The organism is Kitasatospora sp. NPDC048194 (genome assembly GCF_043202455.1).
Taxonomy (GTDB): Bacteria; Actinomycetota; Actinomycetes; order Streptomycetales; family Streptomycetaceae; genus Kitasatospora.
Map to the genome: position 1 here is coordinate 177,672 of NZ_JBIDAK010000005.1, position 56,382 is coordinate 234,053.

The 56,382-nt window shown below is 73.2% G+C and carries 55 protein-coding genes (2 of these 55 running past the window's edge); 40 read left to right on the plus strand and 15 right to left on the minus strand.

Features of this window, described 5'->3' with window-relative positions; all coding sequences use genetic code 11:
- Nucleotides 1-80, minus strand: the beginning of a protein-coding gene (locus ACGF07_RS09365; RefSeq protein ID WP_392896877.1) for a ScbA/BarX family gamma-butyrolactone biosynthesis protein. 907 nt of this gene lie to the left of the window's left edge; only the first 80 of its 987 coding nucleotides appear in the window; the start codon lies at nt 78-80; its stop codon lies off the left edge, out of view.
- A gap of 207 nt (nt 81-287) precedes the next feature.
- Between ACGF07_RS09365 and ACGF07_RS09370 the strand changes: the two genes are divergently transcribed.
- Entirely contained in the window at nt 288-962 is a 675-nt protein-coding gene (locus tag ACGF07_RS09370) for a ScbR family autoregulator-binding transcription factor (protein WP_392896879.1), read from the plus strand.
- Between the two features lie 163 nt (nt 963-1,125).
- Here the strand turns inward: ACGF07_RS09370 and ACGF07_RS09375 are convergent, their stop codons facing one another.
- Nucleotides 1,126-2,412: an MFS transporter gene (locus ACGF07_RS09375; protein WP_392896880.1), complete on the minus strand. Its 1,287-nt coding sequence runs from the start codon at nt 2,410-2,412 to the stop codon at nt 1,126-1,128.
- Between the two features lie 122 nt (nt 2,413-2,534).
- Between ACGF07_RS09375 and ACGF07_RS09380 the strand changes: the two genes are divergently transcribed.
- Nucleotides 2,535-2,930, plus strand: coding sequence for a helix-turn-helix transcriptional regulator (locus tag ACGF07_RS09380; RefSeq protein ID WP_350743593.1), 396 nt, complete (start codon nt 2,535-2,537; stop codon nt 2,928-2,930).
- 170 nt (nt 2,931-3,100) lie between these two features.
- Nucleotides 3,101-3,688, plus strand: coding sequence for a dienelactone hydrolase family protein (locus ACGF07_RS09385; protein ID WP_392896882.1), 588 nt, complete (start codon nt 3,101-3,103; stop codon nt 3,686-3,688).
- Between the two features lie 64 nt (nt 3,689-3,752).
- On the opposite strand, the gene ACGF07_RS09390 is transcribed toward ACGF07_RS09385, so the two are convergent.
- Complete coding sequence (locus tag ACGF07_RS09390) at nt 3,753-4,199, minus strand: Lrp/AsnC family transcriptional regulator (protein WP_350741321.1); 447 nt, start codon at nt 4,197-4,199, stop codon at nt 3,753-3,755.
- A 93-nt stretch (nt 4,200-4,292) separates the two neighbouring features.
- On the opposite strand from ACGF07_RS09390, the gene ACGF07_RS09395 reads away from it, so the two are divergent.
- The 4 genes from ACGF07_RS09395 to dnaE all read left to right on the plus strand — a co-directional run bounded on the left by ACGF07_RS09395 (nt 4,293) and on the right by dnaE (nt 10,016).
- Nucleotides 4,293-5,105 (plus strand): LLM class flavin-dependent oxidoreductase, encoded by an 813-nt coding sequence (locus tag ACGF07_RS09395; RefSeq protein ID WP_392896884.1) that lies wholly within the window; start codon nt 4,293-4,295, stop codon nt 5,103-5,105.
- Nucleotides 5,102-5,539 (plus strand): nucleoside deaminase, encoded by a 438-nt coding sequence (locus ACGF07_RS09400; protein WP_392896885.1) that lies wholly within the window; start codon nt 5,102-5,104, stop codon nt 5,537-5,539. The genes ACGF07_RS09395 and ACGF07_RS09400 overlap by 4 nt, the downstream gene beginning before the upstream one ends.
- Before the next feature lie 8 nt (nt 5,540-5,547).
- Nucleotides 5,548-6,345: a hypothetical protein gene (locus ACGF07_RS09405; RefSeq protein WP_392896886.1), complete on the plus strand. Its 798-nt coding sequence runs from the start codon at nt 5,548-5,550 to the stop codon at nt 6,343-6,345.
- Nucleotides 6,346-6,482: 137 nt separating this feature from the next.
- A complete protein-coding gene (dnaE, locus tag ACGF07_RS09410; protein ID WP_350741313.1) occupies nt 6,483-10,016 on the plus strand; it encodes a DNA polymerase III subunit alpha in 3,534 nt (1,177 codons plus the stop codon).
- 57 nt (nt 10,017-10,073) lie between these two features.
- Here dnaE and ACGF07_RS09415 read toward each other — a convergent pair whose 3' ends face one another.
- Nucleotides 10,074-10,961, minus strand: coding sequence for a LysR family transcriptional regulator (locus ACGF07_RS09415; protein ID WP_350741311.1), 888 nt, complete (start codon nt 10,959-10,961; stop codon nt 10,074-10,076).
- A 71-nt stretch (nt 10,962-11,032) separates the two neighbouring features.
- Here ACGF07_RS09415 and ACGF07_RS09420 point away from each other — a divergent pair, with 71 nt between their 5' ends.
- From ACGF07_RS09420 to ACGF07_RS09445, 6 genes are all read left to right on the plus strand, one after another.
- Complete coding sequence (locus tag ACGF07_RS09420) at nt 11,033-11,920, plus strand: dihydrodipicolinate synthase family protein (protein ID WP_392896889.1); 888 nt, start codon at nt 11,033-11,035, stop codon at nt 11,918-11,920.
- 135 nt (nt 11,921-12,055) lie between these two features.
- On the plus strand, nt 12,056-13,102 hold the full coding sequence (locus tag ACGF07_RS09425; protein ID WP_350741307.1) for an aspartate-semialdehyde dehydrogenase: 1,047 nt from the start codon (nt 12,056-12,058) through the stop codon (nt 13,100-13,102).
- Between the two features lie 251 nt (nt 13,103-13,353).
- The gene (locus tag ACGF07_RS09430) at nt 13,354-14,625 is read left to right on the plus strand and encodes an NYN domain-containing protein (protein WP_392896891.1); all 1,272 of its coding nucleotides are present in this window, start codon (nt 13,354-13,356) and stop codon (nt 14,623-14,625) included.
- Between the two features lie 198 nt (nt 14,626-14,823).
- Nucleotides 14,824-15,822, plus strand: coding sequence for an ABC transporter ATP-binding protein (locus ACGF07_RS09435; RefSeq protein WP_350741303.1), 999 nt, complete (start codon nt 14,824-14,826; stop codon nt 15,820-15,822).
- A complete protein-coding gene (locus ACGF07_RS09440; protein WP_392896893.1) occupies nt 15,819-16,628 on the plus strand; it encodes an ABC transporter permease in 810 nt (269 codons plus the stop codon). Before ACGF07_RS09435 ends, ACGF07_RS09440 begins: the two co-directional genes overlap by 4 nt.
- 139 nt (nt 16,629-16,767) lie before the next feature.
- Entirely contained in the window at nt 16,768-17,484 is a 717-nt protein-coding gene (locus ACGF07_RS09445; RefSeq protein ID WP_350741301.1) for a hypothetical protein, read from the plus strand.
- A 144-nt stretch (nt 17,485-17,628) separates the two neighbouring features.
- Here the strand turns inward: ACGF07_RS09445 and ybaK are convergent, their stop codons facing one another.
- The 3 genes from ybaK to ACGF07_RS09460 form a co-directional block, all read right to left on the minus strand.
- A complete protein-coding gene (gene ybaK / locus ACGF07_RS09450; protein WP_350741299.1) occupies nt 17,629-18,123 on the minus strand; it encodes a Cys-tRNA(Pro) deacylase in 495 nt (164 codons plus the stop codon).
- Nucleotides 18,124-18,137: 14 nt separating this feature from the next.
- Nucleotides 18,138-18,866, minus strand: coding sequence for an LON peptidase substrate-binding domain-containing protein (locus ACGF07_RS09455; RefSeq protein WP_350741297.1), 729 nt, complete (start codon nt 18,864-18,866; stop codon nt 18,138-18,140).
- 140 nt (nt 18,867-19,006) lie between these two features.
- Nucleotides 19,007-20,584, minus strand: a complete 1,578-nt coding sequence (locus ACGF07_RS09460; RefSeq protein ID WP_392896895.1) for an oxidoreductase — start codon at nt 20,582-20,584, stop codon at nt 19,007-19,009.
- Nucleotides 20,585-20,675: 91 nt separating this feature from the next.
- On the opposite strand from ACGF07_RS09460, the gene hisD reads away from it, so the two are divergent.
- From hisD to hisF, 8 genes are read left to right on the plus strand one after another with little or no spacing between them, the layout of a single operon-like run.
- Nucleotides 20,676-21,983, plus strand: a complete 1,308-nt coding sequence (gene hisD / locus ACGF07_RS09465; RefSeq protein ID WP_392896896.1) for a histidinol dehydrogenase — start codon at nt 20,676-20,678, stop codon at nt 21,981-21,983.
- Nucleotides 21,980-23,080: a histidinol-phosphate transaminase gene (locus ACGF07_RS09470; protein ID WP_392896898.1), complete on the plus strand. Its 1,101-nt coding sequence runs from the start codon at nt 21,980-21,982 to the stop codon at nt 23,078-23,080. Before hisD ends, ACGF07_RS09470 begins: the two co-directional genes overlap by 4 nt.
- A gap of 6 nt (nt 23,081-23,086) precedes the next feature.
- Nucleotides 23,087-23,680, plus strand: a complete 594-nt coding sequence (gene hisB, locus ACGF07_RS09475) for an imidazoleglycerol-phosphate dehydratase HisB (RefSeq protein ID WP_189915019.1) — start codon at nt 23,087-23,089, stop codon at nt 23,678-23,680.
- Entirely contained in the window at nt 23,677-23,829 is a 153-nt protein-coding gene (locus ACGF07_RS09480) for a hypothetical protein (protein ID WP_350741289.1), read from the plus strand. Before hisB ends, ACGF07_RS09480 begins: the two co-directional genes overlap by 4 nt.
- Before the next feature lie 30 nt (nt 23,830-23,859).
- Nucleotides 23,860-24,495 (plus strand): imidazole glycerol phosphate synthase subunit HisH, encoded by a 636-nt coding sequence (hisH, locus tag ACGF07_RS09485; protein WP_350741287.1) that lies wholly within the window; start codon nt 23,860-23,862, stop codon nt 24,493-24,495.
- Nucleotides 24,496-24,515: 20 nt separating this feature from the next.
- Entirely contained in the window at nt 24,516-25,238 is a 723-nt protein-coding gene (priA, locus tag ACGF07_RS09490; protein ID WP_350741285.1) for a bifunctional 1-(5-phosphoribosyl)-5-((5-phosphoribosylamino)methylideneamino)imidazole-4-carboxamide isomerase/phosphoribosylanthranilate isomerase PriA, read from the plus strand.
- The gene (locus ACGF07_RS09495; protein WP_350741283.1) at nt 25,235-25,666 is read left to right on the plus strand and encodes a Rid family hydrolase; all 432 of its coding nucleotides are present in this window, start codon (nt 25,235-25,237) and stop codon (nt 25,664-25,666) included. The genes priA and ACGF07_RS09495 overlap by 4 nt, the downstream gene beginning before the upstream one ends.
- Nucleotides 25,663-26,433 carry an imidazole glycerol phosphate synthase subunit HisF gene (hisF, locus tag ACGF07_RS09500; protein WP_392896902.1) on the plus strand — a complete coding sequence of 257 codons (771 nt, stop codon included), beginning with the start codon at nt 25,663-25,665 and terminating at the stop codon, nt 26,431-26,433. Before ACGF07_RS09495 ends, hisF begins: the two co-directional genes overlap by 4 nt.
- A 62-nt stretch (nt 26,434-26,495) precedes the next feature.
- Here hisF and ACGF07_RS09505 read toward each other — a convergent pair whose 3' ends face one another.
- The 3 genes from ACGF07_RS09505 to ACGF07_RS09515 all read right to left on the minus strand — a co-directional run bounded on the left by ACGF07_RS09505 (nt 26,496) and on the right by ACGF07_RS09515 (nt 28,815).
- Complete coding sequence (locus ACGF07_RS09505; RefSeq protein WP_350741279.1) at nt 26,496-27,275, minus strand: VOC family protein; 780 nt, start codon at nt 27,273-27,275, stop codon at nt 26,496-26,498.
- Nucleotides 27,276-27,524: 249 nt separating this feature from the next.
- Nucleotides 27,525-28,169 (minus strand): TIGR03085 family metal-binding protein, encoded by a 645-nt coding sequence (locus ACGF07_RS09510; protein WP_392896904.1) that lies wholly within the window; start codon nt 28,167-28,169, stop codon nt 27,525-27,527.
- Nucleotides 28,170-28,242: 73 nt separating this feature from the next.
- Nucleotides 28,243-28,815, minus strand: a complete 573-nt coding sequence (locus ACGF07_RS09515; RefSeq protein WP_392896905.1) for a hypothetical protein — start codon at nt 28,813-28,815, stop codon at nt 28,243-28,245.
- A gap of 122 nt (nt 28,816-28,937) precedes the next feature.
- On the opposite strand from ACGF07_RS09515, the gene hisI reads away from it, so the two are divergent.
- From hisI to ACGF07_RS09610, 19 genes are all read left to right on the plus strand, one after another.
- Nucleotides 28,938-29,309, plus strand: a complete 372-nt coding sequence (gene hisI, locus ACGF07_RS09520) for a phosphoribosyl-AMP cyclohydrolase (RefSeq protein ID WP_350741272.1) — start codon at nt 28,938-28,940, stop codon at nt 29,307-29,309.
- Nucleotides 29,310-29,384: 75 nt separating this feature from the next.
- Entirely contained in the window at nt 29,385-30,908 is a 1,524-nt protein-coding gene (locus tag ACGF07_RS09525) for an anthranilate synthase component I (protein WP_392896907.1), read from the plus strand.
- A gap of 123 nt (nt 30,909-31,031) precedes the next feature.
- Nucleotides 31,032-31,523, plus strand: coding sequence for a Uma2 family endonuclease (locus ACGF07_RS09530; RefSeq protein ID WP_350741268.1), 492 nt, complete (start codon nt 31,032-31,034; stop codon nt 31,521-31,523).
- Nucleotides 31,520-32,110 (plus strand): TIGR02234 family membrane protein, encoded by a 591-nt coding sequence (locus ACGF07_RS09535; protein ID WP_392896909.1) that lies wholly within the window; start codon nt 31,520-31,522, stop codon nt 32,108-32,110. The genes ACGF07_RS09530 and ACGF07_RS09535 overlap by 4 nt, the downstream gene beginning before the upstream one ends.
- Nucleotides 32,111-32,407: 297 nt before the next feature.
- The gene (locus ACGF07_RS09540; protein ID WP_350741264.1) at nt 32,408-32,683 is read left to right on the plus strand and encodes an HGxxPAAW family protein; all 276 of its coding nucleotides are present in this window, start codon (nt 32,408-32,410) and stop codon (nt 32,681-32,683) included.
- 150 nt (nt 32,684-32,833) lie between these two features.
- The gene (locus ACGF07_RS09545) at nt 32,834-33,274 is read left to right on the plus strand and encodes a DUF2752 domain-containing protein (RefSeq protein ID WP_350741262.1); all 441 of its coding nucleotides are present in this window, start codon (nt 32,834-32,836) and stop codon (nt 33,272-33,274) included.
- A 262-nt stretch (nt 33,275-33,536) separates the two neighbouring features.
- Nucleotides 33,537-34,343, plus strand: coding sequence for an indole-3-glycerol phosphate synthase TrpC (gene trpC, locus ACGF07_RS09550; protein WP_350741260.1), 807 nt, complete (start codon nt 33,537-33,539; stop codon nt 34,341-34,343).
- Nucleotides 34,344-34,353: 10 nt separating this feature from the next.
- Nucleotides 34,354-34,503 (plus strand): tryptophan biosynthesis modulator TrpM, encoded by a 150-nt coding sequence (trpM, locus tag ACGF07_RS09555; protein WP_392896912.1) that lies wholly within the window; start codon nt 34,354-34,356, stop codon nt 34,501-34,503.
- A gap of 52 nt (nt 34,504-34,555) precedes the next feature.
- Nucleotides 34,556-35,806 carry a tryptophan synthase subunit beta gene (trpB, locus tag ACGF07_RS09560; RefSeq protein WP_392896914.1) on the plus strand — a complete coding sequence of 417 codons (1,251 nt, stop codon included), beginning with the start codon at nt 34,556-34,558 and terminating at the stop codon, nt 35,804-35,806.
- A 2-nt stretch (nt 35,807-35,808) separates the two neighbouring features.
- Nucleotides 35,809-36,648, plus strand: a complete 840-nt coding sequence (gene trpA / locus ACGF07_RS09565) for a tryptophan synthase subunit alpha (RefSeq protein ID WP_392896916.1) — start codon at nt 35,809-35,811, stop codon at nt 36,646-36,648.
- A gap of 252 nt (nt 36,649-36,900) precedes the next feature.
- The gene (locus ACGF07_RS09570) at nt 36,901-37,146 is read left to right on the plus strand and encodes a hypothetical protein (RefSeq protein WP_350743807.1); all 246 of its coding nucleotides are present in this window, start codon (nt 36,901-36,903) and stop codon (nt 37,144-37,146) included.
- Between the two features lie 138 nt (nt 37,147-37,284).
- Entirely contained in the window at nt 37,285-37,803 is a 519-nt protein-coding gene (locus tag ACGF07_RS09575; protein WP_392896918.1) for a MauE/DoxX family redox-associated membrane protein, read from the plus strand.
- A 112-nt stretch (nt 37,804-37,915) separates the two neighbouring features.
- Nucleotides 37,916-38,779, plus strand: a complete 864-nt coding sequence (locus tag ACGF07_RS09580) for a DsbA family protein (protein ID WP_392896920.1) — start codon at nt 37,916-37,918, stop codon at nt 38,777-38,779.
- 130 nt (nt 38,780-38,909) lie between these two features.
- On the plus strand, nt 38,910-40,001 hold the full coding sequence (gene lgt / locus ACGF07_RS09585; protein ID WP_392896922.1) for a prolipoprotein diacylglyceryl transferase: 1,092 nt from the start codon (nt 38,910-38,912) through the stop codon (nt 39,999-40,001).
- Between the two features lie 151 nt (nt 40,002-40,152).
- On the plus strand, nt 40,153-40,875 hold the full coding sequence (locus ACGF07_RS09590; protein ID WP_392897062.1) for a VIT1/CCC1 transporter family protein: 723 nt from the start codon (nt 40,153-40,155) through the stop codon (nt 40,873-40,875).
- A gap of 427 nt (nt 40,876-41,302) precedes the next feature.
- Nucleotides 41,303-45,919, plus strand: a complete 4,617-nt coding sequence (gltB, locus tag ACGF07_RS09595) for a glutamate synthase large subunit (protein ID WP_392896924.1) — start codon at nt 41,303-41,305, stop codon at nt 45,917-45,919.
- A complete protein-coding gene (locus tag ACGF07_RS09600; RefSeq protein WP_392896926.1) occupies nt 45,912-47,372 on the plus strand; it encodes a glutamate synthase subunit beta in 1,461 nt (486 codons plus the stop codon). Before gltB ends, ACGF07_RS09600 begins: the two co-directional genes overlap by 8 nt.
- A 533-nt stretch (nt 47,373-47,905) precedes the next feature.
- A complete protein-coding gene (locus ACGF07_RS09605) occupies nt 47,906-48,772 on the plus strand; it encodes a helix-turn-helix domain-containing protein (protein ID WP_392896927.1) in 867 nt (288 codons plus the stop codon).
- A 48-nt stretch (nt 48,773-48,820) separates the two neighbouring features.
- Complete coding sequence (locus ACGF07_RS09610) at nt 48,821-50,278, plus strand: aldehyde dehydrogenase family protein (RefSeq protein WP_392896929.1); 1,458 nt, start codon at nt 48,821-48,823, stop codon at nt 50,276-50,278.
- Between the two features lie 21 nt (nt 50,279-50,299).
- Here the strand turns inward: ACGF07_RS09610 and ACGF07_RS09615 are convergent, their stop codons facing one another.
- The 5 genes from ACGF07_RS09615 to ACGF07_RS09635 form a co-directional block, all read right to left on the minus strand.
- Entirely contained in the window at nt 50,300-51,289 is a 990-nt protein-coding gene (locus ACGF07_RS09615; RefSeq protein ID WP_392896931.1) for an AraC family transcriptional regulator, read from the minus strand.
- A gap of 21 nt (nt 51,290-51,310) precedes the next feature.
- Nucleotides 51,311-52,237, minus strand: a complete 927-nt coding sequence (locus ACGF07_RS09620) for an NADP-dependent oxidoreductase (protein WP_392896933.1) — start codon at nt 52,235-52,237, stop codon at nt 51,311-51,313.
- 312 nt (nt 52,238-52,549) lie between these two features.
- Nucleotides 52,550-54,385, minus strand: a complete 1,836-nt coding sequence (locus tag ACGF07_RS09625) for a bifunctional metallophosphatase/5'-nucleotidase (protein WP_392896935.1) — start codon at nt 54,383-54,385, stop codon at nt 52,550-52,552.
- A 260-nt stretch (nt 54,386-54,645) separates the two neighbouring features.
- Complete coding sequence (locus ACGF07_RS09630) at nt 54,646-55,239, minus strand: hypothetical protein (RefSeq protein ID WP_392896937.1); 594 nt, start codon at nt 55,237-55,239, stop codon at nt 54,646-54,648.
- A protein-coding gene (locus tag ACGF07_RS09635; protein ID WP_392896939.1) for an extracellular solute-binding protein crosses the window boundary here: on the minus strand, nt 55,226-56,382 show its 3' portion. The gene runs 355 nt beyond the window's last position; 1,157 of the gene's 1,512 nt are visible here — the last part of the coding sequence; the start codon falls outside the window, past its right edge; its stop codon occupies nt 55,226-55,228. Before ACGF07_RS09635 ends, ACGF07_RS09630 begins: the two co-directional genes overlap by 14 nt.

Genomic DNA, 56,382 nt, shown 5'->3' on the forward strand with positions numbered 1-56,382 from the left:
TGGACGCGCTGTCCGAACTCCATGGTCTTCCAGTGGTGTTCCGGCCCCGGTCGGCCGGTCATCAGTTCAAGTCCAGGCATGACGTGCATGAGCGGATCCCCCTCCTGGCTCGCCGTGCCAGCCCATGCGCCGGTATCGTCCCGACGCGGCACGTGGCGACGTCGAGAAATATACCTTCAGGAAGGAATATTGAGGGGTAGATTTTTGACACCCGCCACGACCGAGCAGAACTGCACACGACCGAGCACCACCGACCGCGGCAGGCAGGCCGTCCCCACCACGGCGCCATGCCGACCGACCACGGAGAGTTCCTCATGCTGGAGCCGCAGACCATCCCCTTCGCCGCGCCCAAAACCCCAGTTCGGCGGGGTTCCGATCCCAAGCAGGAGCGTTCCGCCAGGACCCGGCAGCGGGTCCTGATGGGGGCCGCCGAGCTCTTCACCGAGCGGGGATTCCGTCAGACGTCGGTCAAGGACGTCGCCGACCGGGTCGAGATGACCAAGGGCGCCGTGTACTTCCACTACCCGACCAAGGAGGCCCTGGCCGTGGCGATCGTCGAGGAACACTACGCACGTTGGCCGAAACTGCTCGATGAGGTGGCCCGGGAGGGGCTCGGACCGCTGGAGACGGCCGTCCGGATGCTGGACCGGGCCGCCGTCGCGTTCCAGGACGACGTGATCGTCCAGGCGGGTGCCCGGCTGCAGATCGAACGCCCGCAGATCGACGCCGAGCTGCCCACCCCCTACGTGGACTGGATCGCCCTGCTGGAATCCCTGCTGACCTCCGCCCGGGAGGCGGGCGAACTGCGCCCCGAGGTGGTGCCGGCGAACGCGGCGCGCTCCCTGGTGTCGGCGTTCTTCGGTTCGCAGCACGTCTCCGACGTCCTCAGCGGACGGGCCGACGTGGTGGAGCGCTGGCGGGATCTGAGCGGTCTGCTGTTCCGGGCGATGCGGACGGAGTGAGCCCGCCCCGTCCGCACCGCCCCTGCGCCGGGAACGGCGGGCGCCCGCCGGCCGTGGGCGCGGCGGGTGTTCGCGGCCCGGAACGACGGACGCCCGGGGGCGGTGCACCGCTGGTCAGCCGGTGCACCGCCGCCCGGGAGGGCATGCCGTCTCGTACGGCCGGTCAGGCCGGGTCCGTCACCTGGCGCTTGGTCGCGAGGACCACCAGGCCGCCGATCACCGCGAGGGCGGTCAGTACGGCGCCGAAGATCGTGGCGCCGTTGGTCAGGCCCACCGCGTCGCTGAGGTAGCCCGCCGAGACGGGCAGGATCCCGGCCGGGATGTAACCGCCCACGTTGAGGGCGGCGTTGGCCTCGGCGAGCCGCTGCGGCGCGATGGTGGAGTTGAGCAGCGACAGGCCGCCGAGCTGCCCCATGCCCTGGCCGGCGCCGGCCAGCAGCGCGGCGACGATCAGGACCGCGACCGCCTCGGAGTGCACGGCGATGATCAGCGCGACCATGCTCAGCGTGGTGCTCACCGCGCCGGCCGTCAGGATGGCGCGGCGGCGCAGCTTCTGGACGGCGAACTGCACACCGGTGGCGGTCAGGAACATCACGAAGGCCATGGCCCCGGCGACGATCCGGTTGGTGGTGCCGAGCAGGCCGGACAGCAGCGAGGGGCCGAGCGAGAGCACGAACGAGGTGGCGGTGATGCCGGGGGCGAACACCGCGATGCCGAGGGCGAGTTGGCGGCCGTTGCCGCTCGGGACGCCGGGCACCCGGATCCAGGCGCCGGTGCCGCGGCTCTCCGGACGGCGCACCGGCATCCGCAGCACGACCAGCACGGCGGTGGCCAGCACCACGGCCTCGACGACGAACACGGTGACCGTCGGCCCGGGGGCCAGCTCGGAGAGCACACCGGCGAGCAGCGGGCCGAGGCCGGCGCCGAAGACCATCGCGCAGGAGGCGAGCAGGGCGGCGATCCGCTTGCGCTCGGGACCGGCGACGTCGGTGACCGCGGCCATGCCAGCCGAGACCACCGCGCCGACCGCGATGCCCGTGAACAGGCGCGCCACGATCAGCGCGGCCACGCTGGTGGCGGTTCCGAAGATCAGGCAGGCGGCGAGTCCCAGGGCCAGGGCCGGTAGCAGGACGGGCTTGCGGCCGATCCGGTCGGAGACCACGCCGGAGACCAGCAGCGAGCCGATCAGGCCGACGATGTAGAACGCGAACACCACGGTCAGGGTGCCCTTGGAGAAGCCGATGTCGTGCTGCCACAGCACGTAGAGCGGCGTGGCGGCGTTCGAGAGGACGAAGACGGCGGTGACCGGCCAGGCGGCCAGCCAGACCCACCACAGCGGCGCGGTGGGCTTCGCGGCGGTGGCCTCGGCGGTGGTGGTGGTGGCCTCGGCGGTCGCGGTGCGCTGCACCTCCTCGACGGCCTGGACGGGTGCGGTCCTGGTCTTGGCCATGGCGGTTCCTCCCGGTCTGACTGTTGGCTCTCCAGCAGTACGAGTCGAGTCGAACTTAGCATGCAGTACGATAGAAGTCGTACTACATAGGAACCGAGTTATGAGGAGTCGAGGAGCTGCCTATGCCTACGACCACGGCCGACGCACCCGCCTTCAAGGTGCTCCCTGAGCCGTCCGACCTGCCCGAGCCGCTGGCCGAGCCGGCCGTCGACGAACTGCGCCTGGAGAACGTGCTGGGCGCGCTCAGCGACCCGCTGCGGCTGACCATCGTCCGCAAACTGCTGCTGGAGTCCGAGGACTTCGACCACTCCTGCGGCTGGTTCGGCCTCGACCGGCCCAAGTCCTCGCTCACCCACCACTTCAAGGCCCTGCGCGAGGCGGGGGTGACGCGCCAGCGCCAGTACGGGCTGGAGCGCCGCAGCCACGTGCGGGTCGACGACCTCAACGCGCGCTTCCCCGGGCTGCTCGACCTCGTGGCGGCCTGGACCCCGCCGGCTCCGCGGGCCCCGCAGGCCTGACCGGCGCCCGGCCCCCGGCGGACAGGGCCGCCGGGGGCCGCGGCTCCCGCCAGGGCTTCCGCCGCAGCTCCCGCCAGGGCTTTTGCCGCAGCTCCCACCCGGGGCTTCGCCCGGGCATGCGGGATCATGGGTGGGTACCCCTGACTTCGTCTGGTGAAGGACCCCGAACCGTGGCCCAGATCGTCCTCTTCCACTCCGCCCACGGCCTGCGCCCGGCCGTGCACGCCGCCGCCGACCGGCTGCGCGCCGCCGGGCACACCGTCCACACCCCGGACCTCTTCGAGGGGCGGACCTTCGACGACTCCGAGGCCGCGCGCGCCTACCAGGAGGAGATCGGCGGCAGCGACGAACTGCTGAAGCGGGCCGTCACCGCCGTCGCCCCGCTCTCCGAGGGCGGGCTGGTGTACGCCGGCTTCTCGCTCGGCGGCGCCGTCGCCCAGAACCTCGCGCTCGCCGACGCGAAGGCCCGCGGCCTGCTGCTCCTGCACGGCACCTCCGACCTGCGGGAGGACGCGGCGACCTCGATCCCCGTGCAGCTGCACATGGCGGACCCGGACCCGTACGAGCCGGAGGACTGGCTGAACGCCTGGTACCTGCGGATGCGGCGCGCGGGCGCCGAGGTCGAGGTGCACCGCTACCAGGGCGCCGGGCACCTGTTCACCGACCAGGACCTGCCGGACTACGACGCGGAGGCCGCCGAGCGGGCCTGGGCCGCCGCGCTCGACTTCCTCGCCGACCTGGAGGACCTGGAGGGCTGACGCGGCGCCCCCGGGCCGTCCCGGCCGGTGCGGTGTCCGCGGGCCGTCCCGTGGCGCGGCGCCCTCAGGGCCGGGACGGACCGCGGCGGGGCAGGGTCTGGCGGTAGACGACGCTGGTGGTGGTGCTGCCGAGGCCGGCGAGTTCGTCGACGACGCCCTCCAGGTGCTCCATGGAGGTCGCGGCCACCTTCAGGGTGTAGCAGTCGTCGCCGGTGGTGCGCAGGCACTCCAGGATCTCGCGGCGCTCGGCGAGCAGGCGGTGCAGCGGCTGGTGGCGGTTGCCCGGGTACTTCAGCCGGACGACGGCGAGCACTGGGTAGCCGACCTCGGTGAGGTCCACGGCGGCGTGGTAGCCGGTGATGACGCCCAGTGACTCCAGGTTCCGCACCCGTTCGGTGGTGGCGGAGGGGCTGAGGCTGACGCGGCGGCCCAGCTCGCTCAACGAGATCCGGGCCTCCTGCTGGAGCTGCTCGAGGATCGCCCAGTCGGTGTCGTCGAGATTCGCGGTCACCGGGCGATGTTACCGGGGAATCCACGGCTGAGGGGGCCGAACACCGGGAGGATTCGGTTCCCGGCGGCAGGGCCTCGGCAATAGCCTCGGGGCATGCAACTCGGCGTCAACGTACCGAACTTCGGACCGGGCACCGATCCCGGCGCGCTCCGCGCCTGGGCCGCGCTGGTCGAGGGCCTCGGCTTCGACCTGCTGATGGTGTCGGACCACGTGGCCGTCACGCCCGACGTGGCCCAGCGCTACCCGGAGCCGTTCTACGACCCGTTCACCACGCTGTCCTGGCTGGCCGGGGCGAGCGGGGGGCGGCTGAGGATCGGGACGACCGTCCTGGTCCTGCCGTACCGCCACCCGCTGCTGGTCGCGCGGATGGCGGACAGCCTGCACCGGCTCAGCGGGGGGCGGTTCGTGCTCGGCGTCGGAGTCGGCTGGGCACGGCAGGAGTTCGAGGCGCTCGGGGTGCCGTTCGGCGCGCGCGGCCGGCTGGCCGACGAGTCCCTGGGGGCGGTGCGGGAGGCCTGGCGGGCCGGCGGCGCCACCGCGCCGCCGGTCTGGGTCGGCGGGCACAGCGAGGCGGCCCTCCGGCGGGTGGCGAGGTTCGGCGACGCCTGGCACCCGCTGCGGCTGCCCGTCCCCCGGATGCGCTCGGTGCTCGCCGAGCACGCCCTGCCGGGCTTCGCGCCGCGGATCGCACTGCGCCTGACGGACGCGCCGGTGACCGGCCCCGAACGGCCCGCCGGCGTGGGCGACCTGGAGCAGGTGATGGGCGACCTCGCGGAACTGCGCGGGCTCGGCGCCGGGACGGTGGTGCTCGACCCCTACCACGGGGACCCGGCGGAGACCCTCCGCCCCGAGGCGGCGTGGCAGGATCTGACGGCGGTCTCGGAGCACTGGAGGAGGACATCGTGATCACGGCAGCCGACGAGGCGCTGCTGCGGCGCGCGGTCGCGATCGCGACCCGGGCGGTCGAGCTGGGCGACGCGCCCTACGGCTCGCTGCTGGCCGCACCCGACGGGACGGTCCTGGCGGAGGCCCACAACACCGTCCGGCGGGACGACGACATCACCGCCCACCCCGAACTCAAGCTCGCCCGCTGGGCCGCCCGGGAGCTGACCCCGGAGACGGCCGCCCGGACGACCATGTACACCAGCTGCCAGCCCTGCGGCATGTGCACGGGCGCGATCGTCCGCTCCGGGCTGGGACGGGTCGTCTACGCCCTGGCGACCGAGCAACTGGTCGAGCTCAACCCGGATTCGGGCGCGTGGCCGGCCGTCCCGCAGGAGGGGCCGGCGCTGTTCGAGGAGGCGCGCCGGCCGGTCGAGACGTACTACCGGCGGGGTTGAACGAGCCCGTGGCAGAACGCAGACACGAGTACGCCCCGGCCGGGACGCTCCCCGGCCTGCTCCAGCGCGGCCGGGGCCTGGGCGCGCGGATGGCGGCGGAGGACCCGTCGTCGGCGGCCGAGCTGGTGTACGGGTGCATCCGCTGGGAGTGGCGCTGGGACCGGCGGGCGGACGCCCGGGACCTCTACCTGGCCCGGCTGCTCCGGGACCTGGAGCTGCCGCTCGGGCCGGTGACCGCGATGCGGGCGGCGGGCGGGGCACCGGGCGAGCGCGCGGCCCGCGTCCTGGACCTGCTGGAGCGCGGCGGACCGGCCGGCCGCGCCGAGGCCGCCGGGCCCGCCGTGGCCGCCGGGCCGGCCGTGGCCGCCGGGCCGGCGCCGGACCACGGGGCGCCGCCGCAGGACGCCCCGCCGGACGTCCCGGCGTTGATCGCCGAGCTGGAGCAGCGGTGGGTCGACCGGTCCTGGTGCGGACCGGTGCACCTCGCCCGCCGGCTGGCCCGGTCCGGCCCCCGGGCGGCGGGCGCGGCGTCGCTGCTGCGGCGGTTCTGGCTGTGGACCCCGCACTCCTCGGAGCGGCCCGGGTACCTCGAGGCGCTCGCGGCGATCGGCTCGGCGGGTCTGGCCGACGCGTACACCGAGTCGCTCTGGGACTGCGAACCCGGTGCCCGGCTGTCCGGGATCGAGCACGCTCCGGAACGGCCCGAGGTGGGAGCGCGTCTGGTCGTCCTGCGCGACGACCCGATGGAGGAAACGGCGGTCCGGGAGGCCGCCGCCGTGCGTCTGGCCCGGGGGCGGGCGGGCTAGAGTGGACGCGTGAACGTGTGAGTGGTGGTCCGGACCCCGAGAGGTGTTCCGGGCCACACCCATTTCCAGGGCACGCCCTGTGACCAGCACGTCCACCGGCCCACCAGACCAGCACCAGAGCCTCCGGAGGCCCCGCCTTGAGCGACCAGCCGTTCGCGCATCTGCACGTCCACACCGAGTACTCGATGCTGGACGGTGCCGCCCGGCTGAAGCAGCTGTTCAAGGAGGTCGAGCGGCTGGGGCAGACCCACGTCGCGATGACCGACCACGGCAACATGTACGGTGCCGCGGAGTTCCACAAGCAGGCGACCGCCGCCGGGATCACCCCCGTCATCGGCATCGAGGCGTACGTCGCCCCGGAGTCCCGCTCCAACACCAAGCGCATCCTGTGGGGCCAGCCGCACCAGAAGAAGGACGACGTCTCCGCGTCCGGCGCGTACACCCACAAGACGATCTGGGCCCGGAACAAGGAGGGCCTGCACAACCTCTTCAAGCTGACCTCGCGGTCCTACGCCGAGGGCTGGCTGGTCAAGTGGCCGCGGATGGACAAGGAGCTGATCTCCGAGCTGTCCGGCGGCCTGATGGCCACCACCGGCTGCCCCTCCGGCGAGGTGCAGACCCGGCTGCGCCTCGGCCAGTTCGACGAGGCGCTGAAGTCCGCCGCCGACTACCAGGACATCTTCGGCAAGGAGAACTACTTCCTGGAGCTGATGGACCACGGCCTCGACATCGAGAAGCGGGTCCGGGACGGGCTGCTGGAGATCAGCCGGAAGCTGGGCATCCCGCCGGTGGTCACCAACGACTCGCACTACACCACCGAGGCCGACGCCGGCGCCCACGACCTGCTGCTCTGCGTGCAGACCGGCAAGAACCTCTCCGACCCGGACCGCTTCCGCTTCGACGGCACCGGCTACTACGTCAAGTCGGCCGCCGAGATGTACGCGCTGGACTCCTCGGACGCCTGGCAGGAGGGCTGCCGCAACAGCCAGCTCCTCATCGCCTCCCGGGTCGACACCGAGGGCATGTTCCAGTTCAAGAACCTGATGCCCCGCTTCCCCATCCCGGAGGGCTACGAGTCCGAGGCGGACTTCTTCCGGGCCAAGGTCTGGGAGGGCATGGACTGGCGCTTCCCGGACGGGTACGACGAGGAGCACAAGAAGCTCGCCGAGTACGAGATGGACACCATCGTGCAGATGGGGTTCCCGGCGTACTTCCTCGTGGTCGCGGACTTCATCATGTGGGCCAAGAGCCAGGGCATCGCGGTGGGCCCGGGCCGTGGTTCGGCGGCCGGTTCGCTCGTCGCCTACGCGATGGGCATCACCGACCTCGACCCCATCCCGCACGGCCTGATCTTCGAGCGCTTCCTCAACCCCGAGCGCATCTCCATGCCCGACGTCGACATCGACTTCGACGAGCGCCGGCGCGGTGACGTGATCCGCTACGTCACCGAGAAGTGGGGGTCCGACAAGGTCGCCATGATCGTCACGTACGGCACCATCAAGGCGAAGGCCGCCATCAAGGACTCCTCGCGCGTCCTCGGCTACCCGTACGCGATGGGCGACCGGATCACCAAGGCGATGCCGCCGGACGTCATGGGCAAGGGCATCCCGCTCTCCGGCATCACCGACCCGACCCACCCCCGGTACAGCGAGGCCGGCGAGATCCGCAGCCTCTACGAGACCGACCCGGACGTCAAGAAGGTCATCGACACCGCGCGCGGCATCGAGGGCCTGATCCGCCAGCCCGGCGTGCACGCGGCCGGCGTCATCATGTCCGCCGAGCCGCTGACCGACCACATCCCGGTCTGGACCCGGCACACCGACGGCGTCACCATCACGCAGTTCGACTACCCCACTTGCGAGGGCCTCGGCCTCCTCAAGATGGACTTCCTCGGCCTGCGCAACCTGACGATCATGGACGACGCCGTCAAGGCGATCGAGAAGAACAAGGGCATCAAGATCAACCTGCTTGATCTGCCCCTGGACGACAAGCCGACCTACGAACTCCTCGCCCGGGGTGACACGCTCGGCGTCTTCCAGCTCGACGGCGGGCCGATGCGCTCGCTGCTGCGCCTGATGAAGCCCGACAACTTCGAGGACATCTCCGCCGTCCTCGCGCTCTACCGACCGGGCCCGATGGGCGTCAACTCCCACACCAACTACGCGCTGCGCAAGAACGGCCAGCAGGAGATCACCCCGATCCACCCGGAGCTGGAGGAGCCGCTCCGGGAGATCCTGGAGCCCACCTACGGCCTGATCGTCTACCAGGAGCAGGTGCAGAAGGCCGCGCAGATCCTGGCCGGCTACTCGCTCGGCCAGGCGGACCTGCTGCGCCGGGCCATGGGCAAGAAGAAGAAGGAGATCCTGGAGGCGGAGTTCGTCCCCTTCCAGAAGGGCTGCCGCGAGCGCGGATACTCGGACGAGGCGATCCAGGCGGTCTGGGACGTCCTCGTCCCCTTCTCCGGCTACGCGTTCAACAAGGCGCACACCGCCGGGTACGGGCTGGTCTCGTACTGGACGGCCTACCTGAAGGCCAACTACCCGGCCGAGTACATGTCGGGCCTGCTGACCTCCGTGAAGGACGACAAGGACAAGTCCGCGGTCTACCTCAACGAGTGCCGCAAGATGGGCATCAACGTCCTCCCGCCGGACGTCAACGAGTCGGACTCGGACTTCACCCCGCACGGTGACGACACCGTCCGCTTCGGCCTCACCGCCATCCGCAACGTCGGCGGCCCGGTGGTCGAGTCGATGATCCGGACGCGCAAGACCAAGGGGAAGTTCTCGTCGTTCCCCGACTTCCTGGACAAGGTGGAGTCGGTGGTCTGCAACAAGCGGACCGTCGAATCGCTGATCAAGGCGGGCGCCTTCGACTCGCTCGGGCACACCCGCAAGGGCCTGAGCGCGCAGTTCGAGCCGATGATCGACAACGTGGTCGGCGTGAAGCGCAAGGAGGCCGAGGGGCAGTTCGACCTGTTCGGCGGCGACGCGACCGCGGACGAGCCGAGCTTCGGACTGGACGTCGTCTTCTCCGAGGAGGAGTGGGACAAGTCCTTCCTGCTCACCCAGGAGCGGGAGATGCTCGGCCTGTACGTCTCCTCGCACCCGCTGCACGGCATCGAGCACGTGCTCGCCGACAAGGCGGACTGCGCGGTCGCCGACCTCGCGGAGCGCCCGGACGGGACGATCGTCACCATCGGCGGCATCATCTCGGGCCTCCAGCGGAAGATGACCAAGCAGGGCAACGCCTGGGCGATCGCCACCGTCGAGGACCTGGCGGGCTCGATCGACTGCATGTTCTTCCCGGCCAGCTACCAGCTGGTCTCCTCCCAACTGGTGGAGGACGCCGTCGTGTTCGTCCGCGGCAAGCTGGACAAGCGGGAGGACGTGCCGCGCCTGATGGGCATGGAGCTGTCCGTGCCGGACCTGTCGAACGCCCACGCCGACGCGCCGATCGTCATCAACATCCCGAGCGGGAAGGTGACGCCGCCGCTGGTGGCCCGGCTCGGCGAGGTGCTGGGCAGCCACCGGGGCACCACCGAGGTCCGGGTGCGGCTGGAGAGCCGCAACAAGACCACGGTGCTGCGGCTGGACCGGCACCGGGTGAAGTCCGACCCGGCGCTGTTCGGGGACCTCAAGCAGCTGCTCGGGCCGAGCTGCCTGGTGGTCTGAGGCGCAGGACCGGCCGGGGCCCGGGACACCGCGAGGCGGTCCCGGGCCCCGGTGCGTTCAGGAGCCGCCGCCCAGCCCCGGCGGCACCGCCGTGTGCAGGGCCGAGACGAAGGCCGAGATGGCCGGGTGGGAGCCGGCGCCCGCGCGGAAGGCGGCGCGGGTGCGGCGGTACACGGGCAGCCGGGTGAGCACGACGCCCGGCGGCCGCTCGGCCGTCCCCAGGTGGGGGACCAGCGCGACGCCCTGGCCGGCGGCCACCAGCGCCAGCACCGTGGTGAAGTCGTCGATCTGGTGCCGGATCCGGGGTGCGAAGCCCGCCGCCTCGCAGGCGCGGACGGCCATGGTGTGGCAGAGGGTGCCGGGCGGGGACATGATCCACGGCGCGCCGTGCTGCTCGGCGACGGTGGCCGGGGCGCGGGCGGCCAGGTACATCGGCTCGGTGAAGACCGGGCGGGTGACCGCGAGGCCGGGCTCGGGGTCGGCCGGGACGAGGTCGTACTCGTGGACCAGTGCGACGTCCAGCTCGCCCGCGCGCAGCGCCGCGCCGACGGCGGCCGGATCCACCTCGGTGACCATCGGCTCCAGCCCCGGGTGCCAGGAGGCCAGCTCGGCGAGCACCGCCGGGATGATCGCCCGGGCCGCCGAGGGGTAGGTGCCGATCCGCAGCGGGCCGGCCAACCCGCGCTTCGCCTGGGCGAGTTCGGCGCCCGCCTGCTCCAGCAGGGCGAGGACGGACTCGGCGTGGCGGACCAGGCCCCGGCCGGCCGGGGTGAGGGTGACCCGCCGCCCGGAGCGCTCCAGCAGCGGGACGCCGGCCTCCTTCTCCAGGACGGACAGCTGCTGGGACACCGCCGAGGCGCTGAAGGACAGTGCCTCGGCGACGGCGGCGATGGTGCCGAGGTGGGCGAGTTCGCGCAGCAGGCGCAGGCGTCGGACGTCGAGCATCGGCTCAGCTTACGAGAAGCGTCACACATGTGAACTGGACCTGGTTGATCGGCAGGCCGCAGGATCGTCCCATGGAACTCAAGGGCATCTACGTCCCCCTGATCACCCCGTTCGCCGCGGACGGCTCCGTCGCCCTCGACGCGCTGGAGAAGCTCGCGTACGAGGTCCTGGACGCCGGAGCGGCCGGGCTGGTCGCGCTCGGCACCACCGGCGAGCCCGCCGCGCTGACCGCCGGGGAGCGGGACGCGGTGGTGGACGTCGCCGCGGCCGTCTGCGCGGCGCGCGGGGCGCAACTGGTCGTCGGCGCCTCCGGCGGCGACACCCGGGCCGTCGGCGAGGCGCTGGCCGCGCTCGCCGAGCGGGTGCCCGGGGCGGCGGCCCTGGTCACCACGCCGGCCTTCGTCCGGGCCGGGGAGGCCGGCACGGTGGCGCACTTCCGGGCGCTGGCCGCGGGCAGTCCGCTGCCGCTGGTCGTCTACCACATCCCGTACCGCACCGGGCAGGAACTCTCCACCGCCGCGCTGCGCGAGCTGGCCGCGATCGAGGGCGTGGTGGGCGTCAAGTACGCCACCGGCGGGCTGGACCGGACGGCGGCCGAACTGCTCGCCGACACCCCCGCCGACTTCGCGGTGCTGACCGGGGAGGACGCCTTCCTGGCGCCGATGCTGGCGATCGGCGCGGCCGGCGGCATCCTCGCCTCCGCGCACCTGGCGACCGGCCGCTTCGTCGAACTGTACGAGGCCTGGCGGGCCGGGGACGTCGAGCGGGCGCGGGCGCTCGGGCACCGGCTGACGGCGCTGGCGCTCTCCGCGTTCACGGCGCCGAACCCGGCGGTGACCAAGGGCGTGCTGCACGCCCAGGGCCGGATCCCCACCCCGGACGTCCGGCTGCCGCTGCTGCCGGCGGGGGAGGCGGAGGTCGCGGCGGCGCTGGCCCTCGCCAGTGGTCTGGACCACTAGACCGCCGGTGCGGCGGACCGCTCGCCCGCCGCGGCGCCCTCTCACACCGTGAAATGGCTGGTCGCCCCACCCGCGTGACAAGGCATGATGGGCGGAGTGCGGCTGTAGACAGCATCATCCAGAGGAGTAGTCGGAATGAAGATCGGCATTGTCGGAGCCACCGGCCAGGTCGGCGGCGTGGTCCGCGAGATCCTGGCGGAGCGCGCGGGACTCCCCGGTGGGATCGGCCCGGTGGAGCAGCTGCGGCTGTTCGCCTCGGCCCGCTCGGCCGGACGCACACTGCCGTGGCAGGGCGCCGAGATCACCGTCGAGGACGCGGCCACGGCCGACTACACCGGCCTGGACATCGTGATCTTCTCGGCCGGCGGCTCCACCTCCAAGGCCCTGGCCCCCAAGGTGGCCGCGGCCGGCGCCGTCGTCATCGACAACTCCTCCGCCTGGCGCCGCGACCCCGAGGTCCCGCTGGTGGTCTCCGAGGTCAACCCCGGGGCGATCGCCGACCGCCCCAAGGGCATCATCGCCAACCCGAACTGCACCACCATGGCGGCCATGCCCGTGCTGCGCCCGCTGCACGAGGAGGCCGGCCTGGCCGCGCTCGTCGTCTCCACCTACCAGGCCGTCTCCGGCAGCGGCGTGGCCGGCGTCGCCGAGCTCCAGGACCAGGCCGCCAAGGTGGTGGACGGCGCCTCGGCGCTCGCCCACGACGGCGCCGCCGTGGAGTTCCCCGAGCCCAAGGTGTACCGGCGGCCGATCGCCTTCAACGTGGTGCCGCTGGCCGGCTCCCTCGTGGACGACGGCTCCAACGAGACCGACGAGGAGCAGAAGCTCCGCCACGAGAGCCGCAAGATCCTCGGCATCCCCGGTCTGAAGGTCGCCGGCACCTGCGTGCGCGTGCCCGTCTTCTCCGGCCACTCGCTGCAGATCAACGCCCGCTTCGAGCGCCCGATCAGCCCCGAGCGCGCGGTAGAGCTGCTCACCGGCGCCCCGGGCGTCGAGCTGTCCGAGATCCCGACCCCGCTGCAGGCGGCCGGCCGGGACCCGAGCTACGTCGGCCGCATCCGGGTGGACGAGACCGTGGAGAACGGCCTGTCGCTGTTCGTCTCGAACGACAACCTCCGCAAGGGCGCCGCGCTCAACGCCGTCCAGCTGGCCGAGCTGGTCGCCGCCGAGCTCAGGGGCTGACCCGGACCAGCCGTCCGTGACGTTTGGCGGGCCCCGTCGTTGAACGGGGCCCGCCTTCGTTTTTCTTTGCGACTCGTTGGGGCGGCTGTTGCGGGACCGGGACATCCGCCGAGGTTCGGGTCGCGAGCCAGGGGGAAAAGGTGACCCAACGATCGGGCGGCCACCGGGGGCCCCTCACCCCGCCCCGCCCGGCGCCGGGCAGACCGCCCACCCCGACCGACCTTCGAGGGCGAGCGAAAAGAGGTGCGCAGATGGACCGCTGTGTCGTCCTGGTGGACGCCGGATACCTGCTGGGCGCCGCCGCCAGCCTGCTCGCCGGTGATCCGTCCCGCTCCAAGGTCACCGTGAACCACACCGCGCTGATCAGCGCCCTGCGCGAACGAGCCGAGGCCGAGACCGGCCTGCCCCTGCTGCGGATCTACTGGTTCGACGCCGCCCCCGACCGCCGCCCGATGCCCGAACACCGGCGGCTGCGCGTCCTGCCCCGGGTCACCGTCCGGCTGGGCGCGCTGACCCGCGCGGAGGGGCGCTGGGTGCAGAAGGGCGTGGACGCCGCGATGCACGCCGAGCTCTCCGAGCTGGCCCGCAACCGGGCCTGCGCGGACGTCGTGCTGATCACCGGGGACGGCGACCTGCTGCCCGGGATGATGACCGCCAAGGAGCACGGGGTGGCCGTGCACCTGTGGGCGCTGCAGGCCGCCGACGGGGACTTCAACCAGTCCGAGGACCTGGTCGGCGAGGCCGACGAGCGGCGGGTGCTGGACCGCGAGTGGATCGAGGGGTGCTTCTCGCTGCGGGACAGCTCCAGTGTGTTCCCGGCGCCGGGGGCGGCCGGCGCCCGGCAGGAGATCGCCAAGATCCTCGCCGCCCCGCCCGCCGCGCTGCCGACCGTGGTGCCGCCGGTGGCCCGGCCGGCCGCCGACGCCCCGGCCGCCGACGCGCCCGCCGCGGACGGACGGCCGCAGCCGGCCGCGAGCCTGCGGGTGGTGCCCACGCCCAAGGACCTCGCCGGACGGGTCTCCGCCGTCTCGCCGGTCACCCCGGCGGCCAACGGGCACGCCAACGGCCACGCCAACGGCTCCGCCTCCGCCTTGGCGACCGGTCCGGTGCTGCGGTGGTCCTCCGACCGCGGCTGGGTGGACCGGCCCGCCCCGGAGCCGTCCGTCACCGCCGGGGACAGCCTGCCGACCCTGGCCCAGCTGACCACCGCCGAGCAGCGCTGGGCCGACCGCGAGGAGGACATCACCTCGATCGGCGGCGACGCCCACGAGGTCGGCCAGGTCTTCGCCCGGCGCTGGAGCGAGCGGCTCGGCGACGTCGAACGGCTCACCGTGCTGTGGCCCGACTACCCGCGCATCCCGCACCGGGTCGACGGCGAGCTGCTGCGCTACGCGGCCCGCTTCGGGCTGCTCGCGCACAAGGACGACCAGATCGACGAGCACGACCGGTACGCCATCCGGGCGGGATTCTGGAAGGAACTGGCGGCCCGGGTGCCCGGGGGCTCCATGGTGGTCGAGGACTGACCGCTCTGCGGACCGGCCGCTCCCCGGCCCCCTTCCGCGGCCGGCCCGTCCGTGACGGCCGGTCCCCCCGCGGCGGCCGGTCCCGCTGTGGCCGACCGGGTCCTCCACGGCGGCCGGCCTTCCCCGGCCGAGCGGCGGTTTCCGGTGATCAGGCCCCCTCGTCCGGTGCGCGCGTGTGAGCGCGTAGAGTCTTCGGTCGTGGAAGAGACGGCCGGGCGGGCACCCCAGGACACCTCGCCGTGCGTCGTGGTGCGGGACCTGGTCCGCACGTACCGCAGCGGGCGCGGGGCCGCCGCGACCGTGGTCCGGGCCAACGACGGGATCAGCCTGACCGTCCGGCAGGGCGAGGTCTTCGGGCTGCTCGGGCCGAACGGCGCCGGCAAGTCCACCCTGGTGCGCCAGCTCACCGGGCTGCTGCGGCCGGACTCCGGCTCCGTCGAGCTGCTCGGCCACGACATCGTCCGCCACCCCGAGCGGGCCGCCCGGCTGCTCGGCTACCTCGGGCAGGAGTCCACCGCGCTGGACGAGCTGAGCGTCGTGCTGGCCGCCGAGACCACCGGCCGGCTGCGCGGGCTCACCCGGGCGCGGGCCCGCGCCGAGGCGGCCGAGGTGCTCACCGAACTCGGGCTGGAGCCGATCGCCTCGAGGCCGCTGGCCAAGCTCTCCGGCGGGCAGCGCAGGCTCGCCTGCTTCGCGGCCGCCCTGGTGGGGGAGCGGCCGCTGCTCGTGCTGGACGAGCCGACGACGGGCATGGACCCGGTCGCCCGGCGGGCCGTGTGGTCGGCCGTGGACCGGCGGCGGGCCGAGCGCGGGACGACGGTGCTGCTGGTCACCCACAACGTGATCGAGGCGGAGACCGTGCTGGACCGGGTCGCCGTGGTCGACGAGGGCCGGGTGATCGCCTGCGACACCCCGGGCGGCCTCAAGGCGCTGGTGGACGGCGACGTGCGGCTCGACCTGGTCTGGCGGGACGAGGCGCCGGTCGGCGTGCCCGCCGTCGCCGCGCTGGCCGAACGGGCCGAGCGCACCGGGCGCCGCTGGACCGTCCGCACCACCCCCGAGCAGGCCCGCGAGCTGGTCGCCGCCGTCACCACCGGCCCCGCCTTCGCGGCGCTCGACGACTTCACCCTCGCCACCCCCAGCCTTGAGGACGCCTACCTCAAGCTGGGCGGCCGCCACGGAGGACTGGCCAAGTGACGCTGCTCTCGGTGCCCCCGCGGGCCGACCGCTCGACGGCCGGGCCGGCCCCGCTCGCCCCCGCCGCCCGGCTGCTGCCCTCCCTCGCCGCGGTCTACCGGGCGCAGCTGGCCCGGGCGAAGGTGGCGCGCATCCCGCTGCTGTTCGTGGCGACCTTCCAGTCGCTCGGCATCCTGGTGATGATGCGGGGCGTCGTGGACGCCGGGCAGACCTCGGCCGCGCGGTCGGTGGTCGCCGGGTCGAGCGTGCTGGTGGTGGCGTTCGTCGCGCTCAACCTGCTCGCCCAGTACTTCGGCAGGCTGCGGGCCGACGGCGGCCTGGACCACTACGGGACGCTGCCGGTGCCGGCCGCCTCGGTGGTGCTCGGCGCGGCCGCCGCGTACGCGTCGTTCACCCTGCCGGGGACGCTGGTCACGGCGGGCGCCGGTGCGGTGATGTTCGGGCTGCCGCTCGGGCAGCTGTGGGTGCTGCTGGCGGTCGTCCCGCTGGCGGGGGCCGCGCTGGCCGGGCTGGGCGCGGCCTGCGGGCTGCTGGCGCCGCGGCCGGAGATCGCGACGATGCTGGGGCAGCTCGGCATGTCGGCGGCCCTGCTGCTGGGGGTGCTGCCGGTGGACCACCTGCCGCAGCCGGTGCTGTGGCTGCGGGACCTGCTGCCCTCGACGTACGGGGTGGAGGCCTTCGCCCGCACCTTCGCGCCGGACCCGGACTGGGCGGTGGTCGCGGCAGACCTCGGGGTCTGCGCGGCGGTCGGCGTGGTGTCGCTGGCGCTGGCCACCTGGGCGTACCGGCGCGCGGTGGCCCGGTAGGCGCCGGGGCCGGGCGGCGGCCGGTGCGCGTCGCTCCGCGGCCGGTACGCGGTCGGTGGGCGTCCGCTGCGCGGCCGGTACCCGGTCGGTGCGCGGGCGGTGGGGCCGTACGGGTGGCCGTCGTGAAACGATGGGACTCGTGACCGTACCGAACACTCCTCCGGATCCCGCCCGCGCCGAGGTGCACGCGACCCCGGATGCCGTGCCCGACCCGTTCGCGCCGCCGCCCGCGGCCGAGGACGCGCCCGCCCCCTCGGTGGGGCGGCGGCTGCTGCCGGAGGTGCGGATCGGGGCGGGCGTCGTGGTCGCCTGTCTCGTGGCCGCCGTGGTGATGGCCGGGCTGTGGGTCTGGCTGGCGCCGAAGGTGCCGCTGGTGGTGGACGGTGACCGGATCCTCTACGCGGACCCGGAGGGGGAGCAGCGGGCCGGCGCCGACGCCGTGTTCGTGCTGATCGCCCTGGGCGCGGGGATCGTGACCGCGCTCGGGGCCTTCCTGGTGACCCGCAAGCGCGGCGGCGGGGTCGCGGTCGCGCTGGGGCTGGCCGTCGGCGGGCTGCTCGGGTCGATCGGCGCCTGGCGGATCGGACGCTGGCTCGGGCCGAGCGAGGACCTGGTCGGCGAGGCCCGGCGGGTCGGCAACGGCGGGCACTTCGACGCGAGCATCGACCTGGGGGCGCTGGGCGCGCTGCTGGTCTGGCCGATGGCGGCCATGGTGGTGCTGCTGGCGCTGTCGGCGGCGTTCGGCAAGCGGGAGGAGGACCCGCCGCCGTACTGGGGAGCTCCGGCGGGCACCTACGGCACCCCCGGCGAGGAACCCCCGGCGTCCGCGCCGGAGGACCGGCCGCAGCAGGACTGAGCTCCGAGGACGAGGCGGACGGCGGGCGCTCCGGCGCGGGCCGTCCGCCGTCCCGTCTGCGCGGCCGTCCCGTCTGCGCGGCGTCGCGTCTGCCCGCCGTCGCGCTTCTCAGCCGTCCGCCGTCCGCCGTCGACTGCGCGCGCCCTACCGGGCGATCGGCGCGGTGTCGGCCTTCGTCAGGGTGATCAGGTCGGCCGGGGCCAGCTCGACCTCCAGGCCCCGGCGCCCCGCCGACACGTAGACCGTCCGGTGGCCGAGCGCGCTGCTGTCGACCACCGTGCGCAGCGGGCGGCGCTGGCCGAGCGGCGAGATGCCCCCGAGGACGTAGCCGCTGCTGCGTTCGGCGGCGGCCGGGTCGGCCATGGCGGCGCGCTTGCCGCCGACGGCCGCGGCGAGCGCCTTGAGGTCGAGCTGGCCGGCGACCGGCACCACGCCGACGGTGAGGGTGCCGTCCACCTCGGCGACCAGGGTCTTGTACACCCGCTCCGGAGCGATGCCGAGCGCCTCGGCGGCCTCCCCGCCGTAGGAGGCCGCGGCCGGGTCGTGGTCGTAGGCGTGCACGGTGAAGGGAACGGCGGCGGTCTCCAGGGCGACGGTGGCCGGGGTGCCCTGACCGCCCTTCCTGGTCTTCTTGGCCATGCGGGGTCCTCGGGTCAGTTGGGGCTGAAGGACTGGCGGGTGAGGTCGACCGCGGGCAGCGAGGGGAGCCAGCTGAGCACGGCGCTCTCGCGGCGCAGCAGCTCGAGTTCGGTGCGCAGCCGCTGGGCGGTGTCCGGGCAGGCGAGCAGCTGCTGCTTGACCGGCGTCTCGAACACCGAGGCGGCGGCGACCAGGTAGGACAGCACCTGGGGGTCGTCCGGGAGCTGCGGCCGGCCCACGGTGCTGGCCTCCTTGGCCCCGGCGAGGCGCTTCTGGTACACCCGGAAGGCCCGCTCCACCTCGGCGGCCAGGGCGCCGGAGCCCTCGCCGGGCTGCTCCTCGATCGGCTCGATCTCGCCGGTCAGGTACGGGCCGGCGACGGTCACCGAGCGCAGCCGGAACCGGGTGGTGCCGGTGACCAGCAGCTCGTAGCGGCCGTCCGGCTGCTCCTGGACGGAGGAGACGTCGGCGACGCAGCCGATGTGGAACAGCGCCTCCAGCGGGTCGCCGGTGACGGTGCCCAGGCCGTCGAGCGGCCCGGCCGGGCCCTCCTCGGGCCGGACCGGGGCGACCTCGCGGCCGTCCTTGATGGCGAGCACGCCGAACCGGCGCGGCGCGTCCTCGGGCTGTTCGAGCAGGTCGGCGACGAGACGGCGGTAGCGCTCCTCGAAGACGTTCAGGGGCAGCACGAGGCCCGGGTAGAGCACGGTGGTCAGCGGGAAGAGCGGCAGCCGTTCTGTCACGGCGGACAGCGTAGTTGCCCGGGCCCCGGCCGTGTCGCGCGGTTTGACCGGTCAGCCGCTCCGGCGGGCCGTCGCCGGCGGCCCGGGCACGCCGGCGACGGGTGCCGCGCCGGCCGGCCCGCATCCGCGCGCTCACCCGTTCAGCCCCGTTGCAGCAGCCGGGTGGCGCCCGCCACCACCGTGGAGGCGAGCACCCAGCCGATCAGCACCAGCCCGGCCGAGATCCACTGCTCGGCGCCGCCAGGGTTCCAGGCGCCCTGGTTGAGGTCGACGATCGGCAGCAGCTGGTTCAGGGTGTACAGCACCGGGTTCCAGTGCGGCTGCTCGTCGGCCTTGAGCGGCTCCAGCCGGTGGGTGGCGAACCAGGCGCTGCCGAGCGCCCAGGCGAGCAGCAGCCACAGGCCCGCCCGGCCGGGGCGGTAGCCGTAACCGACCGTGACGTCCTGGATCCGGCCCCAGATCCGGGAGGGCAGCGGCAGGGTCTGCCGGCGGCGCCGCTGCTTGGCGTACAGCACCTCGCGGGCGTCGTCGTCGGCGCCGTCGCGGCGCAGGGCGGCGGCGAGCTGCTCGTAGGACTCCGGCTGGAAGTCCACCGAGGAGCCCTCCAGCCAGGCGATCCGCTGCTGGACGGTGAACGGCGTGACCGGGCGCAGGTTCTCGTAGACGAAGCCGGTCAGCCCCAGGTGCTTGCCGAGCGGCCAGGCCTCGGGGATGTCGACCAGGTTGCCGACCCGGGCCCGGGAGAGCGAGACCGTGCCGGTGGGGCGCATCGCGCAGGTGAAGCGCAGCTCGGGCGTGTGGATGCGGCGCAGCGAGAGCTCGTCCTCACCCTCAAGGTGGAATTCGCCGGTGATCAGGCAGGCCGCCTCGAAGCGGGCGTCGGAGAGCCGGACCTGGCCGTAGGCGCGGAACGGCGTGTTGGAGGAGCCGGGCTGGGGGTTCTGGCCGTAGCCGGAGCCGTAGTAGCTGCGGGAGCCGGCCCAGCCGTCGTCGGCGGAACTGGTCAGGTAGAGGGTGTGGCCGACGACGATCCGCACGGCGTTGAGGCAGACGCCGTTCTGCGGATCGGCGCGCAGCTGGGCGCCGCGCAGCGACAGCCGACCGCCTATCCGGGCGGTGCGGATGCTCAACTCGCCCAGCACCTCGATGCGTTCGGCCTCGAAGTCCTGGTGGACGGTCATCCCGTCGGCGGAGACGGCGCGGCCGTAGCGGTCGCAGCCGATGACGGCGAGGTTGAGCAGCAGGTCGGTGCCGATCTTGGCGTCGGTGAGCCGCAATCCCTCGGGGATCCGGCAGCGGGCCAGGTGGAGGTCGCCGGTGGTGGTCAGCCGGGAGGCCTCGATCCGGGGGACCAGGCAGTCGACCATCCGGATGGTGCTGGCCTCGGCCTCGGAGATCAGCACCTTGTGCTCGAAGCGGCAGCCGTGCAGTTCGACGTACTGCTGGATCCGGCCGCCGGCCAGGTTGAGCGAGCCGGTGACGGCCACCCCGCTCATCCGCAGCGAGGCGACCCTTCCCGGCGCCGCCGCCGGGCCGGCCAGCAGCAGGTGGGCGAGCGCCGCGGCGCTGACCGTCCGCTCGGGCCCCCACGGGACGTCCCCGTAGGGGTCGTCGGTCGCGGACCGGCCGCTGCGGCGGTCGAAGACGGTCCCGTGGCGGAAGGCCTCCCAGAGCTCCCGCTCCGTGTCCGTCCAGCCCTCCGGAGCGCGATCCGCCATGCTTTCCCCCGTCCCCCCGGTCGTCTCGCCTTTCGTATCACGGACTGAAATGCGGGACCAGCGGTTCCGGCCACTCCTTACACTGGGTGGCGTGATCTCTCGAATCGACCTCCGCGGCTCGCTCGACGACCCGCGTGACCTGCTGCCCCGAGCCGAGTTCGACGTGGCGGCCGCACTGGAGAAGGTGCGGCCGATCGCCGAGGACGTACGCCATCGCGGGGTCGCGGCGCTGATCGAGATCACCGAGCGCTTCGACGGCGTCCGGCTGGAGTCGACCCGTGTCCCGGCCGAGCAGCTGACCGAGGCCCTGGAGACGCTGGACCCGAAGGTGCGCGCCGCGCTGGAGGAGTCCATCCGCCGGGCCCGGGCCGTGCACGCCGACCAGCGCCGCACCGGGCACACCACCCAGGTGGTGCCGGGCGGCACGGTCACCCAGCGCTGGGTGCCGGTCGAGCGGGTCGGGCTCTACGTGCCGGGCGGGCTGGCCGTCTACCCGTCCTCCGTGGTGATGAACGTGGTGCCGGCCCAGGAGGCGGGCGTCCGGGGGATCGCGGTCACCTCCCCGCCGCAGCGCGAGTTCGGCGGCCGCGTCCACCCGACCATCCTGGCGGCCTGCGCGCTGCTCGGCGTCGAGGAGGTCTACTCCGTCGGCGGCGCCCAGGCGGTCGCGATGTTCGCCCTCGGCACCGAGGAGTGCGCGCCGGTGAACATGGTCACCGGGCCCGGCAACATCTACGTGGCCGCCGCCAAGCGGCTGTTCGCCGGCCGGATCGGCATCGACTCCGAGGCCGGGCCCACCGAGATCGCCGTCCTCGCCGACGACAGCGCGCTGCCCTCCGACGTCGCCGCCGACCTGATCAGCCAGGCCGAGCACGGCCCCACCTCCGGCTCGGTGCTGGTCACCGACTCCCCGGCGCTGGCCGACGCCGTCGAGGCCGAGCTGGCCGTGCAGGTCCCCAGGACCAAGCACAGCGAGCGGGTCGCCGAGGCGCTGGGCGGCCGGCAGTCCGGCATCATCCTGGTCGACGACCTGACCCAGGGCCTCGCCGTGGTCAACGCGTACGCGGCCGAGCACCTGGAGATCCAGACCCGCGACCCGCACGCCGTCGCCGCCCGGGTCGTCAACGCGGGAGCGGTCTTCATCGGCCGATGGACCCCGGTCTCGCTGGGCGACTACGCGGCCGGCTCCAACCACGTGCTGCCCACCGGCGGCTGCGCCTGCCACTCCTCCGGGCTGTCGGTCCAGACCTTCCTGCGCGGCGTCCAGGTCGTCGAGTACGACCGGGACGCGCTGGCCGACGTCGCCGCCCACGTGGTCGCCCTCGCCGACGCCGAGGACCTCCCCGGCCACGGCGACGCCATCAAGGCCCGGTTCGATTGGACGGTTCCCGGCTCGTGACCGCACGTGAGGACCTTCCCGTCCGGGACGAGCTGCGCGGCCAGTCCCCGTACGGCGCGCCGCAGCTGGACGTCCCCGTCCAGTTGAACACCAACGAGAACCCGTACCCGCTCCCCGAGGAGCTGGTGGCCCGGATCGCCGAGCGCGTCGCCGACGCCGCCCGCGGCCTGAACCGCTACCCCGACCGGGACGCGGTCGAACTGCGCGAGGGCCTCGCCGGCTACCTGACCCGCACCACCGGCTTCCCGGTCACCCGCCAGCAGGTGTGGGCCGCCAACGGCTCCAACGAGGTGCTCCAGCAGCTGCTGCAGACCTTCGGCGGCCCCGGCCGCAGCGCGCTGGGCTTCGAGCCCTCGTACTCCATGCACGCGCTGATCTCCCGGGGCACCGGCACCGCCTGGACCTCCGGCCCCCGGCGCGACGACTTCACCATCGACGTGGACGCCGCCGTCGCGGCCATCGCCGAGCACCGGCCGAACGTCGTCTTCGTCTGCTCGCCCAACAACCCCACCGGCACGGCCGTCGACGCCGACACCGTGCTGCGCCTCTACGAGGCCGCCCAGGCCGCCCGGCCCAGCCTGGTGGTCGTCGACGAGGCGTACGTCGAGTTCTCCCACCGCCCCTCGCTGCTGCCGCTGATCGAGGGCCGCCCCCACCTGGTGGTCAGCCGCACCATGTCCAAGGCCTTCGGCGCCGCCGGACTGCGCCTGGGCTACCTCGCCGCCGACCCGGCCGTGGTCGACGCCGTCCAGCTGGTGCGCCTGCCGTACCACCTGTCGGCCGTCACCCAGGCCACCGCGCTGGCCTGCCTGGAGCACACCGACACCCTGCTCGGGTACGTCGGACGGCTCAAGGCCGAACGCGACCGGCTGGTCGACGCGCTGCGGGAGATGGGCCTGGAGGTGACCGACTCGGACGCGAACTTCGTCCAGTTCGGCCGCTTCGCCGACACCCACGCCGTCTGGCAGGCCATCCTCGACCGGGGTGTCCTGGTCCGTGACAACGGCGTCCCGGGGTGGCTGCGCGTCACCGCCGGCACGCCCGCCGAGAACGACGCCTTCCTGGACGCCGTCCGATTCGTGATCAAGGAGCTGTAACCCCGAATGTCCCGCATCGGACGCGTCGAGCGCACCACCAAGGAGACCTCCGTCCTGGTCGAGATAGACCTCGACGGCACCGGCAAGACCGACATCTCCACGGGTGTCGGCTTCTACGACCACATGCTCGACCAGCTCGGCCGGCACGGTCTCTTCGACCTCACCGTCAAGACCGACGGCGACCTGCACATCGACACCCACCACACCATCGAGGACACCGCCCTCGCCCTCGGCGCGGCCTTCAAGCAGGCCCTCGGCGACAAGGTCGGCATCTACCGCTTCGGCAACTGCACGGTGCCGCTGGACGAGTCGCTCGCCCAGGTCACCGTGGACCTCTCCGGCCGCCCCTACCTGGTGCACACCGAGCCCGAGGGCATGGCGCCGATGATCGGCGCCTACGACACCACGATGACCCGGCACATCCTGGAGTCCTTCGTCGCCCAGGCGCAGATCGCCCTGCACGTCCACGTCCCGTACGGACGCAACGCGCACCACATCGTGGAGTGCCAGTTCAAGGCGCTGGCCCGGGCGCTGCGCTACGCCGCCGAGCGCGACCCGCGCGCGGCCGGAATCCTCCCCTCGACCAAGGGTGCGCTGTGAGCAAGACCGCGATGATCCTCCTGTTCGTCGGCCTCTTCCTGGCCGGCGGAGTGATCTCCTTCTGGAAGCAGAAGCTGCCGAAGGGCGTCATCCTGGTGCTGGCCTTCGGCTCCGTGATGTGCCTGGCCTCCGGCCTCATGCGCCTCTAGACCCGCCGTAGAGAGACTGGACACCTGAACATGGGCAAGAACGTCGTCGTCCTCGACTACGGCTCCGGCAACCTGCGCTCCGCGCAGCGCGCCCTGGAACGGACCGGGGCGAACGTCACGGTCAGCTCCGACTACGACACCGCGATGGCTGCGGACGGCCTGCTCGTCCCCGGCGTGGGCGCCTTCGAGGCCTGCATGCGCGGGCTGAAGGCCGTCCGCGGGGACTGGATCATCGACCGCCGGCTCGCCGGTGGCCGGCCGGTCATGGGCATCTGCGTCGGCATGCAGATCCTCTTCGAGAAGGGGATCGAGCACGGCGTGGAGACCGCCGGCTGCGACGAGTGGCCCGGCACCGTCGAGCCGCTGGACGCCCCGGTCGTCCCCCACATGGGCTGGAACACCGTGGACGTGCCCGAGGGCAGCCGGATGTTCGCCGGACTGGACCCGCGGACCCGGTTCTACTTCGTGCACTCCTACGGGGTGCGGCACTGGGACCTGGAGACCCACAGCGCGCGGATCAGCCCGCCGCTGGTCACCTGGGCCACCCACGGGCAGCCGTTCGTCGCCGCCGTGGAGAACGGCCCGCTGTGGGCCACCCAGTTCCACCCCGAGAAGTCCGGCGACGCCGGCGCCGCCCTGCTGACCAACTGGGTCAACACCCTCTGACCGTCTGAGAGTTGCAACTGATGAGCCTCGAACTGCTGCCCGCCGTCGACGTCCGGGACGGTCAGGCCGTCCGCCTGGTCAAGGGCGCCTCCGGCACCGAGACCTCCTTCGGCGAGCCGCTGGCCGCCGCCCTCGCCTGGCAGAACGCCGGCGCCGAGTGGCTGCACCTGGTCGACCTGGACGCCGCCTTCGGGACGGGCAGCAACTACGAGCTGCTGCGCGAGGTCACCGGCCGGCTCGACCTCAAGGTCGAACTGTCCGGCGGCATCCGCGACGACGAGTCGCTCGCCCGCGCCCTCGCCACCGGCTGCACCCGGGTCAACCTCGGCACCGCCGCCCTGGAGGCCCCCGAGTGGGTCGCCAAGGCCATCGCCGAACACGGCGACCGGATCGCCGTCGGCCTCGACGTCGTCGGCACCACCCTGCGCGGCCGCGGCTGGACCCGCGACGGCGGCCAGCTCTTCGACGTGCTGGCCCGCCTCGACCAGGAGGGCTGCGCCCGCTACGTCGTCACCGACGTCAACCGGGACGGCACCCTGACCGGCCCCAACCTCCAGCTGCTGCGCGACGTCTGCGCCGCCACCGACCGCCCGGTCGTCGCCTCCGGCGGCGTCTCCTCGCTGGACGACCTGCGCGCCATCGCCACGCTCGTCGGCGAGGGTGTCGAGGGCGCCATCGTGGGCAAGGCACTCTACGAGCAGAAGTTCACCCTCGAAGAGGCCCTGGAGGCGGTTTCAGGATGACGGACGGCCGGATCGTACGCGGCAGGGTCGGCGGATTCTCGCCCCGGGAGGACGAGTTCGGCTGCTCCCGGGCGGTCGCCGCGGGCGACCACGTGCACGTGGCCGGCTCCACCCCCTGGGTGGACGGCCGGATCGAGCACGAGGGGGACCCGTACCAGCAGACCCTCGCCGCGTTCGGCGCCGGGCTCAAGGCCCTGGCCGCGTACGGTCTGACCGCGGACGACGTGGTCCGCACCCGGATGTACATCACCCACGCCCGCGACGCCGAGGAGGTGGGCCGCGCCCACCGCGAACTCTTCGACGCCGCACGCCCGGTGGCCACCATGGTGGTGGTCGAGGGCCTGATCGACTCCCGGATGATGGTCGAGGTCGAGATCGACGCGTACCGAGCCGGGCTGGCAAAGACCCTGGAAGGCCAACAGCCGTGACCCTCGCAGTACGTGTCATCCCCTGCCTCGACGTGGACGCCGGGCGGGTGGTCAAGGGCGTCAACTTCCAGAACCTGCGGGACGCCGGCGACCCGGTCGAGATGGCCAAGCTCTACGACGCCGAGGGCGCCGACGAACTGACCTTCCTCGACATCACCGCCTCCTCCGGCGACCGCGAGACCACCTACGACGTGGTCCGCCGCACCGCCGAGCAGGTGTTCATCCCGCTCACCGTCGGCGGCGGCATCCGCGCCGTCGAGGACGTGGACAAGCTGCTGCGGGCCGGCGCCGACAAGGTCGGCGTCAACACCGCGGCGATCGCCCGGCCGGAGCTGGTCCGCGAGATCGCCCGGCGGTTCGGGCGCCAGGTGCTGGTGCTCTCCGTGGACGCCCGGCGCTGCCCCGAGGGCACCCAGACGCCGTCCGGCTTCGAGGTCACCACCCACGGCGGACGCCGGGGCACCGGCCTGGACGCCGTCGAATGGGCCGGCCGCGCGGCCGAGCTCGGGGCGGGCGAGATCCTGCTCAACTCGATGGACGCGGACGGCACCAAGGACGGCTACGACCTGGAGATGATCAGCGCGGTGCGCAAGGCCGTCTCGGTGCCGGTGATCGCCTCCGGCGGCGCGGGCAAGCTCGCCGACTTCGCGCCGGCCGTGGAGGCGGGCGCGGACGCGGTGCTCGCGGCCAGCGTCTTCCACTTCGGGGACCTGCGGATCGGCGAGGTCAAGGACGCGCTCCGGGAGGCCGGCCACCCGGTGCGGTGACCGCCGCCCGGACGGCCCGGCACCCGGCGGGGCGGCTCCCCGCGGACGCCGGGCGCCCGCGCTCAGGACTCCTGCGGCTCGCCCTTGATCAGCGCGAAGGGTGCGCCGTTCGGGTCCGCCAGCCAGGCGATCCGGCCGACGTTCGGGACGTCCTCGGCGGGCATCATCACCGAACCGCCGGCCGCCGTCGCCTTCGCGACCAGTGCGTCCACGTCGGAGGCGGCGAAGTACGGCGTCCAGGCGGAGGGCTGCTCCGGGGACATCGTCGGGGCGATGCCGCCGAAGCCGGTCTGCCGCTGGTCGCCCTCGGCGGTGGAGACCACCCGGTAGTTCATGCCCGGGGACGGCTCGAAGTTCTCCACCCGCCAGCCGAACAGCTGCCGGTAGTACGCGACGGCGGCCTCCGGGTCGGAGGTGTGCAGCTCGGACCAGACCAGCGCGTTGTCCTCCGAGACGACGTCCAGGCCGACGGTGTTCCCGGCCTGCCAGAGCGCGAACCGCGCCCCCTGCGGGTCGGCGAGCTGGGCCATCCGGCCCTCCTCCATCACGTCCGCCGCCGGCACCAGGACCCGGCCGCCCGCACCCGTGGCGGCGCCGACGGTGGCGTCCACGTCGGCGGTGCGGAAGTACGTCGTCCACGACGACCGGTCGCCCGCGCCGAGCGGGCCGATCGCCCCGACGGTCCTCCCGTCCAGCTGGAGGAAGCCGTAACCCATCGCGTCCGGGATCTCCTGGAACGTCCAGCCGAACACCTTGCCGTAGAACCCGGCGGTGGCCCTGATGTCGGGGCTGCCCAGGTCGATCCAGCAGGGCGAGCCGACGGGGAAGTCGGTGGTGAGCATGAGGTGGTGCCCCTTCGACGGAAACTGACCGCGGCAGCCCCACCGGGCGCACCCGCGCCCCTCCTCGGCCACCTGCGAGTCTGCACCGGGCCACCGACATCCGCAGCCGGGAGCGCCCGGCTTGCGGCCGTCGGGTTGCGGTCCCGGCCGGGACCGGCCGCCCGGCAGCGGTACCGTCCGTCGAACCGTCGATCACACCGCCGGAGTCCGGCGGGGCCCCTCGCCGAGGAGGGGACCCGCCGCTCCGCCCTACCGCGCGGGCAGGGGCAGGACGTGCTGGAGGGCCTCGACGGCGTCCGGGGCGCCGTCGACGGTGAGGGCGGTGCGGGCGCCGCGGCCGTAGGCGAAGAGGACGAGTTCACCGGGCTCGCCGGTGAGGTGGACGGTCGGGGAGCCGGCCGGGCCGACGGTGAGGGACCGGCCGTCGGGGCGGCTCAGGGTGAGGCGGACGGGGGAGCGGCGGCCCGCCTCCAGGCGGGCGATCATCGGGAGGCGGCGCCACAGGGCCTCCGCGCGGCCGGGCGGGACGGACCGGGCGCTCCAGTCGTCGCCGGCCCGCAGGACGTCCTCGGCGTGGACGAAGTACTCGACGGTGTTGGCCACTTCGTCCGCACCGGGCAGGGCGAACGGTGAGAGGAGCGGCGGCCCGGCGCGGAAGAGCCGGACCAGCTCCTCGTACGGGCGGGCGGCGTACTGGTCCTGCACCCGCTTCGTCCGGCCGGCCAGGGCGCCGACCCGGATGCCGGCCGCCGCGTCGGGGCGGCGCTCGCGGATCACCAGGTGGGCGGCGAGGTCCCGGGTGGTCCATCCTGCGCAGAGGGTGGGCGCGTCCGGCCCTGCGGCGGTGAGCAGTTCCGCGAGGCGGTGGCGTTCGGCGAGGGCGTGGTTCGACATGGTCGCAAGCCTAGGGGCCCGTCCGCCAACTCCCGTCGTCCGCCCCGCAGGCGGGGGTTTCGAGGACGGAGCCTCAGGGGTGGAGCTTCCCCGTGAGCTTGGGGGCGCCCTGTTTGCTGCCTGCGGTGAGGGTGCAGGTGTAGTCGCGCCAGCCCTGCTGGTAGTTGGCCATGGCGGGGCCGAACTGGCGGGGGTAGTACGTCCGGCCGTCGGTCTGGTGGGCCTTGGCGGTGGCTTCGGCGTCCTTGCAGCCGTCGCGCATGGCGAGGGCGATGGGGATCTCGCCGGTCAGGCCGTCGGGGAGCCTGAGGTCGGCGATGGCCTCGCCGTCGTGCTCGCCGGTGCAGGGGCGTTCCTCGGCTTTGGTGATCACCGGGCTCAGCTGGGGGTGGTCGAAGCAGGTGCCCACCGGGAAGAAGGCGTACGGGGGTTGCGGCTTGCTCGGGGTGGGGGTCGGCGTGGGGGTGGGGGTGGGCGTCGGGGTCGCCGAGGGCGGGGGCGGGGCGGCGGCCGGCTTCCCGTCCTCGGGCCAGAGCAGCACGGTGGCCACCACCGCGAGCAGCACGGCGAGGACGGCGACGGCGGTGATCACCAGGCCCCGGGACGGGGTGGCGGCGGCTGCGGGCGGCGGCTGCTCGGAGGTCATGGCCACGAGGATGACCCACCCGGCGGCCGTCCGGCAGGAGGTTGGCCGAACTCGCCCCGAACGGACCGCCTGCGAACCACTCGGCCGACCGGCCGCCGGGGCCGGGCTGACACAATGGCCCCATGTCCACCACACCCGCCGCCCCCGGCACCACCGCCCTCGACCCGGCGATCGCCGCCCGCCTCAAGCGCACCGAGGACGGCCTGCTCCCGGCCATCGCGCAGCAGTACGACACCGGTGAGGTGCTGATGCTCGGCTGGATGGACGACGAGGCGCTGCACCGCACCCTCACCACCGGCCGCTGCACGTACTGGAGCCGCAGCCGCCGCGAGTACTGGGTGAAGGGCGACACCTCCGGCCACGTGCAGGCGGTCAAGTCGGTGGCGCTGGACTGCGACGGCGACACCCTGCTGGTCAAGGTCGACCAGACCGGCGCGGCCTGCCACACCGGCGACCGCACCTGCTTCGACGCCGACGTGCTCCCGCTCGCCTGACCGCCGCCCGCCGACAGCTCTCCGCCGCCCGGCGCCCCCACCCCCCGTCCACAACTCCAGAAGGTGCCGCCCCGCATGGACCTCGAAGCCTTCCGCAAGCTCGCCGTCGACACCCGGGTGATCCCGGTCACCCGCAGGCTCCTCGCGGACGGCATCACCCCGATCGGCCTCTACCGCAGCCTCGCCGAGGAGCGGCCCGGCACCTTCCTGCTGGAGTCCGCCGAACAGGGCCGCAGCTGGTCGCGCTACTCCTTCGTCGGCGTGCGCAGCGCCGCCGCGCTGACCGCCGACGCGGACGGCGGCGCCCGCTGGCTCGGCACCCCGCCGGTCGGCATCCCGACCACCGGCGACCCGCTGGAGGTGCTGCGCGCCGCCCTGGCGGCCCTGCACACCCCGCGGCACGCCGACGACGGCCTGCCGCCGCTGACCGGCGGCCTGGTGGGCTACCTCGGCTACGACATCGTCCGCCGGCTGGAGAAGCTGCCCGACCTCAACCCCGACGACCTGCGGCTGCCCGAGCTGACCATGCTGCTGGCCACCGACCTCGCCGTGCTGGACCACGTCGACGGCACGGTGCTGCTGATCGCCAACGCCGTCAACCACAACGACCTGGCCAGCGGGGTGGACGAGGCCTACGCGGACGCCGTCGCCCGGCTGGACGCGATGGAGGCCGACCTGCTCAAGCCGGTCGACCCGGGCCTGGCCACCTTCACCCCGTCCGGCCCCGGCGAGGTGCGCTCGCCGTTCGGCGGCGAGCCGTACCGGGCCGCGGTGGAGGAGATCAAGGAGCGGATCCGCGCCGGCGAGGCCTTCCAGGTCGTGCCCTCGCAGCGCTTCGAGGCGCCCTGCCCGGCCTCCGCGCTGGACGTCTACCGGGTGCTGCGCACCACGAACCCCAGCCCGTACATGTACCTGTTCCGCTTCCCCGGCCCGGACGGCGGCGCCGAGGGCGGCTTCGACGTGGTCGGCTCCAGCCCGGAGGCGCTGGTGAAGGTGACCGACGGCGAGGCGATGCTGCACCCGATCGCCGGCACCCGGCACCGCGGCGCCACCCCGCAGGAGGACGCGGCGCTGGCCGCCGAGCTGCTCGCCGACCCGAAGGAGCGGGCCGAGCACCTGATGCTGGTCGACCTCGGCCGCAACGACCTCGGGCGGGTGTGCGAGCCGGGCAGCGTCGAGGTGGTCGACTTCATGCACATCGAGCGGTACAGCCACGTCATGCACATCGTCTCGACCGTCACCGGCAGGGTCGCCCCCGGGCGGACCGCCTTCGACGTGCTGACGGCCTGCTTCCCGGCCGGCACCCTCTCCGGCGCCCCCAAGCCCCGGGCGATGCGGATCATCGAGGAGCTGGAGCCCACCCGGCGCGGTCTGTACGGCGGCTGCGTCGGCTACCTGGACTTCGCCGGGGACTCGGACACCGCCATCGCGATCCGCACCGCGGTGCTGCGCGACGGCACCGCGTACGTGCAGGCGGGCGCGGGCGTCGTCGCCGACTCCGACCCGCACGGCGAGGACACCGAGTGCCGCAACAAGGCGGCCGCCGTGCTGCGGGCCGTCGCCACCGCCAATACGCTGCGGAAGCCGGAACTGTCCTGACCGGAACCGTCCTGACCGGAGCCGTCCGGGCCGGGACGGCCGGACCGGAACCGGTCCTGGCCGGGAGCGCGTGACCGGACCGCACCGGCCGGAACTGCCCTGAGGCACGAGGAGGCGGCCGGGATGCCCGAGGTTCCCTACGACGAGCTGCGCTGGGCGGTCGTGTTCGACGCCGCCGTGCAGCTGGGCGAGCAGCTGTCCGGCGCCGGCCGGCTGCTGTCCGGCGTGGCGGTGGACTGCCCGGCCGCGCCCGGCCCGATCGCCCCGGACCTCGCGGTGCTGCGCGCCGGGGCGGGCCGCGGCGCCCGCGGGCGGTACGGCGCGGCCGCCGTCGAGGCGGTGCTGGAGGTGGCGCACCCGGGCCGGGACCACGCCTGGGCGCGGGCCTGCGCGGAGAGCGGCGTGCCGTCGTACGTGGTGGTCGACCCCGCGGCGGCCGTGTGCACGGTGCACACCGCCCCGGATCCGGGCGGGGTGTACCGGGAGGCCGAGCGGGTGCCGTTCGGCAACGACCTGTTCTTGCCGCTCGACGGCCGGACGGCGGTGCTGCGGACGGACGGGTTCCCCACCCCGGGTACGGACCCGGGTGCGGGCCGGGGGATAGTGGACGGGTGACCGCTGCAGACCACACCCCCGCCCCCGCCGCCTCCGGCCGCCGCACGCTCGGCGTGATGCTGCTGCTGACCGTGCTGAGCGCCGTGCTGGTGCTGACCGCGGCCGGACGGATCTGGGCCGAGGGACGGGCCGGCACCCTGGACGTGTCCGTCACCGGCGGCAGGATCTCGGAACTGCCCGGCGGCCTGGCCCTGGTGGGCCTGGCGGCGGCCGTCGCGGTGTTCGCGGTGCGCGGCGTCGGCCGGCTGGTGGTCGGCGCGCTGACCCTGCTGGCCGGGCTGGGCGCGGCCGCCGCCTCGGTGGCCGGGGCCTCGGACACCGCGGCGCTGGACTCCGCCGCCTCCGGCAGGCTGGCGCTGGCCGGCTCGGCGGCCACCGAGGTCTCGCACACCGCCTGGCCCTGGGTCGCCCTGGCCGGCGGGCTGCTGCTGGCCCTGGCCGGGCTGATCACCCTGCGCCACGGCCGTCGCTGGCCGGCCATGGGCAGCCGTTACGAGGCGCCCACCCGCAAGGCCCCGGCGAGGACCGACACCCCCGGCGACCTGTGGAAGGCGCTGGACCGCGGTGAGGATCCCACCGCCGGATAGGCGGGGACCCCGGGAGGCCCCTGGAACCCCGGCAACCCCGGGAAACCTTCGGAACCCCGGGAAACCTTCGGAACCCCGGGAAACCTTCGGAACCCCGGGAACCCCGGAACCCCGGAACGCCGGAACCCCGGGAACCCCCACCCGCCGCCCCGAGGCCGCCCCGCCTGCGCGCATGTGACGCGATAGACCCGCCACCCGCTTTGGGCCGCCCGTGTGTGGCCCGGCACAATGGATGCCGTCAACCCGCCGGCGGCCCCGCAGGCCCGGCCGGGCCCCGAGAGCCTAGGAGCACCATCGATGTCAGCAGCTGCACACGGCCACACCCCCGCCGCTTGGACCGGCGTCGTCATCTCCTTCGTCGGCTTCGGCATCGCGGGCGTCGCGATGATCCTGCCGTCGCCGCTGCTGGTCTGCGCCGGTCTGGCGGTCGTCCTGGTCGGCGGCATCGTCGGCAAGGCCATGTCGATGGCGGGCATGGGCAAGCAGGCGAGCACCAACGTGTACACCTCGGTCGAGGAGCAGGTCGAGGCCCGCAAGGCGGCCCTCGAGGGCCGCGAGGTCGTCGCCGCCTGACGACGGGCCGCGAGGCCGCCGCTGCCTGACGACGGGGTACCGCCCCTCGCGGGCCCCTCGGCGGCCGGACCCTTTTCGCACAACCGAACGGCGGGCGCGCCACGCCCGCCGTTTCGTTCTGTCCGGGCCCGGCGCGGGCACAATCGGGGCGTGAACGCCGCCCCCACCGCCTCCGCCCCGCCGCCCGTGCTGCGCCGGCTGGGCCCGCCGCTGGCCGCGCTGGCGGCGGCGGCCCTCCCCACCGCGTACGTCGCCGTGGTGGACCCGAACGCCCCCGGGCACTACCCCGACTGCCCCTTCCTGACGGCCACCGGCTGGTGGTGCCCCGGCTGCGGGGGCCTGCGCTGCGTCCACGCGCTGACCCGCGGCGACCTCACCGGTGCCCTGCATGACAACGCCGTCGCGGTGCTGCTGTTCGGCGTCCTGGCGGTGCTCTGGTTGCGCTGGGGCTGGGCCGCGCTGACCGGCGGAGCGTCGCCGCGGGTCTCCGTCGGGGCGCGGCGGTGGGCGCTGATCCTGCTGCTGGTGCTGGTGTTCGCGGTGGTGCGCAACCTCCCGGTCGGCGCGGGGCTGGCGCCGCAGCCGTTCTGAGCGCTCCGCAGCCGTTCCGCGCGGGGCCGCCCGGCCCTTCCGAACCAAGGCGCACAGCCTCGGCGGGCAGCGCCGCCCCGGCCGCGAGCTCCGGAGGGAGCCGCGCTGGTCAGCGGCCGGACGGGCGGTCCCGGTCCGCGAGACGCGGCCCGGGCGGATGCGCCGCGTCCCATCGGGTGCCGATACCATCGAAGAGCGGACGGGCCCGAGCCCGTCTTCCGGCTCGGACGAGCGAACTGGCAGAAACGATGGGGGCTCCTGAGTGAGTGTGCTCGACTCGATCATCGAAGGGGTCCGCGAGGACCTCGCCGAGCGGCAGACCCGGGTCTCCCTGGACGAGCTGAAGGAGCTCGCGGCCAAGGCCCCGGAGGCCAAGGACGGCGTCGCCGCCCTCAAGGGCGACGGGGTGCGGGTGATCTGCGAGGTCAAGCGCTCCAGCCCGTCGAAGGGCGCGCTGGCCGCGATCGCCGATCCGGCCGCCCTGGCACGCGACTACGCGGCCGGTGGCGCCGCCGCGATCAGCGTGCTGACCGAACAGCGCCGCTTCGGCGGGTCGCTGGCCGACCTGGACGCCGTGCGCGCCGCCGTGGACACCCCGGTGCTGCGCAAGGACTTCATCGTCACCGCGTACCAGCTGTGGGAGGCCCGCGCGCACGGCGCCGACCTCGCCCTGCTGATCGTCGCCGCCCTCGACCAGTCGGCCCTGGTGTCGCTGATCGAGCGCGCCGAGTCGATCGGCCTCACGCCGCTGGTGGAGGCGCACGACGAGGAGGAGATCAAGCGCGCGGTGGACGCCGGCGCACGGATCATCGGCGTCAACGCCCGCAACCTCAAGACCCTCGAGGTGGACCGCAGGACCTTCGAGAACGTCGTGCACGCCATCCCGGACGGCATCGTGCGGGTGGCGGAGTCCGGCGTGCGCGGCCCGCTCGACGTGATCAACTACGCCAACCTGGGCGCCGACGCCGTCCTGGTCGGGGAGTCCCTGGTGACCGGCAAGGACCCGCGGGCCGCCGTGGCCGACCTGGTCGCGGCCGGGACCCACCCGGCCGTCCGGCACAAGGACTGATCGCGGCCCGATGAAGATCTCCACCCGACTCGCCCCCGGCTGCCGCCCGCGCGGCTGCCGCGCGCCCGCACGCCGGGTGCTGGGGCGTCGGGTGCGGTACGTGATCGGCTGCGAGCCGGGGCAGGTGCCGGGGCGGCGATGGCGCGTGGCGCTCGGCTGAACCCAGCCGATCGGACGTCACCGTCATCCACATCTCCCCGAGGGAATCCACCATGTCCGAGAAGGACTACCTGCCCGGCGCCCAGGTGCCGGACGCACGCGGCTACTTCGGCGCGTACGGCGGCCGCTTCATCCCCGAGGCGCTGGTCGCCGCGGTCGAGCAGGTCGCCGAGGAGTACGAGAAGGCCAAGGCCGACCCGGCCTTCACCGCCGAACTCGACGCGCTGCTGAAGGACTACACCGGCCGTCCCAGCCCGCTGACCGACGTGCACCGCTTCTCCGCCGAGGCGGGCGGCGCCCGCGTCCTGCTCAAGCGCGAGGACCTGAACCACACCGGCTCGCACAAGATCAACAACGTGCTGGGCCAGGCGCTGCTCACCAAGCGCATGGGCAAGACCCGGATCATCGCCGAGACCGGCGCGGGTCAGCACGGGGTGGCCACCGCCACCGCCTGCGCGCTGTTCGGCTTCGACTGCACCATCTACATGGGCGAGGTCGACACCGAGCGCCAGGCGCTCAACGTCGCCCGGATGCGGATGCTCGGCGCCGAGGTGGTGGCCGTCAAGTCCGGCAGCCGCACCCTCAAGGACGCCATCAACGAGGCCTTCCGCGACTGGGTCGCCAACGTCGACTCCACCCACTACCTGTTCGGCACCGTCGCCGGGCCGCACCCCTTCCCGATGATGGTCCGCGACTTCCACCGGGTCATCGGCGCCGAGGCCCGGCAGCAGGTGCTGGACCGCACCGGGCGGCTGCCCGACGCCGTCGTCGCCTGCGTCGGCGGCGGCTCCAACGCGATGGGCATCTTCCACGAGTTCATCCCGGACGCCGGCGTGCGGCTGATCGGCTGCGAGGCGGCCGGCGAGGGCGCCGACACCCCCAAGCACGCGGCCACCCTCACCAAGGGCGACCCGGGCGTGCTGCACGGCTCCCGCACCTACGTCCTCCAGGACGAGGACGGCCAGACCATCGAGTCGCACTCCATCTCGGCCGGCCTCGACTACCCGGGCGTCGGCCCGGAGCACGCCTGGCTGAAGGACACCGGCCGGGCCGAGTACCGCCCCGTCACCGACGACGCCGCGATGCAGGCCCTGCGGCTGCTGTCCCGCACCGAGGGCATCATTCCGGCCATCGAGAGCGCCCACGCGCTCGCCGGCGCCCTGGAGCTGGGCCGCGAGCTCGGGCCGGAGGCCACCATCCTGGTCTCCCTCTCCGGGCGCGGCGACAAGGACATGCACACCGCGGCCCAGTACTTCGGGCTGTACGACGAGCCGGCCGGCGACGCGGCCGACGGGGGTAAGTGACCATGGCTTCGAACCTCAACGCCGCCAAGCCCGGCGCCGGCAAGCTCAGTGGCAGCCTGGCGGCCGCCAGGGCCGAGGGCCGCGCCGCGCTGATCGGCTACCTGCCGGCCGGCTTCCCGACCGTCGACGGCGGCATCCGGGCCGTCAAGGCGCTGATCGAGGGCGGCTGCGACGTCGTCGAGATCGGCCTGCCGCACTCCGACCCGGTCCTGGACGGCGCGGTCATCCAGACCGCCGACGACATCGCGCTGCGCGGCGGTGTGCGGATCAAGGACGTGCTGCGCACCGTCCAGGAGGTCGCCGCGGCGCACCCCGGCACGGCGGTGCTGGTCATGACGTACTGGAACCCGGTCGACCGCTACGGCGCGGCGCGCTTCGCGGCCGACCTGGCCGCGGCGGGCGGGGCGGGCTGCATCCTGCCGGACCTGCCGGTGGAGGAGTCCGAGGAGTGGCGCAAGGCGGCGGACGCGCACGGGCTGGACACCGTGTTCGTGGTCGCCCCCAGCAGCAAGGACGCCCGGCTCGCCGAGGTCACCGCGGCGGGCAGCGGCTTCGTCTACGCGGCCGCCGTGATGGGCGTGACCGGCACCCGCTCGGCGGTCGGCTCGCTGGCCGAGGACCTGGTCGCCCGCACCCGGGCCACCACCGACCTGCCGGTCTGCGTCGGCCTCGGCGTGTCCGACGCCGCGCAGGCGGCCGAGGTCGCCCGGTTCGCGGACGGCGTGATCGTCGGGTCGGCCTTCGTGAAGCGGATCCTGGACGCGGGCGACGACGAGGCCGCGGCCCTGGACGCGGTGCGCGCGCTGGCGGGCGAACTGGCCGCGGGCGTGCGCAGGCGCTGACGCCTGGCGCCCGGCGCCGGCTGCCCGGCGCCCTGGCGCCGGCACGTGGACGAGGTGACGGTCCGCCACCCTCTCGGGGTGGCGGACCGCCACCTTTTTTCGTGCCCGGATGACCGGCCGTCAGCCTGCAGCAGCCCCGAACGAGTGAACAGCGGCGGCGACACGCACCAGCCGGGGTTGACCGGCGTTGAGTGGAGGGACGAGTGCATGAACGACGTGCACGGGGTGCCGAGCGGGCGAAGGGGTGAGTCGGTGGCTGGTCTTCATCGGGCCGTGTTGCTGCGGGCGGCGGCCGCCGCGCTGGCTCTGGGCGCCGCCGTCGGCGCGCACACCGAGGTCGGGCAGGCGCTGGCCAAGCGCGGCGCCGAGCGGGCGGAACGGGAGGCGGTCGCCTGCGCGGAGGCAGCGCGGTGGGACGCGGCCGAGCGGGCCGCCCGGACACCGCACGAGGGGCGCCCCGAGCCGTTCGACCCGGGGCGGATGCCGGGCTGCCACTGACGCACGGGTGTTCTCCCGAATCGGACGGAACACCGTGTTGCGTCACCCATGAGGCTTAATTCGCGAAAGCGGAGGAACCCCCCTCCCTCCCCTACGGTTCGTCAGGAAGTGAACGAGTATCCCGAGGGGGGTTCCCTGATGGCCGGCCCGGCAGCGCAGTCCGGCGACCCGGCGCCCGCACCGACGGCTCGGCGGCCGGTGCCCGCCTGGAGCGAGTGGTTCGGCCTCGCCGTCCGGCTCGGCCTCGCGGTGGTCTGGGGCTGGGCCGGACTGGCCAAGATCGCCGACCCGGCGGAGGCGGCCCAGGCCGTCCGCGCCTACGAGATCCTGCCCGAGGGCCTGGTCAAGCCGATCGGCTACGGCCTGCCGTTCCTGGAGCTGGCGCTCGCCGTGCTGCTGGTGGTCGGACTCGGCGTCCGCCTCGTCGCCGGGGTCTCCGCGCTGCTGCTGCTCACCTTCATCGCCGGGATCGCCTCGGCCTGGGCGCGCGGCATCTCGATCGACTGCGGCTGCTTCGGCGGCGGCGGGCACGTCGACGCCTCGCAGACCGAGTACCTCCAGGAGATCCTGCGCGACACCGGGTTCCTGCTGCTGGCCGGCTGGCTGCTCTGGCGGCCGCGCACCCGGCTCTCGGCCGACGGCTGGCTGGCCGGCTGACCGCCCGGCCCGCCCCCTGCCCCGACCCGCCCCCTGCTCCGACCCGCCCCCCCCACTCCAGCCCCCCACTCCCGCACCCGACGAAGGCTCCCCGACCGTGGATGTCAAGGCAATGAGCGAGAAGAACCGAGAAGGCAAGCGCACCGCCCGCGAGCGGATGCTGGCGCAGCGGGCGGCCGAGGAGGCCACCTCCAAGCGCAGGAAGAAGCTGATCGCGGGCGGTGCCGTGCTCGCGGTGATCGCCGCCGCCGTGATCGCCGGCATCGTGGTGCAGGACCAGCGCTCCAAGCCGGAGACCCCGACCGCCGCCCCGGCCGGGACCATCGGCGACAAGAACCTGGTCATCCCGGTCGGCGCGAGCAACGCGCCCTCCGTCCTGACGGTGTACGAGGACCCGCGCTGCCCCGCCTGCGGGATCTTCGAGCGCGAGTTCTCCTCCACCATCGACCAGCTGGAGGACACCGGGAAGGTCACCGCCCACGTCCACGTCGTCTCGTTCATCGACCGGGCGGTGCCCGGCAAGGGCTCCAAGACCGGCGCCAACGCGCTCGCCTGCGCCCAGGACGCCGGACACTTCCGCGACTTCCACGACGTGCTGTACCGCAACCAGCCGGACGAGACCAACGACGCCTTCGGCGACAAGGCCGTCCTGCTCAACCTCGCGAAGCAGGTCGACGGACTGGACACCCCGGCCTTCCAGGCCTGCGTCAACGACAACAAGTACGGCGGCTGGGTGTCCGCGGTGCAGCAGGACTTCGACAAGTCCAGCTACAAGTCCACCCCGACCGTGCTGCTCAACGGCCAGTCGGTCTACCCGAAGAACGGCGACGAGGAGATCACCCCGGCGAACCTGGTGAAGTGGGTGGACGCCGCGAACCAGGGCAAGCAACTGGGCACGGCCGGCTCCCACGGCCAGTCCCCGGCCCCGACCAGCACCGCCTCGGAGGCCAACAACCCGTCGCCCGCCGCCGGCTGAGCACCCGCGCCGCCCCCGCCCCCGCCCCGTCCGGAAGGGGCGGGGGCGCGAGCGCAGGGCCCGTTGTTCGGCTTCTGTGACCCCAGGGGTGTCCGACCGGGGCGTCGGACCCTGTAGCGTCGGAACCGCCATGGATATCGCCTACATTCCCAGCCCGTCGCGGGGCGTCCTCCACCTCGGACCGATCCCGCTGCGCGCCTACGCCTTCTGCATCATCCTCGGTGTCGTCGTCGCCGTCTGGCTCGGCAGCAAGCGCTGGGTCGCCCGGGGCGGTGCCAAGCACACCGTCGGGGACATCGCCGTCTGGGCCGTGCCGTTCGGCCTGGTCGGCGGCCGGCTGTACCACGTGATCACCGACCACCAGCTGTACTTCGCCGAGGGGAAGAACCCCTGGAACGCCTTCAAGATCTGGGAGGGCGGCCTCGGGATCTGGGGCGCGGTCGCGCTGGGCGCGGTGGGCGCCTGGATCGGCTGCCGCCGCCGGGGCGTGCCGCTGCCCGCGTACGCGGACGCCATCGCGCCCGGCATCGCGCTGGCGCAGGCGCTGGGCCGCTGGGGCAACTACTTCAACCAGGAGCTGTACGGGCGGGCGACCACGCTGCCGTGGGGCCTGGAGATCCACAAGACGCTGCCCGACGGCACGGTCGTCAACGGCGTCTTCCACCCCACCTTCCTGTACGAGTCGATCTGGGACGTGGCCGTCGCGCTGCTGGTGATCTGGGCGGACCGCCGGTTCAAGCTGGGCCACGGCCGGGCCTTCGCGCTGTACGTGGCCGCGTACACGGTGGGCCGGTTCTGGACCGAGTGGCTGCGGATCGACGAGGCGCACGTCTACTTCGGCCTGCGGCTGAACGACTGGACCTCGATCGTGGTGTTCATCGGGGCCGTGGCGTACTTCGTGATCGTCGGCAGGAAGCGGCCCGGCCGCGAGGACCCGGCGAGCATCGACCCGGCGGCGCACGAGCCGGTGCCCGGCTCGGCGGACGAAGCGGCTGACGAGCCGGTGGCCGAGGCGGCGGGCGGGGCCGACGGCAAGAACGGCGGCAAGGCCGGGAACCGGGCCGCCGCCACGGCGGACGGCGCCGGCGGGACGCAGGCCGAGCGCCGGGCGGCCGGCCCGGAACCGTCTCAGCCCCTGGACGAAAAGACCTCGGCCGAACCGGCCACCGCCGTCGCCGAGCAGGCCGGCAAGGGCCGCGAGGACGCCGAGAACCCGATCTGACCAGGGACTTCACCCGACTGAGGCCACCCTTGCGAAGGGTGGCCTCAGTGCTGTTCGGACAGCCTTACTTTGCTGGAAATGCCCAGGTCACGCGGGCTACGGTCGAGGCGACGAACGAAGACGGAGGGGAAGAACCGTGAGTACGACCACCCTGGAAGCCGAACCGGCCCAGCACCCGCGGATACCCGCGGCGGACCACCACCGGGACGTCAACGGCGGCTGGCTGCGGCCCGCGGTGTTCGGTGCCGTGGACGGCCTGGTGTCCAACTTCGCCCTGATGACCGGAGTGGTCGGCGGTGCGGCGTCCAACGGCACGGTGATCCTCACCGGACTCGCCGGCCTGGCGGCCGGTGCCTGCTCGATGGCGGCGGGGGAGTACACCTCGGTGGCCTCGCAGCGGGAGCTGGTGCAGGCCGAGATCGAGGCCGAGCGGCTGGAGCTGAGCCGCAACCCGCACGGCGAGCTGGCCGAGCTGGCGCAGCTGTACGTCTCCCGCGGGGTCGACCCGGACCTCGCCCATGAGGTGGCCCGGCAGCTGTCCCGCGACCCGGAACTGGCGCTGGAGATCCACGCCCGCGAGGAACTGGGCGTCGACCCCAACGACCTGCCCTCGCCGCTGGTCGCGGCGGGCTCGTCGTTCCTGTGCTTCGCGCTCGGCGCGCTGCTGCCGCTGCTGCCCTACCTGCTCGGCGCGACCACGCTGCTGCCCGCGCTGCTGCTCGCCGCGGTCGGCCTGTTCGCCTGCGGCGCGGTGGTGGCCCGGGTCACCGCGCGCAGCTGGTGGTTCAGCGGAGTGCGACAGCTGGTCCTCGGCGGCGCCGCCGCCGGGGTCACGTACCTGCTCGGCTGGCTGATCGGCGGGCATGTGGGATGACCCGAAACCCTGCATGATTATGCCGGGCAACGCGTGACGTTTCACACATGGGCGTCCCGCGGTGCCCGGCATAGTCTCATCATCCGAGCCCCGACGGCCGCGGATTCGCATCCACCGACCGGGGCTGCGGAATGGATTCGCAGGCGCCCATGATCGGCTTGTGTGGCGATCCGGTTTCGCCCCTGTTTCGGGCCGCGGACGGTTGGGCACAATCGTCGGGACGTGCGCCGTGGCACGTCCCCCCTTCCACCCCGCCTGACCTGCGCGCCCGTCCGCCATGTGGACGGGATATTCCGCTTCTCGGGATCCTGGGCATCATGTAACTTGCACCACCGCACCATCGCAGGACCCCCACCGCACCACCGCATCAGGGCCAACGTCGTCCCTACTTGCACCAACTTGCCGAAAGACGACGACGGGAGAGCCGATGCTGTCTGCATCCATGCACTCCGCCAACGAGCCTCAGGCCGGCGGCCCCCGCCCGCCCTACGCGCTCGTGCCGGATGCGCGACCTGCTGCTCAGGGCCTGTACGACCCGCGGAACGAGCACGACGCCTGTGGCGTCGGTTTCGTCGCCACGCTGACCGGCATCGCCGACCACACCATCGTCGAGCAGGCGCTGAACGTCCTGCGCAACCTGGAGCACCGCGGCGCCACCGGCGCCGAGGCGGACTCCGGCGACGGCGCGGGCATCCTCACCCAGATCCCCGACGCCTTCCTGCGCGGCAAGGTCACCTTCGAACTCCCGGCGGCCGGCGCCTACGCCGTCGGCATCGCCTTCCTGCCCGACGAGGACGCGGCCGACGCCGCCGCCGTCGCCCGGATCGAGGCCATCGCCGCCGAGGAGGACCTCACCGTCCTCGGCTGGCGCGACGTCCCGGTCACCCCCGACCTGCTCGGCGCCACCGCGCGCAGCGTGATGCCGCGCTTCCGCCAGCTCTTCCTGTCCCACCGCGACCGCACCGGCATCGAGCTGGACCGCGTCGCCTTCGTGGTCCGCAAGCGCGCCGAGCGCGAGGCCGGCGTCTACTTCCCCTCGCTGTCCGCCCGCACCATCGTCTACAAGGGCATGCTGACCACCGGCCAGCTGGAGCCCTTCTTCCCCGACCTGTCGGACCGCAGCTACGCGTCCGCGATCGGCCTGGTGCACTCGCGCTTCTCCACCAACACCTTCCCGAGCTGGCCGCTCGCCCACCCGTACCGCTTCGTCGCGCACAACGGCGAGATCAACACGGTCAAGGGCAACCGCAACTGGATGAGCGCCCGCGAGTCCCAGCTCGCCACCGACCTCATCCCGGCCAACGGCAACGGGCAGGGCCTGGAGCGGATCTTCCCGATCTGCACCCCCGACCACTCCGACTCCGCCTCCTTCGACGAGGTCCTGGAGCTGCTCCACCTCGGCGGCCGCTCGCTGCCGCACTCCGTGCTGATGATGATCCCGGAGGCGTGGGAGAACCACGCCACCATGGAGCCGGCCCGCCGCGCCTTCTACCAGTACCACTCCAACCTGATGGAGCCCTGGGACGGCCCGGCCTGCGTCACCTTCACCGACGGCACCCAGATCGGCGCCGTGCTCGACCGCAACGGCCTGCGCCCCGCCCGGTACTGGATCACCGAGGACGGCCTGGTCGTCCTCTCCTCCGAGGTCGGCGTCCTCGACATCGAGCAGGAGAAGGTCACCCGGAAGGGCCGCCTGCAGCCCGGCCGGATGTTCCTGGTGGACACCGCCGAGGGCCGCATCGTCGAGGACGACGAGATCAAGTCCGCCCTCGCCGCCGAGCACCCCTACGCGGAGTGGGTCGCCGCCGGGCAGATCCAGCTCGCCAAGCTGCCCGAGCGCGAGCACATCGCCCACACCCACGCCTCCGTCACCCGCCGCCAGCAGACCTTCGGCTACACCGAGGAGGAACTGCGCGTCATCCTGGCGCCGATGGCCCGCACCGGTGCCGAGGCGCTCGGCTCGATGGGCACCGACTCCCCGATCGCCGCGCTCAGCGAGAAGCCGCGCCTGCTCTTCGACTACTTCGTGCAGCTCTTCGCCCAGGTCACCAACCCGCCGCTGGACGCCATCCGCGAGGAACTCGTCACCTCGCTGCTGTCCAACCTCGGCCCCGAGGGCAACCTGCTGGCCGCCGAGGCCGCGTCCTGCCGCTCCGTCGGCATCACCTTCCCGGTGATCGACAACGACGAGCTCGCCAAGCTGGTCCACATCAACGCCGACGGCGACCAGCCGGGCCTGAAGGCCGTCACGCTGTCCGGCCTCTACAAGGTCGCCACCGGCGGCGAGGGCCTGGCCGCGCGCCTGGCCGAGATCGCCGCCGAGGCCGACGCCGCGATCGCCGACGGCGCCCGGATCATCGTGCTCTCCGACCGGCACTCCGACGCCGAGCACGCCCCGATCCCCTCCCTGCTGCTCACCTCGGCCATCCACCACCACCTCATCCGCACCAAGCAGCGCACCCAGGTGTCCCTGCTGGTCGAGGCCGGTGACGTCCGCGAGGTGCACCACGTCGCCCTGCTGATCGGCTACGGCGCCGGCGCGGTCAACCCCTACCTGGCGATGGAGTCCGTCGAGGACCTCGTCGCCCAGGGCGTGTTCATCCAGGGCGTCGAACCCGAGAAGGCGATCAGGAACCTGATCAAGGCGCTCGGCAAGGGCGTCCTCAAGGTGATGTCCAAGATGGGCATCTCCACCGTCGCCTCCTACCGCGGCGCCCAGGTCTTCGAGGCCATCGGCCTCTCCCGGGAACTGGTCGACGCCTACTTCGCCGGCACCACCACCAAGCTCGGCGGCATCGGCCTCGACGAGATCGCCAAGGAGACCGCCGCCCGGCACGCCAAGGCCTACCCGGCCTCCGGCATCCCCGCCGCGCACCGCGCGCTGGACATCGGCGGCGAGTACCAGTGGCGCCGCGAGGGCGAGCCGCACCTGTTCGACCCGGACACCGTCTTCCGGCTGCAGCACTCCACCCGCAACCGCCGCTACGACATCTTCAAGCAGTACACGGACCGGGTGAACGAGCAGTCCGCCCGCCTGATGACGCTGCGCGGCCTGTTCCAGCTCGACGGCCTCGGCCGCGAGCCGATCCCGGTCGACGAGGTCGAGCCGGTCTCCGAGATCGTCAAGCGCTTCTCCACCGGCGCCATGTCGTACGGCTCGATCTCCCGCGAGGCCCACGAGACCCTCGCCATCGCGATGAACCGCCTCGGCGGCAAGTCCAACACCGGCGAGGGCGGCGAGGACCCGGACCGCCTCTACGACCCCGAGCGCCGCTCGGCGATCAAGCAGGTCGCCTCCGGCCGGTTCGGCGTCACCTCCGAGTACCTCGTCAACGCCGACGACATCCAGATCAAGATGGCCCAGGGCGCCAAGCCCGGCGAGGGCGGTCAGCTGCCCGGCCACAAGGTCTACCCGTGGGTCGCCAGGACCCGGCACTCCACCCCGGGTGTCGGACTGATCTCGCCGCCGCCGCACCACGACATCTACTCGATCGAGGACCTGGCGCAGCTGATCCATGACCTCAAGAACGCCAACCCCGCCGCCCGCATCCACGTGAAGCTGGTGTCGGAGGTCGGCGTCGGCACCGTCGCCGCGGGCGTCTCCAAGGCGCACGCCGACGTCGTCCTGGTCTCCGGACACGACGGCGGCACCGGCGCCTCGCCGCTCACCTCGCTCAAGCACGCCGGCGGCCCCTGGGAGCTCGGCCTCGCCGAGACCCAGCAGACCCTGCTGCTGAACGGGCTGCGCGACCGCATCGTCGTCCAGACCGACGGCCAGCTGAAGACCGGCCGCGACGTCGTCATCGCCGCGCTGCTCGGCGCCGAGGAGTTCGGCTTCGCCACCGCACCGCTGGTCGTCTCCGGCTGCATCATGATGCGCGTCTGCCACCTGGACACCTGCCCCGTCGGCGTCGCCACCCAGAACCCGGTGCTGCGCGAGCGGTTCTCCGGCAAGCCCGAATTCGTCGTCAACTTCTTCGAGTTCATCGCCGAGGAGGTCCGCGAGATCCTCGCCTCCCTCGGCTTCCGCTCGATCGAGGAGGCCGTCGGCCGCGCCGAGCACATCAACGCCCAGGCCGCCATCGACCACTGGAAGGCCGCCGGGCTCGACCTGGCCCCGCTGTTCCACGTGCCCGAACTGCCGGACGGCGCCCCCCGGCACTGCACCACGACCCAGGACCACGCCCTGGACAAGGCGCTCGACAACCAGCTGATCGCGCTCGCCGAGGACGCCCTGGAGCGCGGCGAGACCGTCCGCATCCAGCTGCCGATCCGCAACGTCAACCGCACCGTCGGCACCATGCTCGGCCACGAGGTGACCAAGCGGTACCGCGGCGAGGGCCTGCCCGAGGGCACCATCGACGTCACCTTCACCGGCTCCGCCGGCCAGTCCTTCGGCGCCTTCCTGCCCCGCGGCGTCACCCTGCGGCTCGAGGGCGACGCCAACGACTACGTCGGCAAGGGACTCTCCGGCGGCGTCGTCGTGGTCCGCCCCGCCCGCGAGGCCGCGGCCATCGGCAACGACGCGCAGAACCACGTGATCGCCGGCAACACCATCGGCTACGGCGCCACCTCCGGCCGGATCCACCTGCGCGGCAAGGCCGGCGAGCGCTTCGCCGTCCGCAACTCCGGCGCCACCCTGGTCGTCGAAGGCGTCGGCGACCACGGCCTGGAGTACATGACCGGCGGCCGGGTCGTCATCCTCGGCGAGACCGGACGCAACCTCGCGGCCGGCATGTCCGGCGGCATCGCGTACGTCCTGGACCTGCGCCCCGCCAACGTCAACGACGGCATGGTGGGCATCGAGGCCCCCACCGCCGCCGACCGCGAATGGCTGCGCGAGACCGTGCAGCAGCACTACGAGGAGACCGGCTCCACCGTCGCCGCCGAGCTCCTGGCCGACTGGGGCGGCGGGGTGTCCCGCTTCTCCAAGATCATGCCGACCGACTACAAGGCAGTGCTCGCCGCCAAGGACGCCGCTGAGCGCGCCGGCCTCTCCGAGGCCGACACCACCGCGAAGATGATGGAGGCGGCTAATGGCTGACCCCAAGGGCTTCCTGACCACGCCCAAGCAGCTGGCGGAGCGCCGCCCGGTCGACGTCCGGATCAAGGACTGGAACGAGGTCTACGTCGAGCGCAGCCTCCTGCCGATCATCACCCAGCAGGCCGGCCGCTGCATGGACTGCGGCATCCCGTTCTGCCACAACGGCTGCCCGCTCGGGAACCTCATCCCCGAGTGGAACGACCTCGCCTACCGGGACGACTGGACCGGCGCCATCGAGCGCCTCCACGCCACCAACAACTTCCCGGAGTTCACCGGGCGGCTGTGCCCGGCGCCCTGCGAGTCGGCCTGCGTGCTCGGTATCAACCAGGACGCGGTGACCATCAAGAACGTCGAGGTCACCATCATCGACAAGGCCTGGGACCGCGGCGGGGTCACCCCGCAGATCCCGGAGCGGCTCTCCGGCAAGACCGTCGCCGTCATCGGCTCCGGCCCGGCCGGCCTCGCCGCCGCCCAGCAGCTCACCCGCGCCGGCCACACCGTGGTGGTGTACGAGCGCGCCGACCGCATCGGCGGCCTGCTGCGCTACGGCATCCCCGAGTTCAAGATGGAGAAGCGCCACATCAACCGCCGCATCGAGCAGATGCGGGCGGAGGGCACCCGGTTCCGCACCGGCGTCCACGTCGGCGAGGACATCACCGCCCAGCAGCTGCGCGAGCGCTTCGACGCCGTCGTCGTCGCCGCCGGCGCCACCACGGCCCGCGACCTGCCGGTGCCCGGGCGCGAGCTCAAGGGCGTCCACCAGGCCATGGAGTACCTGCCGCTGGCCAACAAGGTGCAGGAGGGCGACCTCGTCGAGTCGCCGATCAGCGCCAAGGGCAAGCACGTCGTGGTGATCGGCGGCGGCGACACCGGCGCGGACTGCGTCGGCACCGCCCACCGCCAGGGAGCCCTGTCGGTGACCCAGCTGGAGATCATGCCCCGCCCCGGCGACGACCGCCCCGGCCACCAGCCGTGGCCGACCATGCCGATGACCTACAAGGTCACCTCCGCCCACGAGGAGGGCGGCGAGCGGATCTACTCCGTCAGCACCACCCACCTCACCGGCGACGAGGACGGGAACGTCCAGGAACTCCACCTCGTCGAGGTCGAGTTCAAGGACGGCCGGTTCGAACCCGTCCCGGGCACCGAGCGCGCCGTCCCGGCCCAGCTGGTCACCCTCGCCATGGGCTTCACCGGCACGGACGTCACGAACGGCCTGGTGGAGCAGCTCGGCGTCGACCTCGACGCGCGCGGTAACATTGCCCGCGACGGCCGGTTCGCCACCAATGTCGATGGCGTGTACGTCTGCGGAGACGCCGGCCGTGGCCAGTCACTGATCGTCTGGGCCATCGCGGAGGGCCGCTCGGCCGCTGCCGCGGTGGACAAGTACCTGGGCGGCAAGACCCCGCTTCCCGCCCCGATCCGGCCCACGGACCGCCCCCTGGTGGTCTGACGGCACGGACGGTCCGACCGGCCCCCGAACCCCCGGCGCCGCATCGCCGGGAGCTCAACCCGCTGCCCCCGCCAGCGTCGCCGGGCCAACGCGGTCTCCTGGCGCCCGCCCTCTTCCCCGACCAGTTGGAGGGTGGGCGCCGTCGCGTTCCCGGCCGGAGCCGTGGCGTCCGCGCCCGGCGCGGTCGCCTCCCCGCCCCCGTGCCGTCGCGTTCCCGGCCGGCTGCCGTCGTGTTCCCGGGCCGAAGCGGTCGCGTTCCCGGCCGGCTGCCGTCGTGTTCCCGGGCCGAAGCGGTCGCGTTCCCGGCCGTTCCCCGGGTGTTCTCACCCGGCTCTCACCTGCGCCCCCGCCCGTGCTCCCACCAGCGCTCCCACCAGCACTTTCGCCCACCCGCCGCAGGCCCGCTCACAGCTTTCTCCCAGGCTTGGCCCCACCGCCGCAAAGCGCCCCGGCGCAGGCTGTTGTTCGTCGGTGCCAGGTGGCAGACTGCCGCCGATGGCCGGGGGGCTGCGCGAGTGCGGAGGGTGACTTCGATGGGCACGACTCAGGCAGGCGGGGGCGCCACCGTACGGCGACTGCTGCTCGGCAACCAGTTGCGCAGGCTCCGCGAGGCCAGGGGCGTCACCCGCGAGGAGGCCGGCTACTCGATCCGCGCCTCCGAGTCGAAGATCAGCCGGATGGAACTCGGCCGCGTCGGCTTCAAGGAACGCGACGTCGCCGACCTCCTCACCCTCTACGGCGTCGAGGGCGAACAGGAACGCGCCGCCGTCCTCGCACTCGTCCGCGACGCCAACGCCGGATCCTGGTGGCACGAGTACGGCGACGTCCTGCCCGCCTGGTTCCAGAACTACCTGGGCTTGGAGGAGGCCGCCGCCGAGATCCGCAGCTACGAGGTCCAGTTCGTCCACGGGCTGCTCCAGACCGCCGACTACGCCCGCGCCGTGATCACCGCCGGCTGCCACGGCCTCCGCGCCGAGGACATCGAACGCCGGGTCGAAGTACGGCTCAGGCGCCAGGACCTGCTCAGCGCCGAACGCCCGCCCCGGCTGCTCGCCGTCCTGGACGAAGCCGCGCTGCGCCGCCCCTGGGGCGGCCCCGAGCAGATGCGCGGACAGCTCGACCGGCTCCTCGAACTCTCCGAACTGCCCCACGTGCGGCTCCAGGTGCTGCCGCTCGGCACCGCCGGGCTCGCCGCCGAGAGCGGCGCCTTCAGCGTGCTGGGCTTCGCCGAGGCCGAACTCGCCGACGTGGTCTACCTCGAACAGTTCACCACCGCGCTCTACGTCGACAAGCCCGCCGAAGTCGCCTCCTACCGCCGGGCGATGGAGGACCTGCAGGCCGAGAGCCTCAGCCCCGGAAGGACCCGCGACCTTCTGCACTCCGTACGCCAAGAGCTCTGACACGTCAGTACGATGAGGTCCCATCAGGTCGGGCACGAGAGGGATCAGATGTCGTACTTCTCCGAGTTGGCGCTGCAGTACATCGACGGCGAATGGTGCGGCGGCAGCGGCTCCTGGGACATCGTCGACGTCGACCCCTACACCGGCGACAAGCTGGCCACCATCACCGTCGCCACCGTCGCCGAGGTCGACCGCGCCTACCGGGCCGCCGAGCGCGCCCAGCGCGGCTGGGCCGCCACCAACCCGTACCAGCGCCGGCTGGTGTTCGAGCGCGCGCTGCGGCTGGTGGAGGAGCGCGAGCCGGAGATCGTCCGGGCGATCGCCGCCGAACTCGGCGGCACCGCGCTCAAGGCCGGCTTCGAACTGTCCCTGGTGAAGGACGTGTTGCGCGAGTGCCTGCACCTGTCGGTGGCCGCCGAGGGCCGGCTGCTGCCCTCGCCGGCCCCCGGCAAGGAGAACCGGCTCTACCGGCTGCCGGTCGGTGTGGTCGGCGTGATCAGCCCCTTCAACTTCCCGCTGTTCCTGGCCCTCAAGGCCGTCGCCCCGGCGCTCGCCCTCGGCAACGGCGTCGTGCTCAAGCCGCACCAGGAGACCCCGGTCGTCGGCGGCTCCCTGATCGCCAGGATCTTCGAGGACGCCGGTCTGCCGCCCGGCCTGCTGAACGTCGTGATCACCGACATCGCGGAGATCGGCGACAGTTTCATCGAACACCCGGTTCCCAGAGTGATCTCCTTCACCGGATCCGACGGGATCGGCCGGCACGTCGCCACCGTGGCCGCCGCCCACTTCAAGCGGACCGTGCTGGAACTCGGCGGCAACAGCGCGCTGATCGTCCTGGACGACGCCGACCTCGACTACGCCGTGGACGCGGCCGTGTTCAGCCGCTTCGTCCACCAGGGCCAGGTCTGCATGGCCGCCAACCGGGTGCTGGTCGACCGCTCGGTGCTCGCCGAGTTCACCGAGAAGTTCGTCGCCAAGACCGCCTCGCTGACCGTCGGCGACCCCAAGGATCCGGCCACCCACATCGGACCGCTGATCAACTCCGTCCAGGCCGACGCGATCACCGCCCAGATCGACCAGGCGATCGCCGGCGGCGCCACCGCGCTGCTGCGCGGCACCACCACGGGCAGCCTGATGGCACCGACCGTGCTCACCGACCTGCCGGCGGACGCGCCCATCCTGCAGCGCGAACTCTTCGGCCCGGTCGTGCTCCTGGTGCCCTTCGACGGCGAGGACGAGGCCGTCCGGCTGGCCAACCACACGCCGTTCGGGCTCAGCGGCGCGGTGCACACCGCGGACCTGGAGCGCGGGGTGCGGGTCGCCCAGCGGATCGAGACCGGCATGATCCACGTCAACGGCGGAACCATTGCCGACGAGCCGGGGGTGCCCTTCGGGGGCGAGAAGAACTCCGGCGTCGGGCGGCTCAACGGCGAGTCCACCGTGGACGCGTTCACCACCGTGAAGTGGATCTCCGTGCAGCACGGGCGGGCGCCGTTCCCGTTCTAGGCGCCGTTCCCGTTCTAGGGGTCAGGCGGCCCGGGCCTCCCGGCGGTAGTTGCCGGGGGCCCGGCCGAACTCCCGCTTGAAGGCCTTGGCGAACGCGTACTCGGACCCGTACCCGGTCTGCGCCGCCACCGCCGTCAGCGGCGCCTCCGACTCGCGCAGCAGCCGGGCGGCGGTGGTCATCCGCCACCGGGTCAGGTACGCCATCGGCGGCTCGCCCACCATCGAGGTGAACCGGCGGGCGAACGCCGCCCGGGACAGGCCCGCCCGGTCCGCGAGGGACTCCACCGTCCACGGGGTGGCCGGGGCCTCGTGGATCGCCGTCAGGGCGGGCGCCACGGCCGCGTCCCGCAGGGCGGCCGCCCAGCCGGCGGCGGTCTCGGCGGGCTGGTCCTCGAACCAGGCCCGCAGGATGTAGAGCAGCAGCGAGTCGATCAGTGCCGGGACGATCCCGGTCGAGCCGATCCGCGGGTTCTCCAGCTCGGAGCCCAACAGCTCGACGGCGGCGGCCAGTTCCGGGTGGCGTCCGTGCCGGGTCGGCAGGTGGATCAGTTCGGGCAGCTGCCGGACCATGGGGTGGGGGCGCCCCTGGTCCAGGTGGTAGTTGCCGCACAGCAGGGTGGTGCGGGCGCCGTCGCCGCCCAGGGAGACGGTGCCGATCGGCGAGTTGCCGTCGACCCGGCAGCTCTTGGCGTCCACCGGCGGGGTGTCCGGGTGGTCGGCCAGGACGTGGCCGCGGCCGTCCCGCAGGAACACCACGTCCCCCGGACTGAGCGCGACGGGCTCGCGGCCGGCCGCCGGACCGGTGGGGCCCGCCGAACCCGCGGGGTCCGTCGAAGCCGCCGGGCCCACCGGGCCCACCGGGACCAGCCAGCAGGTGCCGTACAGCACCACGTGGAAGCCGGCCCCGGCCACCGGGGGCAGGCGCAGGGCCCACGGCGCCCGGCCGTCAGTGCGGACGGACGCCGGGTGCGCCGTCCGCATCGAACCCAGCGCCTCGGTCAGGATGTCCATCGCCCGCCCCCAGCGGTCTCGTCAGTCAACGGTCAGTACGACCTTGCCCTGGACGGTACCGGAGCCGACCAGCTCGTGCGCCCGGCCGGCCTCGGCGAGCGGGAAGGTCTCGGCGACGTGCGGGCGGATGAGGCCCTCGTCGACCAGGGTGGCGATCGTCTCGAGCGAGGCGTAGTCGGGCTCGACGGAGACGCCGGCGAAGCGCCGCCCGGCGGCCTCGATCGCGGCGGCGAGCTCCCGGTTGCCGTGCTCCATGATGCTGACCAGGGTGCCGCCCGGCTTGAGCACCTCCAGGGCGCGGGTGCCTTCGGAGGAGGAGTCGAAGACGACGTCGACGTCCTCGACCGCCTGGGTGTAGTCGGTGGTCCGGTAGTCGATCAGCTCGTCGGCGCCGAGCTCCTTGAGGAAGGCGTGCTTGGGCTCGCTGGCCAGCGCGATCACGTACGCGCCGCGGAGCTTGGCGATCTGCACGGCGAGGTGGCCGACGCCGCCCGCCGCCCGGTGGATCAGCACGCGCTGGCCCTCGCCGACGCGGGCCAGGTCCACCAGGCCCTGCCAGGCGGTGAGCACGGCCAGCGGCAGCGCGGCGGCCTGGACGTGGTCCAGGGTGGCGGGCTTGCGGGCCAGCTGGCGGGAGGGCGAGGTCACGTACTCGGCGTAGCCGCCGGCCGCGCGCGGGAAGAACGGCATCCCGTAGACCTCCTCGCCCACCCGGTAGCGGGCCCCCGGGCCGACCTCCTCGACCACCCCGGAGATGTCCCAGCCCACCGTGAACGGCGGCTCGCCCAGCAGCGGGAGCAGCCCGGCCCGCACCGCCACGTCCACCGGGTTCACGGCGGCGGCCTTCACCCGCACCAGGACCTCGCCGCTCGACGGCGTCGGCCGCTCCACCTCGGTCAGCCTCAGAACCTCGGGGCCGCCGAACTTCGTCTGCACGATCGCGCGCATCCAACTCTCCTCATCCGGTCACCGCCGGCCCCCCGCGGGGCCGTGCTCGATTTCCCTAACCATAGGAAGATCGAGTGAGCGGATGAATATCCTCTAGTCTCGTCTGGATGTCCGATCGTCTCGCGCGGTGAGCGGGTCGGCCGGAGGGGCGGAATCGGCCACCGACCGGAGGAGTGGAATCGGCCGCCGACCGGAGGAGCGGAAGAGGCCGCCGACCGGAGGAGCGGGAGAGGCCGCCGGCCGGAGAGCAAGGAAGAGGCCGCCGGCGCGGGACTGCTCGTCCGGCGCCGACGGCCTCTGCGGCAGGTGCGGCTAGAACACCGGCTGTCCGGCGCGGACCAGGCGCCAGGAGTTGGTGAAGAAGTCGGCGGGGTCGATGGTGCCCTTGGCCTTGACCCAGGCGATCATCGTGTTGCGGATCTCGTCGGAGTTCGACCAGACGACCTTGGCGGTGGCCACGTGCGGGAAGTTGCCGCCGCCGTTGGCGCGGTAGTTGTTCACGGCGAGCACGAACTGCGCGGCCGGGTCGATCGGCTTGCCCTGGTAGCTGAGGTTGACGATCCGCTGGCCCTTGGGCTGGGCGATGTCGATGTCGTAGCTCAGGCCGTAGACCGAGTCGTAGTTGTAGTCCGGCGTGGTCTCGGCGCCGGTCATGGCCTCCTTGTCGACCGGGGCGCCCGGAGCGAGCTGGTAGTAGTACTTCGCCGAGAACTCCAGGTAGTCCTTGAGCTGGGCACCCGTCAGGATGCGGGCCTCCAGGGTGTTCTCGTAGATGTACAGGCCCGCGGCGTCGCGCAGCTTGACCTGGCCGGCCGGGATCAGCGCGGTGCGGTTGAACGGGGCGGCCTGGGCCAGGACCGGGAGGTTGCCGTACTGCCCGCCCGCCAGCGCGGCCTTCACGGCGTCCGCCTGGACCTTGCCGATCAGGTCGATGATCGGGGTGGCCTTGAACCGGGCCTCGGCGATCGACAGCTCGATCTTGCTGGTGCCGATGTTCTGGTTGACGTACGCGACGACCTTCTTGTGCTGCCCGAGGATCGCGTCGGAGATCTCCGGGTTCTCCGGCACGGTGTTGGAGTTCAGCACCCGGGAGGAGACCGAGACGACCTTCCAGTGGCCGTCCGCGAACTCGACCTCGAAGTCGAAGCAGCTCAGCCGCTGGCCCCAGCACAGCGGCTCGGAGAGCACGACCGTCCGGCCGGTCTTCTTGTTCACGATGAGGCGCTGGGCGACCTCCTTGTGGGTGTGGCCCACCAGCACCGCGTCGATGTCCGGGACGGTCTCGGCCATCTCGCCGGAGGCGTCCTCGGGCCAGGGCAGCTGGTCCCCGTAGGTGGTCGGCTCGTCGATGCCGGAGTGGGCGGAGACGACGATGACGTCCGCTCCCGCCGCCTTCATCCGGGGTACGTACTTGGCGGCGGTCTCCACGATGCCCGGGAAGACCATCTTGCCGCTGACGTTGGCCTTGTCCCAGATCGCGATGCCCGGGTTGGTCAGACCGAGGATGCCGACCTTCAGCGGGGTGTCCTCGTCCAGCCACACCTCCTTGATCACGTACGGCTCGAAGGCCGGCTTCTCGTTCTTCGCGTGCAGCGCGTTGGCGCCCAGCAGCGGGAACTCCAGCTGGTCCTCGAAGGCCTTCACGGTCGGGATGCCGTAGTTGAACTCGTGGTTGCCCAGCGCGGCGGCGTCGTAGCCCATCAGGTTCATGGCCACGGCCATCGGGTGGTCCGGCACGTTGTCGCCGTCGGTGGCGATCGGCTCGACGCGGGCGTAGTAGTAGGTCAGCTGGGTGCCCTGGATGATGTCACCCGAGTCGATCAGCAGGCAGCGGTCCCAGCCCTTCTCCTCGCGCACCTGGTTGGCCAGGGTGGAGATCTTGGCGAGACCGACCGCGTTGTGGGCCTTGTCGACGTACTCGGCGTCGGTGAAGTAGTCCCAGTTCAGCACCCGGCCGTGCAGGTCCGTGGTGCCCATGACGGTGAAGGCCTGGCGGCGCGGCTTGCGCTTGCTGCCCTTCGCCGCCGCCGCGTCCGGCTCGGCGGCCGCGGCGGCGGGAGCGGCGGCGACCACGGCCCCGCCGGCCAGGGCGGCGCCGGCGGCGGTGGCTGCGGACCGGGTGACGAAGTCACGGCGGTTCAGGGGCATGGATGACTCTCCCGAGTGGGGACGATGGTGGATGCACCGTCAACGTGTGGGACGTACGGGGTCCGTGGCGCGTCCGGGAAACCGGTGACGCGCGTAGAGGGACGCGCGTAGAAGTGTGCCGTGCGGGCCGGGGGAATGGATAGCCCCTCGACGCGTCCAACAGGTGAGATCTTGGCGACTCGTTCATGACGCGCGCGGAGGGAAAAGGGGGTGGTATCCGGTCGGGACGGTCGAAACCGGCCCGACCGGATACCACCCCGTCAGCCGAGCTCGGCGGCGAGCCGGCGCACCTCACGGCCGAGCTGCGCCGCCGGATCCGGCGCGTCCGGGCCCGCCCACGGCAGCCAGGTCCGCGCCCGCAGGTAGCCGTCCACCGCGACCGGCAGCCGGTATCCGACGATCCGGTCCGCCACCGGGCCGGGGCCCGCGCCGCGCAACGCGGCCAGCAGGGCGTCGACCCCGGCGGAGGCGGGCAGCGGCACCGTGCCCAGGTAGTCGGCGAGCGCCTCCAGCTCCGGCCGGGGCACCACCGGCTCCGGCTCCGGCGCCCGCGGCGGGGAGACGGGCTCCGGTACCCGCGGCGGAGAGGCCGGCTCCGGCTCCGCCGCCTGCGGCGGGGAGGCGGGCTCCGGCGAGGGCTCCGGTGGGGACTCCGGAGCGGACGGCCGCACCGGCGCCGGGGTCAGCAGCGCGCCGACCCCGTACAACCCCGCCACCACCCCCGGCCACCACGCCCCGCCCAACCCCGCGAAGTGCAGGCCCAGACCGACCGCACCACCCGCACACCCGACCAGGTTCCGCGTCGACTCCAGGTACCGCAGGACCAGCCGGCCCACGCCCTCACTGGTAGCCACGGATCTCCTCGAACACCCCGTCCAGCGACCCCGAGCCGTCGAACAGCTTCCCGCCGCTCAGATCCGCCACCCCCTGCAACTGGCCCACCGCCGCCTCGCCGAACTTGATCGGGAACACCGGGATCGACTTCTCCGCCGCCGGCAGCGCGTCATGGAACCGCCTGAAGTCGGCGTCCGAGGCACCTTCGTTGCTCTCCCCGTCCGTCATCAGCACGATCGAGGTGAACCGGTCGTCGTTCGCCTCCCGCTGCTGCCGCTCGATCACCCGGTACGCCTCCTCCAACGAGTCGTACACCGCCGTACCGCCCGAAGCCGACAACGACTGCACGTCCCCGTTGATCGCCGCCAACTCCGCCTCCGGACCCGGCCGGCTGCCGGACGCCGGCACGGCGTGCGTCTTCGCCCACTTCACCTTCGAGGCGAAGGACAGCAGCGTCACCTCCTCGCGGTCCCGGAACCGCCGCACCCCCCGGGTGTCGTCCGTACCGGTCAGCCGGCTCAACGCCGCCTTCAACGCGTCCAGCCGCGAACCCTCCATCGACCCCGAGGTGTCCAGCACGTACACCGTCCGCGACGGACGCCGCAACTCGTTCTGGTACGACGCCAACAGCCCGTCCGCCACCGCCCGCGTCCCCGGGAACGGCAACTCACGCCGGCGGTCCGTCGGCAGCCCCGCCGCCGGCGAGACACCCGCCGCCACCGGACGGCGCAACGTCAACTCCGAGATCCGCTGCTGCACCTCCGGCCTCAGCAGGTACGACGTCAACCGCTGGAACGACTCCCGTTCGGTGGGCGCCGCCGACGACAGCAGCGACAGCGGATAGTCCGCCGACACCACCCCGTCCTGCGGGCGCACCACCGTCAGCTGCTGCCCGGGCGGCAACGTCCGGTTCAACGACAGCAGCACCGACTCGTAGTTCACCAGCGCCCCCACCTTCCCGGGCTCCGCCTTCGCGTACGCCTGCGCCAGCCACCCCGACGACCCCGACGTCAGCTTCTGACCGGCGAAGAACTGCTTCAACTGCGGCGTCGCCTTCTGCACGTCCGCGTCGGTCAACGCCGCACCCGCCCCCGAGAACGCCGCCGCCACCGCCGTCAGGGCGGAGAAGCCCGAGTTGGAACGCGACGGATCCGACATCCCGT

Excerpts from the sequence above, each read along its gene's own strand:
- ACGF07_RS09620 (WP_392896933.1), bottom strand. The coding sequence starts at position 52,237 with ATGCGCGCGATCGTGCAGACGAAGTTCGGCGGCCCCGAGGTTCTGAGG.
- hisI (WP_350741272.1), top strand. The coding sequence starts at position 28,938 with ATGTCCACCACACCCGCCGCCCCCGGCACCACCGCCCTCGACCCGGCG.
- ACGF07_RS09420 (WP_392896889.1), top strand. The coding sequence starts at position 11,033 with ATGGAACTCAAGGGCATCTACGTCCCCCTGATCACCCCGTTCGCCGCG.
- ACGF07_RS09515 (WP_392896905.1), bottom strand. The coding sequence starts at position 28,815 with ATGACCTCCGAGCAGCCGCCGCCCGCAGCCGCCGCCACCCCGTCCCGG.
- ACGF07_RS09600 (WP_392896926.1), top strand. The coding sequence starts at position 45,912 with ATGGCTGACCCCAAGGGCTTCCTGACCACGCCCAAGCAGCTGGCGGAG.
- trpM (WP_392896912.1), top strand. The coding sequence starts at position 34,354 with ATGAAGATCTCCACCCGACTCGCCCCCGGCTGCCGCCCGCGCGGCTGC.
- ACGF07_RS09380 (WP_350743593.1), top strand. The coding sequence starts at position 2,535 with ATGCCTACGACCACGGCCGACGCACCCGCCTTCAAGGTGCTCCCTGAG.
- ACGF07_RS09580 (WP_392896920.1), top strand. The coding sequence starts at position 37,916 with ATGAGCGAGAAGAACCGAGAAGGCAAGCGCACCGCCCGCGAGCGGATG.
- ACGF07_RS09610 (WP_392896929.1), top strand. The coding sequence starts at position 48,821 with ATGTCGTACTTCTCCGAGTTGGCGCTGCAGTACATCGACGGCGAATGG.
- ACGF07_RS09415 (WP_350741311.1), bottom strand. The coding sequence starts at position 10,961 with ATGCTCGACGTCCGACGCCTGCGCCTGCTGCGCGAACTCGCCCACCTC.
- ACGF07_RS09510 (WP_392896904.1), bottom strand. The coding sequence starts at position 28,169 with ATGTCGAACCACGCCCTCGCCGAACGCCACCGCCTCGCGGAACTGCTC.
- ACGF07_RS09425 (WP_350741307.1), top strand. The coding sequence starts at position 12,056 with ATGAAGATCGGCATTGTCGGAGCCACCGGCCAGGTCGGCGGCGTGGTC.
- ACGF07_RS09460 (WP_392896895.1), bottom strand. The coding sequence starts at position 20,584 with ATGGCGGATCGCGCTCCGGAGGGCTGGACGGACACGGAGCGGGAGCTC.
- gltB (WP_392896924.1), top strand. The coding sequence starts at position 41,303 with ATGCTGTCTGCATCCATGCACTCCGCCAACGAGCCTCAGGCCGGCGGC.
- ACGF07_RS09575 (WP_392896918.1), top strand. The coding sequence starts at position 37,285 with ATGGCCGGCCCGGCAGCGCAGTCCGGCGACCCGGCGCCCGCACCGACG.
- ACGF07_RS09505 (WP_350741279.1), bottom strand. The coding sequence starts at position 27,275 with ATGCTCACCACCGACTTCCCCGTCGGCTCGCCCTGCTGGATCGACCTG.
- ACGF07_RS09615 (WP_392896931.1), bottom strand. The coding sequence starts at position 51,289 with ATGGACATCCTGACCGAGGCGCTGGGTTCGATGCGGACGGCGCACCCG.
- lgt (WP_392896922.1), top strand. The coding sequence starts at position 38,910 with ATGGATATCGCCTACATTCCCAGCCCGTCGCGGGGCGTCCTCCACCTC.
- ACGF07_RS09395 (WP_392896884.1), top strand. The coding sequence starts at position 4,293 with ATGCAACTCGGCGTCAACGTACCGAACTTCGGACCGGGCACCGATCCC.
- ACGF07_RS09370 (WP_392896879.1), top strand. The coding sequence starts at position 288 with ATGCCGACCGACCACGGAGAGTTCCTCATGCTGGAGCCGCAGACCATC.
- ACGF07_RS09605 (WP_392896927.1), top strand. The coding sequence starts at position 47,906 with ATGGGCACGACTCAGGCAGGCGGGGGCGCCACCGTACGGCGACTGCTG.
- ybaK (WP_350741299.1), bottom strand. The coding sequence starts at position 18,123 with ATGGCCAAGAAGACCAGGAAGGGCGGTCAGGGCACCCCGGCCACCGTC.
- ACGF07_RS09375 (WP_392896880.1), bottom strand. The coding sequence starts at position 2,412 with ATGGCCAAGACCAGGACCGCACCCGTCCAGGCCGTCGAGGAGGTGCAG.
- ACGF07_RS09525 (WP_392896907.1), top strand. The coding sequence starts at position 29,385 with ATGGACCTCGAAGCCTTCCGCAAGCTCGCCGTCGACACCCGGGTGATC.
- hisH (WP_350741287.1), top strand. The coding sequence starts at position 23,860 with ATGGGCAAGAACGTCGTCGTCCTCGACTACGGCTCCGGCAACCTGCGC.
- trpB (WP_392896914.1), top strand. The coding sequence starts at position 34,556 with ATGTCCGAGAAGGACTACCTGCCCGGCGCCCAGGTGCCGGACGCACGC.
- ACGF07_RS09540 (WP_350741264.1), top strand. The coding sequence starts at position 32,408 with ATGTCAGCAGCTGCACACGGCCACACCCCCGCCGCTTGGACCGGCGTC.
- ACGF07_RS09430 (WP_392896891.1), top strand. The coding sequence starts at position 13,354 with ATGGACCGCTGTGTCGTCCTGGTGGACGCCGGATACCTGCTGGGCGCC.
- hisB (WP_189915019.1), top strand. The coding sequence starts at position 23,087 with ATGTCCCGCATCGGACGCGTCGAGCGCACCACCAAGGAGACCTCCGTC.
- trpA (WP_392896916.1), top strand. The coding sequence starts at position 35,809 with ATGGCTTCGAACCTCAACGCCGCCAAGCCCGGCGCCGGCAAGCTCAGT.
- ACGF07_RS09530 (WP_350741268.1), top strand. The coding sequence starts at position 31,032 with ATGCCCGAGGTTCCCTACGACGAGCTGCGCTGGGCGGTCGTGTTCGAC.
- ACGF07_RS09495 (WP_350741283.1), top strand. The coding sequence starts at position 25,235 with ATGACGGACGGCCGGATCGTACGCGGCAGGGTCGGCGGATTCTCGCCC.
- priA (WP_350741285.1), top strand. The coding sequence starts at position 24,516 with ATGAGCCTCGAACTGCTGCCCGCCGTCGACGTCCGGGACGGTCAGGCC.
- ACGF07_RS09625 (WP_392896935.1), bottom strand. The coding sequence starts at position 54,385 with ATGCCCCTGAACCGCCGTGACTTCGTCACCCGGTCCGCAGCCACCGCC.